The following is a 57,671-nucleotide window of genomic DNA, read 5'->3' as shown; positions in this document are numbered from 1 at the left end:
ATCTGCGAGGTCTACCGCAACAAGCCGGATTTCGTGCTGGGTCTTGCCACGGGTTCATCCCCGCTGCCCCTGTACGCTGAGTTGATCCGCCGCTACGAGGCTGGCGAAATTTCTTTCGCCCAGGTCAAGTCCTTCAACTTGGATGAGTACGTGGGCCTGCCCAAGGACCACTATGAGGGTTATGCAAACTTCATCCACCGCAATCTCATTGACCACGTTGATATGCCTGAGGGCAACGCTCACGGCCCCGATGGTTGGTGTGAGGACCTGGTTGCGGGGGCGGCCGCATACGATCAGGCCATCACGGATGCCGGTCACATTGATATTCAGGTCCTGGGCATTGGCTCGGACGGACATATTGGCTTTAACGAGCCGGGTGGTTCCTTGACGTCACGCACCCACGTGGGTGTTCTGACTGAGCAGACTCGTCGCGACAATGCCCGCTTCTTTGATGGCGACTTGGATGCTGTTCCCACGCACTGTGTGACGCAGGGCTTGGGAACGATCATGGATTCGCGCGCTCACGTGTTTATTGCAACGGGTGAAGGTAAAGCCGACGCTGTTAAGGCTATGGTCGAGGGCGGAATTAGCGCCCGCTGGCCTGCGTCGATCCTGCAGATGCACGACGACGTCCTGGTCATTGTGGACGAGGCCGCAGCCTCGAAGCTGGAACTCAAGGACTTCTACAAGGAAGTTTGGGAGAAGGAACAGCACTGAGATTTCAGTATCTGGTGAAGCCTCGGGGCTATCCTGGGCGGAGTTGGGCCGTCGGGTTGCTCTTCTGGGGCTTTGAATCACTTGGGTGCGTGGGGCGAGTGTTGTCCTCGCCCCACGCACTTTCGTTTCTGCCCTTGCGGGTTATTGGTTCGTTTCTACGCTCGCCGGTTATTAGGATGCCTGTAGTATCCGCTGGCTTGGCGCACAGTGTGCGCGCGAGCTTCATCGACAAAAGGATTTTCTTCGTGCATCCCAGTCCGACGACTTTGGCTCAGATGACGACATTTCGAGTCGGTGGGCCCGTCAAGCATGTGGTGACGGCATCGACGGCTGACGAGATGGCGATGGCAGTTCATGGGGCCGACGAGGCCGGCATCCCGCTTCTGGTCATCGGAGGAGGCTCGAATCTGCTGGTGTCAGATGAACCTTTCGAAGGCGTGGTGGTGCGCGATGGCCGGTCGAAGATTATTGCAACGCAGCCGGATCCTTCTGGGAAGGTTTTTGTGACGGCCTGCGCGGGCACAACCTGGGATGATTTCGTCCAGTGGTCTATTGCTCAGGGTTTGTCTGGGTTGGAGGCCCTTTCGGGTATTCCTGGAACGGTTGGTGCCGCACCCGTGCAAAACATTGGTGCCTATGGCCATGAGGTCGCCTCGACTCTTCATTCGGTGCGCGCATGGGACCGCCAGGATGAAGAAATGGTGGTGCTATCGGCAAAGGATTTGCAGCTGGGATACCGCACGTCGATTATTAAGCGTTCAACGGGCCACGGCGGCACCATTGAAAGTGAAGCTGGCCAGCGTATTTGGGGGCCTACGGGCCGCTGGGTGGTGGTTGAAGCGACCTTTGCTTTGGAAAAGAGTGAGCTGTCAGCTCCGGTTCTCTACGCCGAGTTGGCAACCAAGCTGGGTGTGAAGGCGGGCGAACGCGCGCCGTCGGTGATGGTGCGCGAGGCCGTCCTGGGGCTGCGCCGCGGCAAGGGCATGGTGTTGGACGAGGGCGACCATGATTCGTGGAGCGCGGGTTCTTTCTTCACTAATCCGATCCTCACGCGGTCTCAGGCTGATGTGTTGCCGCAGGATGCTCCGCGTTTTGGCGCTGGAGTGGACGCCGACGGCGTTGAACTGGTGAAAACGTCGGCTGCTTGGCTGATCGATCATGCGGGTTTTGGCAAGGGGTGGGCTTTGAACGGGGCGGACGCCTCGCAGGCTCCGGCGTCTTTGTCTACCAAGCATGTGTTGGCGTTGACGAATAGGGGCAGTGCCACGGCTGAGGATATTCGCGAGTTGGCGCTCGCGGTACGCGCGGGCGTGGAAGAGCGTTTCGGTATCCGTCTGGTGCCTGAACCTGTGGCCGTCGGTTTTACTTGGTGACGGGCCCAGCTAGCCAGGCTTCAATGTCCGCATACCAGCGGCGCTTAGATGATTCGGACGCTAAGGATGCGTCGATGGATTGGCGGGCGAGGTCGGCGAGCTGATGGTCGGATAGACCAAAGACGTCGCGCGCGGCCGTGTACTGTGCGAGCAACCGCGAGTGGAAGAGCAGTGGGTCGTCGGCCCCCAAAGCTACTGTTGCCCCGAATTCGATGAGCGTCGGTAGGGGCACTTCCCCAAAGTTTGAATAGACGCCCAGTTGCACGTTGGATGTGGGGCACACTTCAAAGGCGATGCCTTCGTCGATTAAGCGTTTGAGCAGCTCGGGGTCTTCGGTGGTTCGCACTCCGTGTCCGAGGCGTTGGGGTTTAAGAGCCGTGACCACTTCACGCACCGAATCGGGCCCTAAGAGTTCGCCCCCATGCGGTAAACGAGCCAACCCCGCACGCTCTGCAATATGGAAGGCCGCCGCGAAGGACGAGGTGGATCCCATGCGTTCGTCATTGGATAACCCGAAGCCGACGACTCGACTGGCGCCTTGGCCCTCTCCCGCATACTGGGCGGCCAAACGAGCCAGGGTCCGCGCGTCGAGGGGGTGTCGCATTCGCGACGCGGCAACGACGATCGCCACTTCAACGCCGGTGGCGGCGGAGGCGCGTTCGGCCTCGTCAAGGATGATTTCGAGGGCGGGGGTGATGCCGCCGACCCACGGCGCGTAGGAGGTGGGGTCCACTTGCATTTCGAGGCGCACGGAGCCTTCAGCGGCGTCGTCTTGGGCGGCTTCGCGCACAATACGGCGCATGGTGTCTTCGGATCGGACGAGGTGGCGAGCCGAGTCGTAGGAGCGTTGGAAGCGGAACCATCCGCGTGCGTCGGCGGGTACTTTGAGTGGGTCGAGGTCGAGCAGGTGCGCGGGTAGGCGTGTGCCTTGCTCTGCGGCCAAGTCAACGAGGGTTTGCGGCCTCATTGCGCCCGTGAAGTGAAGGTGTAGGTGTGCTTTGGGCAGGGCTGCGAGGTTGCGTCGGCCCGAGGGCGTGGCCGGCTGGGCCGTCAGATCAGGGGCGGTGGGTGCGTTCACTGCACGAGGCGCGAGGCTGGGGGACTGCATCAGTGTTGCTTGAACCAGCTAATGATGTCGCGGATGATTCCGGGGCCTTCGGGCTCGTTGAGCACCTCGTGGTAGGCGCCGTCGACGACTCGCAGGTGAATGTCGGCGTCGGGGTGGGCGGCGATGGCGTTGGAGACGAAGGTGCGTGAGCCTTTGAGGTCAGTGAGTTTGTCAGCCGAACCGTGGAAGATCAGCAGGGGAGTGGTGGTTTGGTCGGCTCGACGTAGTACTTCGTCGCCTTGGAGGATCATGGTGGCGCCTGTGAGTAGCGGTGTGCCGCCTTTCCAGGTGAGCGGGTCGGCGTCGAAGGCTTTTTGGACTTCGGGGTCGCGTGAGAGGACGGATTCGCCGTCGCGAATGGAGGTTGAGGTCGCGGGCAGGCTCGGCATGAGACGCGCAAGCGGCAAGAGCTTGCGGACCGTGGAGGCTGGGATATCGGGTAGGGGCCGAAAAGCTGGTCCGGTCAAGACGGTGCCGCGCAGGTGGGTTGGGTCAAGCAGCATGGAGGCTGCGGTGATGAGGCCGCCCATGGAGTGGCCGAAGAGGAAGATATCGGTGGTGCGGGCGTGGGCGCGCACGATGCGCCTGGCGTTGACGTGGTCGCGGATGAGCCTGCCGACGTCAACGGTGGCGCGGGGGCCTTCTGCGGTGCCGTGACCGTAGTGGTCGTAGTAGAAGACGTCGTATCCGGCTTCGACGAGGGCATCCGTGAGCGCTGTGAAGCGGCCGGAGTGTTCCCCGTATCCGTGGGAGACCAGCACGGTTCCTTTGGGGGTGGTGATATGCGCGAAGCGGGATTGGATGTGCATGGGTCTATTGTGGCAGCCCACCGCCAGTTCCGCCCGCCTCTGCCCGCGAAGGACGCCCATAACTTCGCCGAGGGACGCCCAAGCGCTGATGCATCTGGGTTACATCTCAGACGTCAGGCCACGGGAGAAGCCCCAAGGACGTCGATGACTCCACTGTGCTGAATAAGGTAAGTATCGACCTCGTCAGATCGCCACGCTTCCATCAACGACGCCAGAGCTTCACTATCAAGATTGACAATGGACTGGCCATCTTCAGACATTCCCGTCCCCGTGAAGGGCGCGGTGAAGAAATTGACGGAGTTCGAACGGATTGTCGTCATCTCAGAAGCCAACGACAGCATCGAATCAAAGGTGAGGTTTTGGTCAACAGCGGAGTGTGACAGCAGAGCGGTAAGCATTTCAGACATTTTTGACACATCCGTCAGAACGTCTTGGTCGAAAGTCTTTTGCATGATCGCACGCATCCATGCTTGCTGGCGTCGCACTCGGTCGAAGTCTCCGCGGGCCAGTCCCTTACGTTCACGAACGAAGGCCAGCGCCTCTGAACCCGAATAGGTCTTAACCCCTTCGGCCGACGCAATTGTGACCCCGCCAAGAATATCGGTGAGCTGTTCGAAGCTGGTGAAGTCAGTGACCATGAAGTGGTCGATGTGCACGCCTGTCAGATTCTGCACGGTTTCAATGGTCAGATCGGCGCCGCCATAGGAGTAAGCGGCATTGATCTTCGCATTGCCGTAGCCGGGAATTTCCACCCAGGAGTCGCGTGGGATCGACATAATGTTGATGCCCTTACGGTCCCCAGTGATCTGAACGAGCATCATCACGTCAGAACGTTGAGCCCCCGCTTCCCAGTCAGTCGGATCGCCCCCGGATTGACGAGAATCCGATCCCAACACCAGGAAATTGATGTCATTGCCAACCGGAATCGATTGGGCGCTACTCGAAGAAGACTGCCCGGACGGGGTGATCTGGACGTGCTGAATTTGGGAGTTGATCGAATGCCTAATGCTCAGGAAGATCCCGGCAACGGCTAACACCAGAACCAACAGCAGCGAACACAGAACGATGAGGGCTTTCTTAGTGCCGCTCATCCGCTTCGGGGGCTGATTACCGTCGCGACCTGCCCCACCACGACCACCGGCACGGCCGCCTCCGCCAGCGCCGGCCCTACCTCCATTTGCTTCACCACTCGCACGGTCGGCTTGAACTTCGGCTCTGGTTGGCAGGTCACTCATCGTTTCCTCCTGAGGATCACTCAGCCTCGGATAGCAGTGCTTGAAGGCGTGACACGCCCTCGGTAATGGCTTCGTCGCTGGTCGCGTAGGACAGGCGCAGGAACCCGGAGCGTCCAAAGGCCTCGCCGGGGACGACGGCAACCTCGACATGCTCCAAAGCCAAGTTTGCGAGCGTCATCGACGAATCGATGACGGTTCCACGCAGGGTTTTGCCGATCAGTCCTTCGATGCTGGGGTAGGCGTAGAACGCGCCCTGGGGCATGGGCACGACGAGGCCGTCAATTTCGCGCAGCATCGACACGATGAGTTTGCGTCGACGGTCGAAGGCTGTGCGCATCTGGGCGGCGGCGTCCAGCGATCCGGACACGGCTTCGAGGGCGGCCACCTGCGACACGTTGGCGACATTCGACGTCATGTGTGATTGCAGGTTTGTTGCGGCTTTAATGACGTCGGACGGGCCGATCATCCAGCCGACGCGCCACCCGGTCATGGCGTAGGTTTTGGCGACACCGTTCAAAACGATGGTTTGGTCAGCCAGTTCGGGCACGAGCTTAACGATGTATGCGGATTCGGCGCCGTCGTAAAGCAGGTGCTCGTAGATTTCGTCGGTGACTACCCAGATGCCGTGTTCGAGGGCCCACTGACCAATGGCGGTCAGTTTGTCGCGCGTGTAGACCGATCCTGTGGGGTTCGAGGGCGAGCACACGAGCAGCGCTTTGGTGCGGTCGGTGCGGGCGGCTTCAAGCTGGTCGACGGTTACTTTGTAGTCCTGGTCGGCTCCGGCGAAGACTTCGACGGGGACGCCGCCTGCCAGCTGGATGCACTCGGGGTAGGTGACCCAGTAGGGGGCGGGGAGGATGACTTCGTCGCCGGGGTCGATGATCGAGGCGAATGCGGAGTACACGGCTTGCTTGCCGCCGTTGGTGACCAGAATGTCTTCGGGGGATACCTCGTAGCCGGAGTCGCGCAGTGTTTTAGCGGCGATGGCTTGACGCAACGAGGGCAGACCTTTGGCGGGCGTGTACTTGTGATTCGCCGGGTCTTTAGCGGCTGCAATGGCTGCTTCAACGATGGCGTCGGGTGTGGCGAAGTCGGGTTCACCGGCTCCAAAACCGATGACTGGGCGGCCCTCAGCCTTCATGGCCTTGGCTTTGGCGTCCACAACCAGGGTGGCCGAGGGCGCGATGGCTGCGAGGCGGGCAGAAACACGGGAACGAGGAGTCGTAGTCACGTCTTGATTTTCCCATGATGGGCGGTCCCGCTTCGCGTTGCTCCGGCATCTGGGCGCGTGGAATGGGTCTCAGCGGCTCGTTTCGTGGTAGCGGAAATGTCGGCGGTTTCGACTAGAGAAGGGACGAGTAGAGCTGCGAATAGGCGGCTGCATTGGCTGACCAGGTTCGGCCTGTGGCAACTTTGCGGGCCTGCGAACTGAGCGACTCAGCAAGGTCAGTGTCCGCGATGATCTGACCGATGACATCAGCAAGCGCATTGGCATCGCCAGGAGAAACAGCAAGTCCTTGTCCGTCGCGTGCACCGACTTCAACCAGGGCAGGCAGGTCTGAGACAACTTGCGGGATGCCCAAAGCCATCGCCTGCAAGCCTTTAATGGGGGTCACTGCGCGGGTGACGGGGGTATCTCGGCGGGGAATTGCCATCACGTCAAGCGCCTGATACCAGCTGGGGGCATTAAGAGGGGCAACTTTTCCAGGAAACACGGCATCGGCATTGGTGGAGGATTCTCCGAGCGGACCGGTATGGACGTTCAGTCCTTCGTTGCGGCATAGCTGGATGAGGGATTCACGTGACACGCCATCGCCCACGATGGCCAGCCCAATATCGACTCCGCGCTTGCGTAGAGAAGCCACTGCGCGCACCAGTGTGTCCAAACCTTCATAGTCGACGAGGGCGCTCACCGTCCCTACCCATGCACGCTCCGTTAGGCCGAGGCTTCGTCGAGCGGACTGGGGGTTGCGTGGCACGTCGAGTAGGTCGGCGTCGACTGCGTTGGGTATGACGTGGATTTTGGCGGCGGGGATGCCGCGTTCAACCAGGGAGTCTGCTTGATGGTGCGAGAGTGCGACGACGGCGTCGGCAGCCAGTGCCATTTCGGTTTCTCGGGCACGCATCAGCTGGTAGCGCTGGGAGGCTAACGCTGTGGTTTCTTGGTGTCGAGGGCGGCGTGCGACCCAGGATTTTTCCAGTTCACCGCGCATCTCATACACCCACGGGATATCGAGTTTTTCTGCAACAGCTCGGGTCACCAAGCCGTTGTGGAAGTTTGTTGTCGTGTGCAAAACATCCGGGCTATAACTGTGCGCCACGTCGGCCAGCATTTTTGTGTGCAGGGCGAGGCGCGCGTCCTCGTACCTGGGCAAACTGGCGGGCAGCAAGCGGCGGTAGCGGATCGAGTCGACCTCGTCGACTGTTCCCGCCCACGGCCTACCGATTGTCAGCGGGTAGGCAAGCCGGGTGATCGCTTCAACTTCGAGGCCGACGGCCCGCTGAGCGAGTAACACCTGGTGGGAGCGCAGGGCGTAACCGGAGTTTGTCCACGGCAGGGAGTTTGTTAAACAGTGAAGGACGCGCACAGGCGAGGACGAATCGCCGGCTGGCCTGGCAGGCGCGGGGGTTTTGCGCGGGGTAGGTGGCTCGTCCTCGTCGTAACTGCTGGGTAGGACGAGGGTGCGTCCGGGGGTGAGCACTCGAAGACGAGATTCGAGGATCCCGCGAAGCGGCGGCTGCGCTAATGCAATGGCTTCGTCGAGGTTTCCGCTTTCCCATAGTTGATGCGCCCGATCGTTGGCGCTGGCCGAGGGCGGTAGTTCGGACTCAATTTGGACGCGAATTTTGTTAAGCAATCCAGACGACGATTGCTCACCGGCAGACGCGAGTTCGTCTTGGAGCTGCTGGCGTCGGTCAAGCATCATCAACCACGTCGAACGGATCGTTGACCCTTTGTGGCTGGGCTCAGGCAGGGCCGACAGGGCATCCCTGAGGTGGCTGGGTGTGCGCCGGAGCAACTGCACAGCAAAGAGTGCCGGGTCTTCGCTGATCATCTGGTGAACCACTTTGCCGAGCAACGGGGCGCGCGATAGCGTGTTCGATACGGCTTGAAGGATTTTCATTAGCAGGCGTTTTCGCGAATTTTCTCGAGGAAATCGACGAAGCGTGCGGCGTTATCTTCTGGCGTTCCCTGTTTCTCAAGCCACTCAAGGCCCCTGCCCACTGTGTTGAGCAGACTCCGTTCCGCGATAAGTCTCTCCCACAGATCCGCCAGTGCCGTTGGGTTCATTGGAGGAACGGCATCTCCGGCTCTTGCTGAGGTGACGATCTGGGCGGCTTCGCCTGCGACTGACAGAGAAATGTGGCGTCCGATTTCTAATGCTTCGTAGAGCTTGGAAGGCACCGTGTATTCCATCGGTTTCCAGTCTTGCAGGTGGATCAACACTGTGTCTGCCCACTCGTAATGGGGCAGGATTTGGTCGAAGGGGAGTCGGCCGGTGAACTCGATGGGCAGTTCTAGCGCTTGGGCGTTTCGGCGCAATGTTTTGAGGTGAGCGCCAGAACCTACGATTCTCATGCGGACGTCTAGGTTACGTTCGCGGGCTTCTGCAACGGCGTGAATAGCGTTGGACAGTTCTTGTACTCGTCCCGTGGTGCCGGCGTAAAGGACGTTTAATCCCGAGGTGTGGTTGGGTGCTTCCAGTGTGAAGTTTCGTCGAGTTCCAAGATTGCGTAGCGTCATGGTTTGTTCGACGCCGCGATTACGCAGGACTTCGGTGAAGGATTCGGTGGTGGTAACGATTCCGGCTGCCTTGCCTATGGCGTGGGTTAGTGCATGGCCGCCAACGGTGGCCACTCCTCGAAAAACCATGTTCTTGAAGTTTGAGGCGGTGCCTTGGCGTGCTGGTCGGGCGGTGGTGGGAGCCCAGTCGTTCATGTGCTTGAGTAGGTCGGGCCAGGCGTCGCGCAGGTCGAGGACGAAGGGGACTCGGGCGCGCGAGGCGATGACGTCGGCTGCGTTTGCGGTGGGCAGGGGAGGAGCAGTTGCAACAATGATGTCGGGGCGCCACTCGGCGGCAACTTTGTGACCGATTTCGATCTGTGACGTCATGATGCGCCCTTGATTGCGCATGCGTGAATACAGGGTGGAGTCGTGTCCGAGGTAGGCGGTCCTGTGGATGACTTCCCCGTTTTTTCCTTCGGCCACTGCGCCGATTTGGTATTCGTCTTCGCTGAAAAGCAGGTGGCCTGTCGGGTAATGGGGTGGGGGAACAACCGCATGAACTTCGTGGCCAGATTGTGTCAATTGACGGGTGAGCCACGCCCAGCGGCGTTGGGGGATCCCTTCTTCGGGCTCCCAGGTCTGCGCGATGACCAGGACTCGCATTTTTTTGGGGTGGCTCCTGCGAAAGATATTCTTTATTGAGGGAATTTTCTGGCGAAAATGAGTGCTGTGGAACGGTTTTAGGATAAGGGTAATAGGTAGCTAATTCTATTTGATCTCGGATGACGATCAAATAAAAGAGTTATTCAAGGCACAATTAATAGCTTCGTAGTATTCCCGCGTGTAATGAAATGGGGCCAGCCCCCACCGTTGGTTTGGATCAGCAATGGGTGTCACGCCTGGATCAACCATGTGCCAGCCACCTTCTGCCAGGAGGTGGTAGTAGCCGGCAAGCACTTCATTGGCGGTGTCTGCCGTAAAACCCATTGAGCCAGGCGTTTCGTTACCGTCAACGTCAGTTAATGCCCACTGGGCTTTGATGACTCGGGTTCGATCCCATATTCCAAGTTCGATGAGCGCAGATTTAAGAGATTTTGCTGCTTCGGCGTATAGGGTCCAGTGCGTCATTGATCCGAAGCCATGAAGTTCCCAGCCGTGGGGAAGATTGGAATAGACGTCTTTGGCTCCTCCGTCACTACTGCGTGTGAATACGGCTCCGGCGGCGTTGCGGTAGATCCCGCCTCGTTCGTCAATGAGATCCAGGACGAGGGCGGCGTCGCCTGGCCCGTGGCGCTGAACTGCTTTCTTGATTTCTTCGACCGCGTTACCAGTTAGATCCCCGTGGAAAAGTCTGTTTTGGAAGGGGGAGGCGAATTGGTAAGCGTCGAGGTGCGGAATCGAAGCCGAGTGCCCGATGGAGGTTAACGATTGGCGCGCAATATATAGACCGATTTGCCAGCGGGATTGATCCGCATATTCATAGGCGTCACGGGTCACACAACTGCCCAGAATCAACTGTTTCACGCGGTTCACCCCTTCTTTCGTGCTCCGACGGTAGCAGGTGAGTGAAGGCAATGGGCGATGCAAACAAGCATCCCATTGAGAACTTGGATGCATGAATGATTGTATATTGCACTCATTAGCTGACGTGGAGAGAAGAGGAACCGTGGATCTATTGCTCTGGCGCAAGCGCTTGTGGCATTTACGTCACGGAGGATTCAGTGCTCTCCAAGAATTCGAGGCACGCCAAGTCGAAAATACGGGAGTCGCGCGGGTGCTCCAGCCGAGGCGATTGACCTCAAAAGGACGAATAAAAATATCCTTCGATGAGTGGCCTCTGCCAGACGTTGATTCTTGGAGGGGGCGGCGCGATCTCGCTGCTGGGATCATTGCTGATGATTTCACGTTGAGCGCTTTGGGCTACGAATGGAAACAAGTAGAGCTTGATCCAAAGGCTTGGCGTACACAGCTCGACACCGAGAACTTGGATTTGCTCTTTGTTGAATCCGCTTGGCACGGCAATCAAGATCGATGGCAGTATCAGATAACGTCTTCGAAAGGGCCCTCGCAGACTCTTAAGGCTCTAGTAGCAGAATGTCAAAAACGTTGCATTCCCACTATTTTTTGGAATAAAGAAGATCCTGCGCACTTTGAGGACTTCATTGAGTCTGCGCGAATTTTCGACTGGGTTTTTACCACGGATGAGGATCGTGTTGATCGCTACCGTGAGCGATTAGGCCATGATCGGGTGGGGGTCATGTCATTTGCTGCACAGCCTGCGATTCATAACCCAATTGTCCCAATTGGTATGACGTCTCAGCATCGTCGATCTGTTGCCTTCGCTGGGACATATTTTCGGGATAAATACCCTGAGCGCGGGAAGCAGATGGAAATTCTCCTGGGTGGAGCGTTGGATGCTCAGCGTAAGCTCCGTTACCCTTTGGATATTTTTAGTCGCTTTCGTGACGTCTCCGAAGCGTACCAATTCCCTGAACCATACTATGGACATGTGCGTGGAGAATTGAACTATCAACAGATGTTGACAGCGAATCGATCCTACGCAGCGATTCTCAACGTCAATTCAGTTGTGGATAGCTCATCTATGTGTGCGCGCAGAATCTTCGAGGTGTCTGCGTGTGGTACACCAGTTATTAGCGCTATTTCAAGGGCTGTTGAGACTTTCTTTCGCCCCGACGAAGTCATTCAGGTCGCTACTCGAGAAGAAGCGTCTCGCTGGATCCGTGCTTTGGATCGCTCACCTGAGCTACGCGACCGTATGGTTCATTTGGCTCAACGCCGTATCTGGCAAAAACATACTTTTGAGCATCGGATTAACAGTGTTCTCCAGAAGATCGGGTTCACTGAGCGCGTGACGACGATGCCGTCAGCAACGGCAATGATCTCAACGAATCGCCCGCATCAACTAAGCCATGTTCTCGGCCAAATGGCACAACAAAAGGACGTTGACCTCCAAGTTGTTATTCTCACGCACGGGTTCGAGCCGGAGAAAGCAATCGTTGATGCTTCGAAAGACTCAGGGATGGAAATCAACTGGGTGGTCGGGGACTCCGGCTGGACACTTGGGCAGTGTTACAACCGAATCATTGAATGTTCTGACGGCGATGTCATCGCAAAGATTGACGACGATGACCTGTACGGGCAGAACTATCTCTTCGATCAGATTGCCGCGTTGAAATATTCGAACGCAGAGCTGGTAGGTAAGGGAGCTCATTACTTGCATTTGGCTGACCAGAACGCCCTGTGTTTACGTTTTCCTACGCTTGAGTTCTCATGGGCGTCTTTCGTTGCTGGCCCTACTTTTGTGGGCTGGAAAAGTACCTTCGAGGAGATTCCTTTCCGCAGTCGCACCACCGGTGAAGATTCCCAGTTTCTATTGGACGTGCGTCAAGTGGGCGGCAAAGTTTTCTCGTCAGATCGTTTTGGTTTTATTCAACGTCGATTGGCAACTCAAGAACACACGTGGCGTATTCCGAATGAGGAGATTCTTGCAGCCTCTCATCTGACCACTTTTGGGGAGGGGAACGAGCATGTCTTCTTCTGACCAGTGGACGGCCTCGGCGCTCACAGATGGTCGAATAACATCGTATTCTTTCGGGAAAGACAACACGGATGACCTGGCGATGATTGCGTGGGAAGTTGAATGATGAGCCAACGATCTGAATCCTTTGATGACCTAGGTCAGTGGGTGGCCGCTGCTTTGATCGAACACGGTCAAAGCAGAGTTAAAACAGTGCCCACTTGGCGTCTGCATCCGGTCTCAGCGCGGCCAGGAATTTTCGAGTACTGCCGCAAGATCTGGCAACGTAGATTCTTTATTCTTGCGGATTCACGCGCCAAGGCATTCTCTTCCTCCCGCGGAACCACCTTGGGAAAAACATGGCTGATTCTTCGGCCGTTTTTGGATGCAATGGTGTTCTTTGCGATCTTTGGTTTGCTTTTGCAAACGGGACGGGGCATCGATAATTTTTTGGCCTATCTGGTTGTCGGGATGAATACCTTTGGCCTGATGCAAGCCGGATTGAACTCAGGCGGCACGATCCTGCCAGGCGCAAAAAATATGCTGCGTGCCTTTTCTTTCCCGAGAGCATCATTGGTGTTCTCATGGAGTTTGCGAGGGCTTTTCGACTTTCTCCCTGTACTTTTGGCAACCATTTTATTCATCATGGTGGTTCCGCCCCACGTCAAACCGAGCACAACATGGATTCTTGTTGTGCCGGTGGTGGTCCTTGTATGGATATTTTCGATCGGCTTAGCTTTGATCACTGCCAGTCTGACCGCCCGTATTCCTGACTTGAAGTTTATTTGGCCGCTATTATCCCGTTTCTGGTTCTATGGTTCGGGTATTTTCTTTTCGATCGACAGATTCGCAGACCACCCCGCTGTCATGGCGTTAATGACGGCCAATCCGGGCTATCAGGTGCTCAATCTCATGCGCCAATGCCTGGTATATGACACTATCCCCGAAACATCTCAGTGGGCATATGTTCTGGCTTGGGTACTGGGAACCTTTGTCCTGGGATTCGTCATTTTCTGGTCGCATGAAGAGTCTTATGGACGAGAGGGTTGAGATGGAAGACGAGGCGTACAAGAAAGGAATTGAGGTCAGACTCGGTGAACCTTCCGTGGTGGTCGACCACGTCCATCAGGTGTACCGAACCGAGACGACTGATCGTGAAGCTATTAAGACCGCGAGTGTGGGGGCAAAACTCCTCCACCGCTTGTCTCGCCGTCCAATCAAAGTCAATGTGCGCGCCGTCAATGACGTCTCAATGGTGGTGCGGACAGGAGAGTCTGTTGGCATCCTGGGATTAAATGGATCTGGCAAATCGACTCTGCTCAGGATGATCGCCGGAGTTGAGCCGCCCATTAGTGGCAGAATCTTGGCTCGTTCGCAGCCAACGTTGTTGGGAGTCGGGGCTGCCCTCGTGCCTGACCTAACCGGGATACGTAATATCGAACTTGGATGCCTTGCAATGGGGTTGTCTTCCCAAGATATGAAGGAGGCAATTCCTGCGATTGCAGAGTTGGCTGGAATTGGCGACTCAATCTATCGACCGATGAGAACGTATTCTTCAGGCATGGGCGCTCGGCTGCGGTTCGCCATTAATGCGGCTTCGCAGCCTGATATCCTGCTCATTGATGAAGCACTGGGCACTGGCGATGCGGCGTTCAAGAAGCGGTCTGAAGGTGTTTTAACAGAGATTCGTCAAGCTGCAGGAACCGTCTTTTTGGTGTCTCATGCGGCTCAAACTATCGAGGAAATGTGTACCCGCGCCATCTGGATGCATCAGGGCCGTCTGGTTGCAGACGGGCCAGCTTGGGAGACGGCTCGGGCCTACCGTTTGTGGGCGTGGAAGATTGCTGAAGGCAAACACGAGGAGGCTGCTCGCCTTCTAGCTGATGCTCAAGATAAGTTCTCGCCAGAGGAGTTTGTTCTTTCCGATGCAGACTCCTCAGTTGTTGCTCGTTCTGCCCCTTTCCACCGGAAAAAGTGAGGCTCATCCCTCACCGGTTGGACATGTGCCTGCCACTTCCCTAAACTCGGTCGGGCAGGTTGTTGACCTGCAGTAGGGCAGTGGCGCAATTGGTAGCGCACCGGTCTCCAAAACCGGCGGTTGTGGGTTCGAGTCCCGCCTGCCCTGCCAGTTCGATTTAGAGCTAAAAGGGGAAGTCGATGAGTGACACCACCGTTACCGGCGGCGACTCCGTGCGCCGTGATCGTTCCAAGCAGGGCGCTACTCCCTCGCGTGATCGCAGAGTTGAAGAATCTGAAAAGAAGCCCAACATCTTCAAGCGAATCTGGATTTTCATTACCCAGGTCATCGCTGAAATGAAGAAGGTGACCTACCCGACAGGGCAGGAAACCTGGACGTATTTCACCGTTGTGATCGTTTTTGTGGTCGCAATCATGGCTTTTGCCGGTCTTTTGGACTTTGGATTCGGTAAGCTAGCCTCATTGATCTTCGGCTGAAGCTGAAAAACCCGCCCGCAGGAATCTGCAGGCGGGTTCCTTTTACAGTTGCCCAGCCGCGACTGCCGCACAAGCGGTGCCAGGAGGAAGCGCGTGAGCGAGGAAATGAACCCCACTGAGGTTGAGTTTGACGAGTCTGTCGTCGAAGAGGTTGAAGAAACTGAAACCGATGCGGCTGACGCTGAGATCGAAGCTGTCTCAGTAGACGAATCTGCGCAAAACGAGGCAGAAGAGACCTCTAGCGAATCAGAGGGCGAGGACCCGATCGAAAAGCTGCGTAAGCAGATCTACATGTCCCCCGGTGACTGGTACGTCCTGCACACCTACTCGGGCCACGAACGCAAAGTCAAGGCCAACCTGGAGCAGCGCATCACCTCCCAGAACATGGAAGAATCCATTTTTTCTGTCGAGGTTCCAGACGAATACGTCATGGAATTCCGTGGTTCTGCCAAGAAACGCGTGCGTCGCGTGCGTATCCCCGGCTACGTTATCGTCTGCATGGACTTCAATGAGGAGTCCTACCGTGTCGTCAAAGAAACGCCGGCCGTCACAGGTTTCGTCGGCGACCAACATAACCCCGTTCCTCTGTCGGTTGACGAGGTCGTCATGCTGCTCACGCCAAACGTCCTCGAGGAGGCCGCTGTTGCAGCCAAGCAGGGCCCTGCTCCTGTTCAGGAAGTTCAGCTTGCCTACGAGGTTGGCGAAGTTGTCACCGTCACGGATGGTCCGTTCGAGACGATGAGTGCAACGATTTCGGAAATCATGCCCGAGACCCAAAAGCTCAAGGTTCTGGTGACGATCTTCGAACGCGAAACTCCTTTGGAGCTCAACTTCGATCAGGTTCAAAAGCTCGAACAGTGACGTCGAGCACCCGGACTTGGGACAAGGTCTGGGTGCGCGATAGGATCATCACTCGTGCGTACTGGGTTCACTATGCCTACGGCAGTGTGAGCCGGGTACTCATCCCCGTACGGCATCCGCCGTTGCGGGAAATCCGTAGAAAGACCCGAATTAACAATGGCACCGAAGAAGAAGGTCACCGGCCTGATCAAGCTTCAGATCGCAGCCGGTTCCGCCACACCCGCTCCGCCCGTCGGCCCTGCTCTGGGCCAGCACGGCGTGAACATCGTTGAGTTCACCAAGGCATACAACGCCGCTACCGAGTCCCAGCGTGGCTCGATCGTTCCGGTCGAGATCACCGTGTACGAGGATCGTTCCTTCACGTTCGTCCTCAAGACTCCTCCGGCTTCCGAGATGATCAAGAAGGCTGCTGGCCTCCAGAAGGGTTCGGGCACCCCGAACACCGTCAAGGTTGGCTCCATCACCATGGATCAGGCTCGCGAAATCGGTCAGGCCAAGATGGTTGATCTCAACGCCAATGACGTCGAGGCTGCGGCCAAGATCATTGCCGGCACCGCCCGTTCCATGGGCATCACGGTCGAGGACTGATCCAGACTTAAACCCCAGTGGTAGGGCAGGCGCTGCCCGAATCCCACGACTGCAAGGAGAAGAAGCAGAATGACTAAGCGCTCCAAGAGCTACCGCGCAGCGGCCGAGAAGGTCCACGCGGACGTTCCCTACATCCCCCTCGAGGCCATGAAGCTGGCTAAGGAGACCGTCGTTACCAAGTTCGATTCGACCGTCGAGGTCGTCTTCCGACTGGGCGTCGATCCCCGCCAGGCTGATCAGATGGTCCGTGGCACCGTTTCCCTGCCGCACGGCACCGGCAAGACCGCCCGGGTCTTGGTCTTCGCCGTTGGCGAGCGCGCACAGGAAGCCATCGACGCCGGAGCCGACGAGGTCGGCGGCGACGAACTGATCGAAAAGGTTGCCAAGGGCTACACCGACTTTGATGTCGCCGTTGCTACCCCGGACCTCATGGGCAAGGTCGGCCGCCTCGGCCGCGTCCTCGGCCCCCGTGGCCTGATGCCGAACCCGAAGACCGGTACCGTCACCATGGACGTCGCCAAGGCGATCAAGGAGATCAAGGGCGGCCGTATTGAGTTCCGCGTTGACAAGCACGCGAACCTGGCGTTCATTGTTGGCAAGTCCTCCTTCACTGCTGAGCAGCTGGCTGAGAACTACGCCGCTGTCCTCGACGAGGTCCTGCGTCTCAAGCCGGCTTCCTCCAAGGGGCGTTACATCCAGAAGGCCACCGTGTCCACCACCATGGGCCCCGGCATCCCGCTGGATTCCACCAAGACCAAGAACGTCGCGTCGGCTGACGCGTCCTGAATTGGCGGCTCCTACATTCCTAAAGCTCGCCTGCCCTGAAAATAGGGCAGGCGAGCTTTTCTGTTTCCAACAGGTCAGAAACATTGGGCCCCTACTAATTTTCAGGTACGCTTCGAATTAATCCCATTGTGGCCAATCGAATGGGAACCTATTCAACACGAATCGAGTATTAAAAGATGTCGTTGTCTGTCTGTGTCATTGGTCTTGGATATATTGGTTTGCCCACCGCTGCAGTGCTTGCAAGAGCAGGTGCTCGGGTCTACGGCGTGGATGTTTCTGACCGTCATGTGGATGCTGTAAATCGCGGTGAATTGCCTTTCGTTGAAGAAGGACTAGGAGAGGTTGTTGCCGACGTTGTGAAGTCCGGTTTACTTTCCGCACAGAAAGACACCCCGCATTCGGATGTTTATATCGTTGCGGTCCCCACTCCTTTTAAAGGGCAGCATCACGAAGCCGATTTGTCGTATATCGAAACGGCAGCTCGTAACATTGCGCCTCAGTTGGTTGGCGATGAATTGGTGATTCTTGAGTCCACTTCGCCTCCTGGAACTACAGAGCACATGGCGGATGTGATTCTCGCTGAACGTCCGGATCTGTCGATTGACGGGGCGGATTGTAAGCCAGTCGTGCATTTCGCTCACTGCCCGGAGCGGGTTCTGCCCGGACGCATCATGATCGAAATGGTGTCGAATGCGCGAATCATCGGCGGCGTCACCCCCGAAGCAGCCAGGATGGCTCGCGACGTTTATGCGACGTTCTGTGAGGGCGAATTGGTTCTTACCGATGCCAAGACCGCTGAGATGGCTAAGCTCACCGAAAATTCATTCCGTGACGTCAATATTGCTTTCGCAAACGAACTCTCGATCTTGTGTGAAAAGCTTGGCATCGATGTATGGGAACTCATTGAGTTGGCTAATCGACATCCGCGCGTCAATATCCTCAACCCTGGCCCGGGTGTTGGAGGTCACTGCATTGCGGTGGATCCGTGGTTCATTGTTTCAGCTCTTCCCAACGACGCGAAGATCATTCGCGACGCACGCGAAGTTAATGACTCTAAGCCGCAATATGTGATTGACAAGGTGCAAGAGGCTGTTCAGGGCATTGAGTCTCCCGTTATCGCAGCGTTGGGCTTGGCATTCAAGGCCGACATTGACGATCTTCGCGAGTCTCCGGCTCTTGACATTACGAAGGAGATTTCGGAGCAGCTGCCGGAAGCAAAAGTTCTGGCAGTCGAGCCAAATATTGATATTTTGCCGAAGAAACTTGAAGGTATTGGAAACCTTGAACTGGCTGATCTCCATGAGGCAATTGAGGCGGCTGACATCATTGTCTTGTTGGTGGATCATAAAGAGATTCGAGCTCTTGATCGTGCGGTTTTTGCCGATAAAACTCTCATCGACACGCGCGGGGTTTTTCGCCACGCTGTTTGAACTGCGTGCTGACGGACAAGACGCACTGATGTAGGCCTTGGATTCTTAGGTGAAGTAATGACGACTTTTGAAGATGAAAAACGCAGCCTGGATGATTTGGTTCGTCTGCGAACTTTGGCGCAGGATCGTCAAAACGAGGATGAGCGGCGTGCAACTAACTTGAACCCTCGTGAGCAGCGATTCCGCGACGCTGCCATTGAGCTAGAAAAGCGAGTCGAGGCCCTTGAGAGGGAGAAGCTGCAGCTTCAAAAGGATGTTCGTTGGCACAAAGCCAAGCGTGTCGAAGGCGAAGATATTCGTCGTGACCTCAAGAAACGTCTTGCTGACAGTCAGCTAGAACTCAAGAAGAGCAAACAGGAAGAGATACGCCTGCGAGCCGATCTTAGGAGGGTGCGAGGGTCTCGTTCCTATCGGCTTGGCAATACCTTGCTTGAGCCTGGTCGCGTCGTTCGCCGTGCCTTCACAAATCAAGATGGAGCACGATCAACGCAGACCATGGCATCTGAGGAAACCGCGCAAAAGCCGATCGCGGCTGCGCAGAGTGCTACCACGACACAGGCTCCGGTTGCTGCTCAACCATTGGTAAAGCCAGCCCAGGCGCCCTCGACCTCAGCAAGCAAACAGACGATGTCTGATGTGCGGACAAGCCAACCAGCTCGACCCAACTATAAGGAATGGTCAGTTGATCAGCTCCGAGAGGATTTTGCGGAGAATCCTTCGCCTGGTACTTTTGTGCGTCTTTTGCACCGCGAGTGGTACCAACTGGGAAATCTGTCTGAGTGCGTCAAACTCGTCAATGAAAATCAAGAGTACGTCGACCAGCTTTCCCAACGTGATGCGCTGGTGATTCCTCTTATTTTTGGGATTGAACGCTTGAAGAATATTCAAGAGGCAATTCCTCCCAGGACTGCCAGCGCAGCTTTTAACCCTGAACGCAACCGTTTGATGTACTGCGTACATTCAACACCAGCGTTCAACTCGAATGGGTATTCGACCCGCACCAGGGGAGTGGCCGCTGGTATTCGTTCAGCAGGGATGGACCTGACCGTCGTGGCTCGTGCGGGCTATCCCTGGGATACGCCTGTGGATCGTGAACGCCCCCTCCAGGAGCGTTCAGTTATCGAGATTGATGGCATCGACTACATCCATATTCCAGGCTCGTCATGGGGCAGGCAGCCGTTGGATAGGTACGTCATTGAGGCCGCTGACGCTTTTGTGCGTGAGGGGCTCGTCCAAAGGCCCGCTGTTATCCAAGCAGCATCGAACCATGTGACAGGTTTGTCGGCGCTCATCGCTGCACGCCGCCTGGGGGTTCCTTTTGTCTACGAGGTGAGAGGGTTCTGGGAACTGTCGCAAGCGGCTGCTAAGCCTGATTGGGCAGGGTCGGAACATTTTCAGACTCTTGAGGACATGGAAACTTTGGTTGCCTCAGAAGCTGATCATGTTTTTGCCATTACACGCCAAGTGCGTGAGAGTTTGATTGAACGTGGAATTGATGCGGATAAGATCAGTGTCGTTCCCAATGGCGTGAACACAGATGTATTCTTGCCGCTACCTCGAGATGAAGAGTATGCGAAGGCTAAAGGCATCCGTACTGATGTGCCCGTTATTGGTTTTGCCGGCAGCATGGTTCCATACGAAGGCCTCGATCTACTTATCGAGGCGTCCGGCCTTCTTGCACAGCGCGGAGTCGCACACCAGGTGGTCTTTGCGGGTTCAGGTAATCAAGAAGATGCTTTACGTAAGGCCGGACAGTCGGCAGGAAACAGGATTAAGTTCCTTGGTCGGTTGCCAATCGATGAAATGCCTCGACTCTTGAGCACCTTTGACATCATGCCGATTCCGCGTCGAAGTTTGGCTGTGACAGAGATGGTTTCGCCGCTTAAGCCTCTTGAAGCCTTTAGTGCAATGAAGGCCGTTGTCATGTCGGACGTGGCCCCCCATCGTGATTTGGCGGGAGAGTTTCAGGAACGGGCGCTGCTTTTCACGGCAGATGATAGTGGCGAACTAGCATCGGCCTTGGAACAACTGATCGTCGACGATGATCTAAGGCACATCATTGGACGCCAGGCACGTCTGTGGACTCTTGACGAACGACGTTGGAACATTATCGGCACCACCATGGTGTCTCAACATGCCGCACTAGCTGCAGCTCAGAGTGCTGACCGACGCTCCAATCATCAGATACATCGCCGCGCGCGAATCGGCTTGATCGCTGATGAGTTCACAACTAAAACTCTTGCCCCTTCGACAGATCTTGTCATTCTTGATCGGCAGAACTGGGCGACTCAACTTGAAGCGGAGAACCTGGACTTTGTATTCATTGAGTCGGCTTGGCGAGGCAATTCAGGCCAGTGGCATCGAGGAGTGGGTCGCTACGAAGATGAAGAGTTCAAGGATATTTCTGCGCTGCTTTGTGAATGCAGAAGCCGTGGGATTCCTTCCGTGTTCTGGAATAAAGAAGATCCGGTGCATTTCGAGCGCTTTAAAGCCACGGCTGCTCTGTGTGATCACATCTTGACGACGGATGCAAACCTCATCCCCGACTATCTTGGGCTACCTGGTGCTGTTACCAAGACCGTCTCGTCCTTGCCCTTCTATGCGCAACCAAAGATTCACAATCCTCTACCAACAACCAGAGAATTTACCTCGACCGTTGCCTACGCAGGTACGTACTACGGTGATAGGTACAAGGACCGTTCTCAGGTGCTTCGCACACTTCTTGAGGCTAGTAAACCTTACGGATTAACAATTTTTGATCGCCAGGCCGATAATCCAGATTCGCCTTATCAGTTTCCTGAAGGTTTGCGTGAATATTCTCGTGGCGCCATTCCTTATGACGAGGTTCTTGCTTCGTACAAAAGCCATCTTGCACATATTAATGTGAACTCCGTTACAGAATCTCCCACAATGTTCTCCCGCAGGGTCGTAGAAATTGCCGCTTCTGGGGGTGTCGTACTATCGGGTCCTGGCCGCGGAATCAACGAAGTTTTCTCCGGCTTGATTCCGGTTGCTGAAAACAGCGAAGAAGTCGATCTCTATCTGAGGGCATGGACGGCGTCAGGCGAGGAACGTTTGCGTGAGGCATGGCGTCAGTTACGAGCGATCCACCGTTCTCACACCATTGATTCGGCTCTCAAAATCATCGGTCAAACCCTTGGATTAGATTTTGCACCAGCAACCGTCCAATTCAGGTATGGCCTCATCGTAGATAATCTCGATCAGCCGGCCGCACAAGAGATTTTGAAGCAGTCAGTAGTTCCTCTATCTGTTTTCGCTCACAGTATTGACGAGGACGGGAGAACTCTTCTTGAGAAGTACGGAATTGCTGTCGTAGAGCACTCCTCCTTTGATCCCGTCGGACTTGATTGGATGGGTAGATTCTCCCTTGGTTTGCCGCGTACGTGGTTCGAGGATCTTTTGTCGTCCTCGCGCTATGGGCACTGGCCAGCCATCGCAGCTACTACCGCCGATGATCAGGGTCCACTAACCCAACTTGTCCGCTTTGGTATCTCGGGCGGAATTCGACCTGAAATCGTCTCGGTAACCACGGGAGATGACCTTGATGCTATCGGGCACCGGTTGGATCAGCAGTCCGAAGCTGGAATCTCATTGCTAATGCCACCTTTATCTGGCCAGCGAGAATACACGGAGCCTGTTGAAACGTATGTGCAGTCTTCTTTTGCGCAAACTGTTCTGGTTGCAGGCCATGATCTGAAGTTCATGCAGCCCTTACTGGAAGCCTTGGAGAAGAACGGTAATCGTGTCCTTATCGATCAGTGGCATGGACACAGCGGACACGATGAGACCAAGTCGCTGCAGCTGCTTGAGGAAGCAGATGTCATTTGGTGTGAGTGGGGACTTGGGAATCTTGAATGGTATTCCAAGAATGTGCGTCCGCATCAGCGCCTTCTCTGCAGGATTCACCTCCAAGAGATTTTCAGGCCATATATGCGGCGGGCCAATCACGCCTGCGTAGATCAGTACATTTTCATTGGCGAATTGATCCGACAAGCCGCAGTCATCAGTCACGGTGTGCCTGAAGAGAAAACCGTGGTCATTCCGAATATGGTTGCAGTAGAAGACCTGGAACTGCCCAAGGTTGATGGTGCTGAGCATAATCTGGGTCTTGTTGGAATTGTTCCAGAACGCAAGCGTCTTGATTTGGCGGTCGACGTCCTCGAGCGACTTTTGAAAACTGATTCCACCTATCGGCTCTTCATTAAGGGCAAACGACCTGAAGAGTACGAGTGGATGGCAAATAGGCCCGAGGAAATGGAGTATTACGAAGAGGTATATAGTCGGATTGACAGGCTGAATGCACGTTTCCCTGATGCCGTGACCTTTGATCCCCACGGGTCGGACATGGCTCAGTGGTATCGCAAGATCGGCATTGCTCTGTCCGTGTCAGATTTTGAGTCCTTCCACTACACGATCGCTGATGGAGCGGCTTCGGGAGCGACGCCCGTTTCATTCGCGTGGGCGGGTTCCGATCTTCTCTATCCGCGTGAATGGTTGGTGTCTTCCGCTGAGCAAATGGCCAACCAGATTTTGGCAGGCAGGAAGCGGGACTCTGGTCAGGATGCGGCCGTTATCCGTGAGCTCTATGGGCAAGATGTGGTCATTCAGCGTTTGATGCGCGCTATCCAAGGCCTTGCTTAAGGTATGGTGCATTGACCCTCCGATAAAGAGTTCGCGTATTTGTTATTGCAATGGAGAAATTTTGGCTGGGATCTCACGGAAAAGCACAGCAACTGAACTGTTTTTGACGGTAGTTAAAGCCGATGTGGCGGTCCGTGATGTTCAGCGTTTCCTTAAGGAGGATCTGATTCGCCTTGAAGGAAACAGATGGGTTCCTTACGACGGGGGCGCTATCTGGCATGCATCGGCGCCGCGTAGTGATGGCCGTCAAACTCATGGATGGTTCTTTCTGAGATCGTGGATCGGCGCTTATGCGAGCCTTGATGCTACGCAAATCGACGATCTGTTGAAGCGACTCCACGGACTGTGCGATTCCTGGATGAACGCTAGCGCTGATTCAACATCTATGGCATTCCATGACGAGACTACGGCTCAGCGCGCAATGATCCTTACTCACTTCATGGAAGTATTCGCTGACGATCTGGAAGAACGTCCCGATATGTCCGCGAAGCTTCGTGAGATTCTTTCTAATGACATTGCGAAGCTCTGCCAGCCTGACTTTTATGCAGGGTTGAACAACCATGGCATGTTTCAAGATGTTGCTTTATTGGTTTACTCAGCGTTCAGTGATCCCACTGGTGGTGTTCCTGAGCTCGAGGAGCTTGCCTTTACGCGGTTGGAATCATATTTTTCTTTCGCATTTACGAGCGAAGGAATCCATGTTGAGAATAATCCGACGTATCATCTTCTCGTTTCCAACTATTTAGCGAAGATTGAAGCCTATGCAGAAGTGACAGGTAGGCAGGAATTCGTCGCAGCCTTTGAAGAGCTTTTGATCAAAGCTGACTCTTTCGCGGCCCACATCGTCACCCCTACGGGAGAATTCCCGCCAATTTCAGACACCCGCTCCGGACGCGTTCCAGCGGGTCGAGCTGTGACAATATTTGGTGAACGTCAATTTCTGGGAGCAGTAACTCATGGTGAGAGGGGCAAACTTCCTGCAGATAAAAAGTTTGTTGCTCCCAAATCCGGGTACGCAATTGCGAGGGAATCTTGGGCCTCGGCAGACTCCGCTTACCTTCTCTTCTCGGCAGCTTATAACGCGAACTACCATAAACATTCCGATGAACTCAGTGTCTATTTTCGAGACGGTCAAAAGGAACTGATTCGCGAGGCTGGACCAAATGGATACCAGTACACCGATCCGTTCACAAAATATGCGTATTCGAGTTTTGCGCACAATACCCTGATCGTCGATGGTCTGGGATTGCCCAGAACCGACGATAAGTTTGACCAGACCTGGATGGAGGATCTGGGCGGTGAAGGCGAGGAGTTTTCGGTCACCGGGCACACCACTCGCTACGAGGGAGTTCGTTGGGATAGAAGAGTGACGAGCACCCTCCACACGCAGGAGCGCGGATTCTGTGTGCACGATAAGGTCGTTTCTGACGAGGAACACCATTATCAGATGCTCTGGCATTTTGGTGAAGAAATAACATGCATAGTTCGCGGCTGGGGCATTGAGCTCTTTGATACGGACGGGATTACAAAACTCGCAGAACTCACATGGAGTGGAACCGCGCCAGATTCAGTCACCACAGTTAGAGGACGAGAAAAGGCGCCTGTCCAAGGGTGGCAGTTCCCGAAGATGGGGGAGCATATCCCATCGACCTGTTTGGTTCTCGAGTATTTCGCGGCTGAAATTTCAGTCGATTGGGAGCTGAGAACCCGTAAGTTCCAAATATTTGATAGGGGAGTGACGCCCGCTTCTCGTTGGGAAACTTTCTTCGCTGAGAAGCCTGTCAACTACCTCCTCGAATCTCCAGCCGATAACAAAATCGCCGGTTTACAAGTTGTTTTCTCGGCCCTCGTGCCACAAGGAGATTTTACATTCAACTATCGGCGCTCGTTGGCTAAAAATAATTGGGCAAAGCTCTTTATTCTGGATGATTTCGGGCCGCAAGGGGCATATTATCTTGCGACGGACAGAAAACTTGCTGAGTTTCGATCAGTCCAGGCCCTAATACGGCGCACCATCCACAGACTTGGTATTGACAATTCACGAGTGATGACAATCGGCTCCTCAAAAGGGGGAACGGCTGCGCTCTTACACGGTCTTTCCTTGGGCGTGAGTCGGGTACTCATCGGGGCGCCTCAATACCGTGTTGGTGATTTTCTGGCGAAAGAGCATCCAAATATTCTTGAGACGATTGCGGGGGATTCGTCTGGTTCATCTGTTAGATGGCTCAACCAATTCATCCATGCCCTTCTGCGATCTGGTACTCGTCACACTCAGATTACTCAGCTCATCGGTGAAAGAGATTGGCACTACCGAAGTCATGCGGTGCCCCTGCATGACGCGCTGGTCGAACTCGGATACGCGCCGAAACTTCTGCATCTTCCGGGGCTCATACATTCACAGCTCGGTAGGGCATTCGCTGCATTTCTGCAGGATGGGATTGGTAAACCAACCGATGCTGACCCAGCGATCTTGGCTTCATCAGTCTCCTTTGATGCGGAAGAAAAGAGATTGGGCATCGTTGTTGATATGCCGCCTAAGGCAAAAGGAAGCGTGCGCCTCATGAAGGGCAAGGACAATGTCAGTGATGTCATTCCTTTGCATGGCGGCTATGCGGAGCTTCAAATTGATGCGCCGGGTACTTATCGATTCCGCATCTATTGGTCAGATCCCAGCGCTGATGGGAAACGTCAGGCATTCGGATCGCGGCCTTTACGCATTCCTTAACGCCAGATGTCATTCCGAATATCTTTAGATGACTTGCGAGGAGGCTGAGGAACTCATGATTTCCAACGATGCGAATGCGGTTGTTCACCAAGATGACAAAGTGCGCATCTTCACAGGGGAAAGTGTGAATGAACTTCACTCACGCCTCGTTTTCTCCTGCCCCAAGTGGACTTGGATGGGCGTACACGGCGCGGGATCTTCAATGGGAAGTTTATCTCCAATCAACATGCGCTTGATTTAGCCCAAATTTCCGATGGTAATTTCGGCGAGCTAGGAAAAGAGATCAAAGGGTCGTTGACAGTTTGTGCCTGCAACGGACGAAACAAAGCCGTCGTACTGCCGGATCCGCTTGGCGCCGGCCTCGTGTTCCTCTATCAGCGCAACGGATTGTTGCTGCCAGCTCGGACCTCAAACTCCTCCTGAAAACTCTGAGCCGCTTCGGTGTCACGCTCCAAAAATCAATCAAATACGCGATACTTGTTGGAACATTAGGTTCAGGTTGGTTCGGTTTGAGCCCATATGAAGACATTACCGTTCTGCCCGCAGGACATTGGATCTCCTTCGATAGCCGCGGGATGAACCTCTGTGAATACTCTGAATCTTCACAACCTGAATTGACTCTTGATGATGCCCTTCATGCTCTGGCGCAAGAGTGGGCCAAGAACTGCCAGATCGTTGCTGACGCTACTGGCACAGTCTGCATTGCGCATCTGACAGGCGGCTTTGACTCTCGACTGGTTCTTGCAGCCATGCGTTCTGCTGGGGTTGATCGGGGTTTCTCCTACTATTGCTCGGGGCAAGCAGGAGAACCTGAATTTGATAGCTCACGACGTCTCTGTGCCAGCCTAAGCCTGACACCGACTGATGACAGTGGATACGCGGAAGAAAATCTTTCAGAGTCGTGGGAAGAGCACCTCTGGGGCGCATTCGCATGGACGGAGGGTGTCGTGTCATCGCCCGCAACCATCTGGGGAGTTCAAACACCAGGCATCGTTCTCAGCGGCGGGGGCCGCGAGATCCTGCGTTCGTTCTATAACAAAGGCGAGTCAGTTTTTAATTCGCCTGACAGAATCACTGAACACATGTTCGATTCTTTTGCGATGGGGAAATCTGGCTCTCAATCCATACTGTCGGAACCAATGAAAAGTCTTATCTATGAAGGCTTAGAAAATGAGCACCATCGGGCTAGTGAAAAGGGGATTCGTAGTGCTGCGCAGCTTGACTACTTGTATCTCACTGGGCGTAATCGCTACTACGTTGGGGAAATATCCCGCTCTTTCTCTAGATTTATCCCACGTTTTGATCCGCTATACAGTCCTTTCGCTGCAAAAATTGCTCTGAATCTAGACGGGGAGATTCGTAATTCTAACCTTCTTGGTTTAAGAGCACTTGGAAGATTGGATTCTCTGCTTGCAGCACTCCCATTTGACTCCGAGCGCTACGCGCAAACATATATTGATATATATGGAAATCCTGCGCGCGCTGCCTTTAGAACGACGTTAAGAGTGCCCACTCCTGTGCAGTACGCGGCTCAAAAGCCCGGCCAACAAAAATGGGCACTCCCTCAGCCAACAACTCAACAGCATGAGTTTGCGAAAAAACTCAAGATGCCGCCTCGCCTGGTTCCGCAGTTCGAATACATTCAAAAACGGATCAATCCGATGCTTGACCTTCTCGATCAGTCGGAGCTATCTCAGGTGCTGGATGTTGACTACTTACGCGGCCTGATTCGCAAGCCTCCGGCGAATCGCGTGGGATACTGAGGTATCTCAACCCTGTACGGATCTTTGGCATGGATATCACGGGACTAAAAGGCTTTTACTAGATATCGGTGTCAGCACGAACTTCACTGATTACTTGCACTTAGCGAGTTGAGCGCATTCCCCGCAAGCTACGTCCGTAAATCTGTGCAGAGCAGCTCTTTTCAGTCCGCTGTGAACTCGTCCAAACGTGTGCCGACCCCAAGAAGCTCGGCCACAGCGGCAGCAGAACGCGCGGCCGCTTTTCCATCACCATAAGGGTTGACTGCTTCTGACATTGCGGCATAAGCCTCCTGTGAGGACTTCAAGATTGAGACTTCGGAGACAATGACCTCGCGGTCAGTGCCGATGAGCTTGACGGTGCCTGCGGTGACTGCTTCGGGCCGCTCGGTGTTTTCCCGAAGAACAAGTACAGGCTTTCCCAAACTGGGAGCTTCCTCTTGAATGCCACCCGAATCTGTGAGAACAACGTGGGCAGCATTAATGAGGTTAGAGAACTGTAAGTAGTCAAGTGGATCAGTCACAATCACGTTTTCTAGGCCTTCTAAAGACGGCATGATTGCTGCGCGTACAGCTGGATTTCCGTGGGCGGGGTAGATGATGAGATCATCGGGATACTTTGAAGCAATTTCGCCCAAAGCCTTGCCGATTTGCACCATCGGATCGCCCCAGTTCTCGCGCCGATGCGCAGTCACCAGAAGAATGCGTCGGTCTGAAGAAACGGCCTCAGCAACCCGAGGATCGAGGTACGAAACCGGCTTTTCGGTCGTGTAATGCAATGCATCAATCACAGTATTCCCTGTGACAGTAATACGATCAGCAGGGATACCATCGTGCAACAAATTTTCGCGTGACTGCTTGGTTGGAGCCAGATGTAGGTCAGCGATCTGGCCGACGAGTTTCCTATTCGCCTCTTCAGGGAAGGGAGACTTTAAATTTCCTGAACGCAGTCCGGCTTCAAGGTGGACCACTGGGATTTCTCGGTAAAAGGCAGCTATGGCTGCAATTGCGACAGTTGTGGTATCGCCCTGCACAAGGACTGCATCAGGATGAAACTGGTCAAAAATCGGGTCGAGGCGATCAAGGATCTTCGCAGAAAGATGGTTGAGACTCTGGCCTTGCTCAAATACATCTAAATCTGCATCAGGGGTAATCTCAAAAAGGCTGTTAACCTGTGACAACATCTCTTTATGCTGTCCAGTGACAACCGAAATTGCTTCTAATTCTGGATGGGCATCGATTGCTTTGATCACCGGCGCACACTTGATAGCTTCCGGACGAGTACCGTAAATGACCATAATGCGTTTGGGCATGGACCTAAAACCTTCTCAAGAATGTCGTGGGAACAAAAAGCATCGTATCGCGATTAGAAACGAGTGTTGTAAATCCGTGTGAGATGTGTTGGTCTCTTTCTGTCTTCGGCAATCACCATATACCCTGGTAGTTAGGAAAACTATTTTCGGAGTCAGAGTGGTCAATAGCCAAGATTCAGAAATGCGAGCTGCGAGAAATGCCGGCGCGTCCTCGTCTATCCCCAACAGGAGGGACCGATGGAAGCGACGCCTCGGTCCCCTTGTCGTCGAAGTTCTCATCGTCGTAGGGCTAGCCGGTGCCGCGTTCGCGTTCGTGGCCTCACCGGACAAGGAACAGAGCATCGTCATCATTAAGGAAGCTCAATCGACGCCTCAAAGTACAACAACAAAGACCCCCAAGAAGACCACAAAGACTGAGGACAAAAAGAAAAAGGCTGCTAACACGCAGAAATCTCAGTCTGGAAGCTCTGCTCAGACACCGACGCCCGCCCTCGAGAGCCCGAGCGAAACGCCTGCAACTGTTGGTGATCTCCCTTCGTCGCCCCTGTCTCCGGGATACTCGCCGTTCTACCCCAGCTACACGCTCTCGCAGCCCCAGACGTCGACAAATACGGGCGGTAGCACCCCGACTCCGGTGACTCCCGCTGCTCCAAGCCCTCAACCAGCACCGACACCCGCACCGGCTCCTGAGCCTGCCCCCGAACCAACGCCGGGCCCTGAACCGTCGCCGACTCCTGAACCTGAGCCCGCGCCTGCACCTGAGCCAGTGCCGGAAGAGATCTCAGCAGAATAAGCGTTGCGTGCCCGAAGTGCTACGTCAGTGGGGGACCTCGCCGCAGTGAGGGCCTCTTGCGCACCACTTCGTGCGTCGACCTGGAACATCAGACGCTACTGCCCACAACCGTCCTGCTTTGCGTTTGGCTCGGTCGGCGTCCGCCCTCTCCGCACTTCTTGCTGTGTCGCCGTGCCCACACTCACACCCCACGGACTTGGCGCTCGCCCTCGTCCCTGTTAAGTTTGAATACGCCGAAGACCGTCGGACTTTTGGGTAACCAAAATGAAATGCGAAAGCAGCCGACGCAGGACAGTGAGTGACCGCTCAGCGGAAACACCGGACATTTCATGCCCGACACCATCCTGCGTGTCGGGCTTTTTCATTGCCCAGCGGTCACATATCTGGAAGGAGGACCATGGCGAGGTCTGACAAGGTGGCAGCAGTTGCCGAACTCGTGGAGCGTTTCCGCGCGTCCGACGCTGTCCTGCTGACTGAGTACCGCGGCCTGACCGTCGGCCAGCTCAAGGAGCTGCGTCGCGGACTGGGCGACAACGCGAACTACGCCGTGGTGAAGAACACGCTGGCGCGGCTGGCAGCACAGGAAGTCGGACTCGACTTCCTCGCTGAGGACCTCAAGGGTCCGACAGCCATCGCTTTCGTCACCGGTGAGCCCGTTGAGGCCGCCAAGACGCTGCGTGATTTTGCCAAGGAGAACCCGGCACTCGTGCTGAAGTCTGGCGCGATGGACGGCGCAGCGCTGTCCGTCGAGGGTGTCAAGAAGCTTGCTGAGCTTGAGTCTCGCGAGGTGCTGCTGGCCAAGGCCGCCGGCGCCATGAAGGCCAAGATGTCGCAGGCTGCGTACGCGTTCAACGCGCTCCCGTCCAAGACGGTGCGCACCATCGATGCTCTGCGCGAAAAGCAGGGCGAAGCGGCCTGACGAGACAGGCCCCGCGCACTCAAGGATCCGACATCCCGAAGTTCGCGCGGAACTCACCAAACATCTGCTCTCGTAGCAGGCCCAACAAGGAAGGATGCCAACCATGGCTAAGCTCTCCGCTGATGAGCTCATCGAAGCTTTCAAGGAAATGACCCTTATCGAGCTGTCTGACTTCGTCAAGCAGTTCGAAGAGGTCTTCGACGTCACCGCAGCCGCCCCGGCCGCCGTTGCCGTTGCTGCCCCCGCCGCTGGCGACGCCCCCGCCGCCGAAGAGAAGGACGAGTTCGAGGTCGTCCTCGAGTCCGCAGGCGACAAGAAGATCGCCGTCGTCAAGGTCGTCAAGAACCTGACCGGCCTGGGCCTCAAGGAAGCCAAGGACCTGGTTGACGGCGCACCGTCCACCATCTTCGAAGCTGCCAAGAAGGAAGACGCCGAGAAGGCCAAGGCTGAAATCGAAGAGGCCGGCGGCTCCGTCACCCTTAAGTGACCCCGTCGGTTCGCCCTTGCGCCTAGTCGCGTGAGTGCGAGCCACCTCTTTGGGCAGTTCATGCCCTGAAGCTTCAATGTCACCCCGCAGGGCGTGCGTGCTGAAAAGTTCGCCGCCTGCGGGGTGACGCGTATGTAGGGCAGTGCCCGTCCTTCCTCTTTCCTCTTCTCCCGCGAAGGACGCCCAAAACTCCCGCGAAGGACGCCCAAAAGTTTGCCGAGGGACGCCCATAACTTCCGCGAGGGACGCCCAAGTTGGGATCTGCGCCATGGACTGCAGAAATGAGGCGCTCCCCACGCCCAGCAAATTTGCCCAGCGCCAACACGGTCGCTAGTATTTCTACTTGTCGCAATCCTGCGTAGCTCAACGGCAGAGCATCCGACTGTTAATCGGACGGTTACTGGTTCGAATCCAGTCGCAGGAGCAGATGAGAAAACGGCCCCGACACTAAGGAAACTTGGTGTTGGGGTTGTTTGTCCTCGGCCTAAAAAGCGGCTACTACAGCGACTACTACAGCCATTGGGATCGAGACCCGCTTTAGCTCCCAAAGGTGGGCCAGCGCTCGCGGGTTAGGCGTTACCTAGTGTCTCTTGAATCGATAGGTATGGTCGCGTAAACCTGTAGCCACGATGGACCGTTAATCGGACGTCGTTAGTCAGCCGCCTCAGAAATGGGGCGGCTGTTTAACTATGGGAGTCAAATCGCATCAACCAACACATGTGGATCGATGATCTTCCAAAGCTTTTCTCGAGACTTCCGCGCTTTCGGATGCTCATCTTGTGGGTAATGTTGGCAGCGCTGCCAGATGTACAAAACAAGATCGATTATCTGCAATGCAGAAGAGTCTTCAGAGGGGTAAAAGTTCAGAGGTTCAGTGATATTCGACAGTTTGTGAGGAGAATGGCCGAATGTTCCTTTTTCTTTTGCGATCGAAAGTTCCCAGCTGACTTGTTTCGCGAAACTGGATTTGTCGCACACCACAATGACGTCACCCTGGTTCCTTTGCGCTGCGTTGTCGCTGATGGGCTCCTAGGTATAGGTCATAGCGATGGAATAGGGGCTAAGCGGATTCTTGTATCGGCGTCTGAGCCGAGCAACATCTAGTCCCTGAAATATGAACTGAATGTCGAGGTCGTCAATGACATGCAAAGCCACGGCATAAATAGCTGCCTGTTCTCGATGCTTTTCTGCGAGTGCTTTCCATTGTCCGCGTCCCTGCATGAGGGGATGGCCGTGAAACTCGATCCGGGGATCTAATCCCATGCTTCGGGCCATAGTGCTGTGCAGGTGGCCTAAGCGATCTTCTGCGATCCCCCAGGTGTCTTGCGATGCGAGTGCGGCTCAATTGCAAAGACCTCGTTGTCGTCTGTTTTGTCGAGATAGGCAAGAATCATGATTAACGATCTCATTGTGGGAGACGCAGCTCAATGAATTTATTGAGGTGTGCCCGTTTGTAAGCGTCATCTAGGCCGTCTCAAGTGAAGGTCTGCACTAAGATTGAAACAATACCGAACGATCGGTACTGTTTCGTTTTGTGAACACGTCCAGATTTGCTGAAGAGCAGCTTGAAAAAGCGCAATTCCTAGCTCCAGCACACAACTCGATATCCGAAACGTCGGCAACCCCCGCGATAAGCGCAGCAGCAACCTCGCCAGTCAACGCAACCACGCCGCCCGCCCTCGTCCTCGAACAATCCGACGCAACCGCACCCACCGGACGGTGGACCTTCTTCGCAGTCATTTCCCTGGGCCTACTCATGATCGGCCTGGACAACTCCATCCTCTACACAGCCCTGCCCCAACTGGTTGAACAACTCCACGCCAACCAAACCCAGCAGCTCTGGATCATCAACGCCTACGCGCTCGTGCTCGCGGGACTCCTCCTGGGCACCGGAACCCTGGGGGACCGCATCGGCCACCGACGCATGTTCCTCACAGGCCTCGTCATTTTCGGCCTCGGTTCGCTCATAGCCGCCTTCGCCCCCACCGCCTGGGCGCTCATCACCGCACGAGCCTTCCTCGGCCTGGGTGCCTCCATCATGATGCCCGCAACCCTAGCCCTCATCCGCCTAACCTTCTCCAACGAGGTCGAACGCAATACCGCCATCGGCATCTGGGGTTCCGTCGCTGTCGTCGGAGCCGCAGCAGGTCCCACCGTCGGCGGATTCCTTCTCGAACACTTCTGGTGGGGATCTGTGTTCCTCATCAATGTGCCGATTGTCGTCATCGCCATCATCTTGACTGTGGAGCTCGCCCCGAAAAACGTTCCTAACCCTGACAAAAATTGGGACTTCGTCTCTTCCCTCTACGCGCTGGTGACGCTGGCCAGTCTGGTAATGGTTATCAAGTCTGCAGCGAACTCACACTGGCAACAAGCAGGTATCGCGGCTGGAATCTTCCTCATCGGTGCACTGGCCTTCGTCATTCGTCAGCGTCGCCTCGATGACCCGCTGCTGACCTTCGATATCTTCCGATCGCGCATCTTTGCTGGCGGCGTCTTAGCAGCCGGAGGAGCAATGTTCGCCCTCGCCGGCATGGAAATGCTCACCACCCAGAAGCTGCAACTCGTCGATCAATTCACCCCGCTAGAAGCCGGACTCGCAATCTCGGCAATGGCTATCGCAGCTTTCCCTGCCTCCACTCTCGGCGGAGCAAACCTGCACCGTGTTGGTTTCCTGCCACTGATCTCCGGCGGGTTTGTCGTCATCGCGACAGGCTTGATTATGGCCTGGTGGGCAGGCCGCCACAACACCTTCCCACTCTTCCTGGCAGCGATGATTCTGAGTGGAACCGGCGCCGGCCTCGTCATGTCGGTTTCGTCGACGGCAATCATCGGATCCGCGCTACTTCACCGAACAGGCATGGCGGCAGGAGTTGAAGAAGTGTCCTACGAGTTTGGCACTCTGCTGTCGGTTGCCATTACGGGGTCGATGGTGCCACTGTTGATGGAACGGCGGCTTCCTGCAGACTTGCGTGAGCGTGGTATCGACGCGCTCTATGACCCAGCCACTCGCCAGGCAGCAGCAGTTGCCTACGAATCTGGGTATCTGACGGTTGTCGGTATCCTCGCAGTAGTGGTCGTGGCTCTCGCCGCAGCGACCGCGTGGTGCTTCCGTGGGAACCTGAAGTCAGGAGGCAATGGTGCCGCGCATTAGTAAGAAGGACCAGGCTGTTCGCGCTGCCCTCAAGATCATCGAGGACGAGGGCGTGCGTGCGTTGACCTACGACTCCTTGTCGACCACCACGGGGATTTCCAAGTCCGGGTTGATTTATCACTTCCCGTCTCGACATGAACTGTTGGTTGAGTGCCACCGGTATTGCGCGGCCCGGTGGAATGCAGAACTTGAGGCTTTGGCGGGTGGACGCAAAGCTAGCGAGCTCAGTGTTGCTGAACGCCAGCGGGTGATGGTTTTGTCGCTCGGTAAGAACGACCCGGTCATTGAGTTGCTGATGTCGATTCACTCTCAAGAACATCCGGATTTTTTGGTGCCTTGGAAGTCGGTGGACGACGAATGGATGCTCAGTGGAGACGATGGGTCGTCCGACGAGCGGGAACTGAGCGATCTCATGATCGTGCTTATGGGAATGGGACTGTGGGTGTTTGACCATGTTGCGTCCGAGAAATTGCCTGACGAAAAGCGGCAGATGATTGTTGAGAGGCTGCTGGCGAGGATTGATTCGGGAGAACCGCTCGAGCTGTGAGGCTGAGGCTTGTGTCTGGCTCGATGCGCAGGGCTTCTGGCATCAGGCGCCGATTCTCACTGTCATGCGCTGATGCACCCCTATTCTGCCGGCGCCCACGGTTATGCGCCGACGCCGTGCCGTCTACGAACCGGCATCACCGTATAACGGTGGATTTCGATGCAGTTTGATGGAGGTCGGGCAGTGAGTGAACCTCGTCGTGCTAAACCTCCACACGCATGGGCGTCCCTCGCGGGAGTTTTGGGCGTCCCTCGCGGGGTGGGGGAGAGGCACAATGGGGGAGTGAATGATGTGCTCGTTGAAGAAGTGCTTCGCTTGGTTGAAGCGATTCCGTCGGGGCGCGCCGCGACTTATGGGCTGATTGCGCAAGTCGTAGGAACTGGACCACGTGTGGTGGGGCGCATCATGAAGGAGTGGGGCAGCAACGTCCCATGGTGGCGCGTCGTGAACGCTCACGGAGAATTTCCGACAACCCTGCGGTCCGGAGCCCGTGAATATTGGGCACGTGAGCGGCATCCGGTGGTCGGAGAAAACGAGCGGCTCGATCTTAAGCGGTGTTTGATTGAAGAAGATTATCTCGATCAAAAACTTGCAGAAATCCGCGATGATCTGCGGAAAAGTCTGCGTGAGAAATAATCTGTCAAACGATGGTCGGTAACGTTTTTGTAACACGTTGAGATCATGATTCGACGATTCTCAATTCGTCCCCTATTGTTATTCACACGCCAATGAGGGCGGCACTTCATCGGACGTTTCGTTAGCGTTCACGAACGGTGGGGGAGACCAAACTCCAGGAACATCGAAGTTACTGGTACCCAAGGGGTGAAATAGTGACCAACTTGCTTGAGTTGAAGGGGATCTCCAAGACCTTCCCCGGTGTCAAGGCTTTGTCCGATGTGGACCTAGACCTGCGCGCCGGTGAAATTCTGGGCCTCTGCGGTGAGAACGGCGCCGGCAAATCGACGCTGATGAAAGTTCTCACCGGTATCCATAAGGCTGATCCCGGTGGCGAGATCTGGCTCCACGGAGAGAAGGTTGACCTTCACGGTCCAAACCACGCTCGCGACCTGGGCCTGTCCATCATCCACCAGGAACTTAACGTTATTCCCGACCTGACGGTCGCCCAGAACCTCTACATCGGTCGCCCCGGCTCCACCAAGGCCGGATTCATTAACGACCGTCAGATGGTCAAGGACGCCGACGCGCTCTTCGAGCGTCTCAACATGGACCTCGATCCGACGGCTGTGTGCCGTGACCTGCCGGTTGCGCGCCTGCAGATGCTTGAGATTGCCAGGGCCCTGTCCTACAACTCGAAGATCCTGGTCATGGATGAGCCCACCGCTCCTTTGACCACCACCGAGACCCGCTCGCTGTTCAAGCTCATGCGTGAGTTCATCACCCCCGAAACGGGCCTGATCTTCATCACTCACCGCATGCCCGAACTCACCGAGATGACCGACCGCATCTCCGTTCTGCGTGACGGCCAATTCATTGGCACCGTTAACACAGCCGAAACCCCGATGCCCGAGGTCATCAAGATGATGGTTGGTCGCGAGGTCCCCGCGGATGCTCGCCCCACCACCAAGCCGCTGTCCGAAGAGCCCAAGCTCAAGGTTGAACATCTTTCAACCAAGAGGGCCGTCCACGACGTGTCCTTCGAAGTCAAGAAGGGTGAAATCTTTGGTTTCGCCGGCCTCGTCGGTGCAGGTCGTACCGAGGTCGCCCGCGCTTTGGCCGGCGTTGACCCCAAGACCGAAGGCAAGATCTTCATTGACGGCAAGGAAGTCAATATCCGTAACGCCGCTGATGGCGTGAAGCGTGGAATTGGCTACCTGTCTGAGGACCGTAAACGTGAAGGCCTGCTGCTCGACACCTCGCTCACCATGAACACAGGCATGGCGTCCATGAAGCAATTCACCACCGCCTCGGTCATCAACTTCAAGAAGATGCGAAAAGTCGCTGACGAATACATCGCCAAGCTGCGCACGCGTACTCCTTCTGCCGAGGTCGAGGCCCGTCAGCTCTCCGGCGGTAACCAGCAGAAAGTCGTTATTGCCAAGTGGCTGGCTGCCGACTCTGACGTTCTGATCTTCGACGAGCCCACCCGCGGTATCGACGTCGGCGCCAAGGACGAGATCTACATCCTGCTTGAGCAACTGGCAGCTCAAGGCAAGGCGATCATCGTTATCTCGTCCGAATTGCCAGAGGTCCTGCGCCTCGCTAACCGTATTGCCGTCATGGCGCACGGCCGCATTATCGGCGTCCTCGACAACGAGGAAGCCACCCAGGAAAACATCATGGAACTGGCCACCGTCGGTCAGGAAGAAGCGAATGGAGAAGTCGCGTGAGCACCACCGTCGACGCGAAGGCGACGAAGACCACCTCCCCGGTGGGAGCCTTCATCAAGAACAACATGCAGCAGCTGCTGGTCACTGTTGCACTGGTCATCATCTACATCTACTTCATGATTGCTGCGCCGAACTTTGCCGACGTCAGCATCTTCCTGGACATCCTGCTCCAGACGGCATTCACCGGCGTTATGGCGCTGGGCGCAACTTTTGTTATCGCCACTTCGGGCATTGACCTTTCCGTCGGTACCGGCATGACCATGGTCGCCGTTATGGGTGGCATCTTCTTGTCGGGCGACCACATGAACCTGCCGCTCATCGTTGGCCTGCTCGGCATGATCGCGGTTGGCGCTCTCATCGGCGCGATCAACGGCTCGAATATTGCCCTGCTGGGCTTGCCTCCCTTCATTGCGACCCTCGCAATGATGATGGTGTGCCGCGGTCTGGCTCTGGTTGTGTCCGACAAAGCCACAATCTCTATCGCCAACAAGGACTACATCGCCCTGTCAACCGGCTCGATCTTCCCGTCGATTCCGCTGGCCGACGGAAAGAGTGCATCTCTTTCCAACGCGGCTCTGATCCTCGTCATCCTCGTGATCGTTGCGGCCTTCCTCATGTCCAAGACCGTCCTGGGTCGCTACGCCCTGGCCTTTGGCTCCAACGAAGAAGCAGCTCGCCTGTCCGGCGTCAACGTTCGCATGTGGAAGATCATCATCTACACCGTCGCCGGTATCTTCATGGCCATCTCCGCCATTCTCTACTCAGCTCGCTTTGGCTTCGTCCAGCCCGCTGAAGGTGCAGGCATGGAAATGGACGCGATCGCCGCAGCCGTTATCGGTGGCACCTCGCTGGCCGGTGGCCGAGCCTCCGTCCCAGGCGCCCTCGTCGGTGCTCTCATCATGATGACCCTGAAGAAGGGCCTGACCATGATGGGCGTTGCCTCCGAATGGCAGATGGTCGTCACCGGTATCGTCGTCATGCTGGCGGTCTTCATCGACAACATCCGTCGCGCTCGCGAGAACGCGGCCTGATCTCAAAACTTCATTCATCAATCGGACATCGTCGTCCACCCCATATCTGATTAGGGCATAAGCCCGATCAGCCCCACGAAAGGAAACACCATGCGCCCCATCGGACGTATTGTTGCCGCTGCTGCGGTTGGCACCATGGCTATCGGCCTGACTGCTTGCTCGACCTCCACCCCCGCTGACGGCGGCGACGCCAAGGCTTCGGGTGACGCCCAGTCCTCGGCGGCTCCGGCCGAAAAGGTTGCTGGCGAGCTCTCCACCGACGTCCCCAAGGGCGACGGCACCCAGACCATCTACCTGGTCTCCAAGGGCTTCCAGCACCGCTTCTGGCAGGCCGTAAAGGAAGGCGCTGAGGAAGCTGGCAACGAGTACGGCTACAAGGTCGAATTCGTTGGTCCCAAGGACGAGACCCAGGTGACCGAGCAGATTGGTCAGCTCCAGGCTGCCCTCGACACCAAGCCCGCCGCCATCGGCTTCGCAGCTCTTGACTCCAAAGCAGCCGCTGACCTACTCGACAAGATCAAGGCCGACAACATTCCGGTTATCGCCTTCGACTCTGGCGTTGACTCCGATATCCCGCTGACCACCGTTCAGACCAACAACTACGCTGCCGCTGAAGAAGCCGCCAAGCACATGATTGAGCTGCTTGACGGCAAGACTGGCTCCGTCGGCGTTGTCTGCCACGACGCCACCTCGCAGACCGGTAAGGAACGCTGCAAAGGCTTCATCGACTACTTCAAGGCGAACGCCCCCGAAGGCCTCAACCTCCTCGAAGAGCAGATCGCAGGCGAGGTCGGCAAGGCTGCTGACACCTCCAAGGCCATCATCCAGGCCAACTCTGACATCGTTGGCATCTACGGCTCCAACGAGGCAGCTGCCTCCGGTGTGATCCAGGGCGCCAACGAGTCCGGCACCAAGGTCACCGTCGTCGGCTTCGACTCCGGCAAGACCCAGATCACCGCTATCCGCGACGGCTCGCAGGCCGGCGCCGTGACCCAGGCTCCCAAGCTCATGGGCTACAAGACCGTTATCGCCGCCATCCAGGCCATCAACGGTATCGAGGTCCCCGGCCTCGTTGACTCCGGCTTCGCCTGGTACGACGCCACCAACATTGACTCCGAAGAGATTGCACCCAACCTCTACGAGTGATGACTGACTAGTGTGGCGGACCCGGCCCTCACCGAGTCGGGTCCGCCACACTGCGCCACAATGGATCCGAGGGGGTGCAGTAGCCCCCGCAGACATTTCAATGATGAAGTTAGGAAATCAGGGAACAACATGACTACCCATCCCCGTATCGGAATCCGCCCCACGATCGATGGCCGTCGCCGCGGCGTCCGTGAGAGCCTCGAAGACCAGACCATGGGCATGGCGAATCGCGTCGCCAAGCTCTTCACCGAAAACCTGCGCTACCCCGACGGCGAGCCTGTCGAGGTCGTCATCGCAGACACCACCATCGGTCGAGTCCACGAAGCCAAGGCTTGCGCCGAAAAGTTCAAGGCCAACAACGTCGGCCTGACACTGACCGTTACCCCCTGCTGGTGCTACGGCACAGAAACCACCGACATGGATCCGACCATGCCGCACGCAATCTGGGGCTTCAACGGCACCGAACGTCCCGGCGCGGTCTACCTTGCAGCAGCCCTGGCCGGCCACGCACAGATCGGCATTCCGGCCTTCGGCATTTACGGCAAGGAAGTTCAGGACAACGACGACGAGTCGATCCCCTCGGACGTTCGCCAGCGCCTCCTCGACTACGCCACCGCAGGCCTGGCCGTCGCCCAGATGCGCGGCGAGTCCTACCTGTCCATGGGCTCAGTTTCCATGGGTATTGCTGGCTCGATGGTCGACCCCGACTTCTTCGGCCCCTACCTGGGCATGCGTAACGAATTCATCGACATGTCCGAGTTCACTCGCCGTATCGACGAAGGCATCTACGACCCCGAAGAGTACGAGAAGGCTTACTCCTGGATCCGCGAGAACTTCAAGCAGGGTGAAGACTTCAACGACGAGGACGGCAAGAAGCCTGAGCAGCATGAGGATTGGTGGAAGTTCGTCACCAAGATGACCCTCATCGGCTCCGACCTCATGCACGGCAACCCGAAGCTCGCAGAGCTCGGTTTCGAAGAGGAAGCCGGTGGCCACGGCGCCATCGCAGCAGGCTTCCAGGGACAGCGCCAGTGGACCGATCACTTCCCCAACGGCGATGTCATGGAGACCATCCTCAACACTAACTTCGACTGGAACGGCAAGCGTCAACCGTCCGTCATGGCCACAGAGAATGACGCCCTCAACGGCGCGTCCATGCTCTTCAACCACCTGCTGACCAACACGCCGCAGATCTTCTCCGACGTGCGTACCTACTGGAGCCCCGAGTCCATCGAGCGCGTGACCGGTTGGAAGCCGGAAGGCCGCGCAGCTGAAGGCATCTTGGACCTGCGTAACTCCGGTTCGACCAGCCTTGACGGTGCCGGCAAGTCTGTGCGCGACGGTGAGCATGTCATCAAGCCCTGGTGGGAGATGACCGACGAGGACCAGAAGGCAGCCCTGGAAGCCACCACCTTCCACCCGGCATCCACCGGCTACTTCCGTGGCGGCGGTTTTTCCACCCACTTCCGTACCGAGGGTGAAATGCCCGTGACTATGTGCCGCATCAACCTGGTGCGCGGCCTGGGACCGGTCATGCAGATCGCCGAAGGTTACACGGTGGAGCTGCCCGACGAGGTTGCCACCATCATCGAAAACCGCACCGACCGTGCATGGCCAACCACATGGTTCGTCCCCAACCTCACCGGTGAGGGCGCTTTCAAGAGCGTCTACGACGTGATGAACAACTGGGGCGCTAACCACGGAGCCATCTCCTACGGTCACATCGGCGGCCAGCTCATCACCCTGGCTTCGATGCTGCGCATCCCCGTCAACATGCACAACGTCCCCGAGGAGCGGGTCTTCCGCCCCAAGTCGTGGTCGCTGTTCGGCACAGAGTCTTCCGAGGCCGCGGACTACCGCGCCTGCCAGACTTACGGCCCGATGTACCGCTGATTTCAGTGGGCCCGGGAGGAGCGCTGATCGTTTGGCGTCCTCCCGGGCCACCGGCCCATCCTCGCCAATGAGGACCCGGCTGTTCTCCCTTAACACCACTACGTGAGTCCGCAGAGGCACATATGATGGCCCTGTTCCACTGATGTGGAGATGGCGAAACAGAATCGAAAAGGGTGGGCGTCCCCACCAGCGTCACAACGCACCTTGGACTCCTGGCACAGCCCAGTTGAGTCGGCAACAAACTTGCGGCCCTTGGGCCGAGAAGGCGGACGAAGCAGTCCGCCCGAACACTGACGTTCACTTTGGACTCGGAAGGAACACACATGACCACCGCACTTGCAGTTGATCTGGGATCCGCCTCCGGACGCGTTATCGCAGGCACTCTTGTCGACGGACGCCTCGAGGTCACCGACGTCCACCGCTTTAAGCACCAGGCAATCCGTGATGAGGACGGCACTCTCATTTGGGATGTCGCCACCATGTTCGATCAGCTCGTGGAAGGTCTGAAGAAGGCCGTCGCCCAGTTCCCAGACGCAGTGTCGGTGTCTGTAGACACCTGGGGCGTGGACTTTGCTCCCCTGGACGCCAACGACCAGCTTGTTGACCGAGTCGTCGCCTACCGCGACGAACGTACTTCGCGCACCCTGGAAGAGTTCCGCTCCCGCATTGAGGATCGTGAATTCTTCGATCTGACAGGCAACCAGCCTGCCACGATTAACACTGCAAACCAGCTTTTTGCTCTAATCCAGGAACAACCCGACCTTGCCGCCAAGGTCGATAAGGTTCTCTTCCTGCCCGACTACTTTGCGTGGAAGCTGTCGGGTGTCAAGGGATGGTCGCGTTCCATCGCATCGACATCCGGCTTGTGCACCCCCGGTGCCCGCGAGTTCTCCGACACGGTTTTCGAACGTCTGGGAATCGACAAATCCTGGGTGGGTGAACTCAACGCTGACCTGACTGAAGTTGGTCTCTGCACAGTGCCCGGCCTCGAACAGCTGACGGTTGTGCGCGGCGGAGCACACGATTCTGCTTGCGCTGTCCACGGCCTTCCCATTGACGAGGGCGTGCGCGCCTACTTCCTGTCCTGCGGATCCTGGTCGGTGCTGGGCGCCATCGAGGACGAACCCCTGATTTCTGACGCTGCCTTTGAGATCGGTCTGACCAATGAAGGCCGTACCGATGGGGGAGTGCGTCCCCTGTTCAACATCACCGGCATGTGGATTTTGCAGGAGATTCAGCGCCAGTGGGAACGCGAAGGCACTCCGACTGATACCGACGAACTGGTGCGTCAGTCGCGTGACTGTGTGCCCTGCGAGGTTGTTTTTGACCCGGACGATCCCAGGTTTGCTGAGCCAGGCGAGATGCAGCAAAAGATTGATGCAGCCTTGGATGAATTGGGTGCCCCGCATCCAACGTCTATGCCTGAATATGTGCGCCTCATTATTGAGTCCTTTGCACGTCGTTACGGCCGTGCAATCGATGAACTTACTGCCGTCACGGGCTTGGCTCCCGACCAGCTCAACTTGGTTGGCGGGGGAGCTCGCAACCAGTTGCTGTGCGACCTGACAGCTGACATTTCGGGTGTGCGCGTGGTGCGTGGCCCGATTGAGGCTTCGACGTTTGGGTCGTTGCTTGCTCAACTTGAAACCCTGGGGCATCTTGATCCTGTCCAGCGTCCCACTGTTATTGCGAACTCTACGAAGACCTATGTCCACGAGCCGAAAGAACGCTAAGAAAGTCTCCCTCGCTGACGTTGCGGCGTTGGCGGGGGTGTCAACGAACACCGTGTCGCGAGTGGTGCGCGGCGACCCTGAGGTTGCCGACAAGACTCGTAAGCGGATTTCCCAGCTGCTTGACGAGGTCGGATACCGGCCTAACTATGCGGCTCGCGCTTTGGCGTCGAATCGTACGGGCGTCTTACACGTATTGTTGGCTGCTCCGATGTTCCACGGTCACGGCAGGGTTCTACTCTCGGTTCTCAATGCCGGTTCTCAGGCTGGCTACCATGTGACCTTGTCAAACGCGTATGGCGCGGACGGCACGCTTGGGTCAGACCTGGCTCCTTTCGATGTCGATGGCGTCGTGATCTTGGGCGGACAGGATCCGACCATTGAGATGGCCATTGAGATTGGACAGCGCCTGCCGACCGTTTTGTGTTTGACCAGTGAGAGTCGTTTGGATGGCATCTCTACGGTGTCGATCGACAATGTGCGAGGCGCGAAGCTGGCCACAGAGCATCTTTTGCACCAGGGCATCACCGACATTATTCATATTGCCGGTCCGCTGGGCTGGTCCGATGCGGTCATGCGTCGACAAGGGTTCGAATTGGCTTGCGCCGAGGCCGGAGTTGACGGCCGGGTGGTTGTGTCAGATTCGTGGAACTCTGGAGATGGCTACGATGCGATGAGTTCTTTGCCGACACTGCCCGAGGCCATCCAGACGAGCAACGATCAGCTGGCTTTGGGAGCGATGCGTTTGATCCATGAGCGCGGCAAGAGTGTGCCTCAGGATGTGCGCGTCGTAGGCTTTGATGACATCGACGGGGCTGACTCTTACGCTCCTCCGCTAACGACGATCCGCCAACCTTTTGACCGCCTCGGTAAGACGGCTGTTCGCCTCGTGCGTTCGCTTATGGACGGCGGGCAAGCTCAAGACATCACGATTGATCCAGAACTGGTCATCCGGGCCAGCTCATCCCTTTGAAAGGAACAAAGCCATGCTGTATGGACCGATGACCCACCCGCAGTTCCTGCGGGCTCTGGCCGCCGCTGGACACGGATCGAAGATCCTTCTGGCTGACGCAAATTACCCCCATACCACGGGTGTTAATGAGCGTTGCGAGTTGATTTCGCTGAACTTGGCGCCGGGCATGCTTGACGTTCTGCAGATCCTTGAGGTGCTCAAGCGGACCATCCCGATCGAGAAGGCTGAAATTATGACGCCTGCTCCGGATGCTCCCGCGGTGGAAATCCCGATCCATGACGAGTTCAAGGCGATGCTGCCTGATACCGAGTTTGGTGAGCTGTCGCGTTTCGACTTCTACGATGCTGCGCGCACAGAGGATGTGGGCATCATTGTTGCCACCGGCGAACAGCGTCTGTACGGCAACCTCCTGCTGACGGTGGGAGTGCGTCAACCGGGCGAGTGAAGTGCGATCCGCGTACTCGAAAAAGTGTGCTGGTCTGAGCCCTGAGCCCTGAGCCCTGAGCCCTGAGCCCTGAGCCCTGCACTGTGCCGCTGTGGCTTCGTCCGCGTGGCGGAGGCATTCGACGCAATGAAACGCTTCATCTGACTTTCCACACTTTCATAGCGAAAGAGCGATGAACTGACGGGGAAATCCCATTAGTTCGTCGCTCTTTGCTATTTGAAATTTGTTGCAATGTCAAGGATAAGTTGCTTCCTGTTTACGGGAGTGTTGTCTGGCCTTCCGACATAAAAACCCTAATGGAAGACGTTGCACACTTTCGTTTGATTGACTAAAGTAAAGGCAATCGAAAGTCTTTCGATAAAATTATCGATGGTTTCAACGAAGAGGTGATCCCAATGGGGCGTGCCGAGCGCACAAGCTTCATCCTTGACCGCCTCGCCGCAGAAGGCGAGGTCAGCGTCTCCAGCCTTGCTGAATCCCTCGACGTCTCGCCGGTGACTATCCGCACCACTTTGAAAAACCTTGAAGATGACGGCTATCTGGTGCGCACCCACGGCGGGGCTCGGCCCACTGCGTACCGCAACATTCGACTGCGTCAATCTGATCGCCTCGAAGAAAAAGAACGGATCGCGCGGGCAGCTGCCGAAATGGTCCGTGACGACGACCGAATCATGATCGAAGCGGGAACCACCTGCGCCCTCGTCGTGAAATATCTGACCGGCAAACGAGGCGTTCAGGTCGTCACCAACTCGGTGCTCGTCTTTTCTAACGCCCGCTCCAACCCCAACCTCAACATCACGTTGACCGGGGGACAATTCCGCGCCGAATCCGAGTCCCTGGTTGGACCCGTGACTGAACGCGCAATCAATGACTTCAACGCGCGCATCGTATTCCTCGGAACCGATGGGTTCACCGTTGAACGTGGTCTGACCACCCAACTCGTAGAGGGCGGCAAGGTCGGAACCATCATGCGCGAACGCGCAGAAGAAACATGGCTTCTCGCCGACTCGTCAAAGTGCGGGCGAGCGGGATTTGTCAGCTTCATGGGAATCGACGAAGTCACCGGCATTATTACCGACAACAACATTCCCGAAGCATCCATCAAGGAACTGACCGAGCGTACCCAACTACGCATCGTCTAGGAGGAAACTAATGGCCACCATCGTGGTGATGCCCCAGCTGGGCAACTCTGTCGAGTCATGCCTGATCGTCGAATGGGCGGTCGCCGTTGGCGACACCGTCGCCGTCGACCAGACCCTCTGCTCGATCGAAACTGACAAATCCACCATGGAGGTGCCGTCCACCGACGCCGGCACCGTCCTCAAGCTCCTATGGGAAGAAGGCGACGAAGTCCCCGTTAAGGATCCGCTCGTGGTCCTGGGCGAGCCCGGCGAAGACATCTCCGGCCTCGTCCCCGGCGATAAAGTCCCCACGGCCGAACCCAAGGATGCTCCCGGCGAGGTCGACGCTCACGACGTTCAAGAAGCCCAAGAAACTGCGGCTCCCTCCTTCGCAACCGAGAAGGCTTCCGGCGCTGTCTCACCGCGCGCCCGTGCGCTCGCGGCCTCCAAGGGCGTTGACACCTCCGCCATCACCGAAGGCTCCGGTCCCCGCGGCCGCGTCATTGAGCGCGACGTCAAGGCCGCCATCGAGGCCGGCCCCGTCCTGACTTCCGCAGCCAAGGCCACCGGTGGCATTGCCGAGCAAGGCACCGGTATTGGCGGCCGCGTTACCACCGCCGACCTAGCCAACCCGCGGACCGCCGAGGCCGCTCCCGCAGCCGCCGCGGTTGCTGTCCCCGCTGCCGACTTCCCCGGCGCTTCTGAATCTGCTCCGCTCAAGGGCGTTCGCAAGGTTGTCGCGTCGCGCATGATGGAGTCGCTGAGCACCACCGCCCAGCTGACCCTCAACACCACCGCGGATGCCACCGGCCTGCTGGCCCTACGCAAGAAGCTCAAGAACGCCGACGAGTCCCTGGGCCTGAACCGCGTGTCCATCAACGACCTCGTCTGCTTCGCAGTGTCGCGCACCCTGCCCAAGTACCCGGTGTTCAACGCCCACCTCGAAGACGGTGTCCTCACCAAGTTCGAGCAGGTCCACCTCGGTTTCGCAGCGGACACCCCGCGCGGCCTGCTGGTCCCCGTGATCCGCTCCGCACAGGCCCTGTCCCTCAAGCAGTTCTCGGCTGAAGCCAAGCGCCTGGCCTCCGAAGCCATCGAAGGCAAGATCAACCCCGAGTACCTGTCGGGCGGCACCTTCACCGTGTCCAACATCGGTGCTTTCGGTATCGAAACCTTCACCCCCGTCATCAACCTGCCCCAGACAGCCATCCTCGGCGTCGGTGCCACCACCGGCCACGCCGTCGTCAAGGAAGACGGAACCGTCGGTGTCCAACAGCGCCTCACTCTGTCGCTGACCATCGACCACCAGGTCATCGACGGAGCTGACGGCGCACGCTTCCTGCGCGACCTCGTCGCCGCCATCGAAAACATCGGCATGACGGTCCTGGCCTGACACAAGTTTTTCCGAAGGAGAACACTATGACTGAGACTCACTACGACGTCATCGTCCTGGGTGCAGGCCCCGGCGGCTACCTGGCCGCCGAACGCCTCGGACACGCAGGCAAGAAAGTCCTACTGATCGAAGAACAGTACCTGGGCGGCACCTGCCTGAACGTGGGCTGCATCCCCACCAAGACACTGCTCGCTGGCGCAAAGAACTACCTGCACGCCAAGGAAGCATGCCAATTCGGTGTCGACGCCACCGGCGTCACTCTGGACTGGGGTCGCCTCCAGGACTGGAAGAACCAGGTCGTCAAGGGCCTCGTTGCCGGTGTTGCCGCCACCGAAAAGAAGGCCGGTGTCACCGTTGTTGACGGCCGCGGCCATTTCGACGGCCCCGGCAAGGTCACCGCAAACGGCGTCCAGTACACCTCCGACCACGTGATCATTGCGACCGGCTCAGTGCCCGCAATGCCCCCGATTCCCGGCTCCGTAGACAACCCCGCGGTTGTTGACTCCACCGGCATCCTGTCCCTGGACGAGGTGCCCAAGCGCCTGGTTGTTATCGGCGGCGGCGTCATCGGCGTTGAGTTCGCCTCCCTGTACGCCACCTTGGGTTCGGAAGTCACCGTCATTGAGATGACCCCCGAAATCCTGCCCTTCATGGATGATGACATGGCGGCCAAGCTGCGCAAGGCCACCACCGGCATCACCTTCGAACTGGGCTGCAAGGTGGAGTCCCTTGACGGAGCCACCGTCCACTACTCCAAGGGAGAAGAGAAACTGTCCGTCGAGGGGGACGTCGTCCTTATGGCGGTCGGTCGGCGCTCGGCCACCCAGGGTTGGGGCGCAGAAGAAGCAGGCTTGGAAATCAACCGCGGCATCGTCGTCGACGATTGCATGCGCACCAACCTGCCTAACGTGTGGGCTATCGGTGACGTCACCGGTCGCTCCCTGCTGGCACACGCCGCATACCGCATGGCAGAGATCGCCTCGGCAAACATCCTCGACCCCGACGCCGCCAAGAAGGGCGAGGTCATGCGCTGGAACACCGTTCCGTGGGCCGTCTACTCGCTGCCCGAGGCCGCAGGTGTTGGCCTGACCGAGTCTGCTGCCAAGGCGCAGGGCCGTGACGTCCTCGTTGCCAAGGTTCCGGCGCAGATGTCCGGTCGCTTCATTGCGGAAAACGGATTTAAAGCTCCCGGCGAAGCAAAGATCCTCGTGGATCCCAAGACTCACCAGGTCCTGGGTATTCACGTGCTCGGTGCCTACGCCGCGGAAATGATTTGGGGCGCACAGGCCGTCCTCGAAATGGAACTGACAGTTGAGGACCTGCGTCAGGTCGTCTTCCCGCACCCAACGGTTTCCGAAGTGATTCGCGAAGCCGCCTGGGCCGTCAAGCTCTGAACCCTGTAAAACACTCGATCTTCAGAAAGAAGAACTCAGAAAAATGACTCAGTCACTGATCGTCGACCCCAGCAAGGTTCGCGCGCCGGGATACGTCCAGTTCCCCGAGGTGCCGATCAACCAGTACAAGTTCAACCTCGACACCGAACTTGGCCGCTACGGCAAGGACGGCATGGTCAACATGCTTCACGACATGATCGTCGTGCGCACCTTCGAATCCATGCTCGACTCCATTAAGAAGACCGGCGAATGGCAGGGCATTGCCTACAACCATGCCGGTCCCGCCCACCTCGGTGTTGGCCAGGAATCGGCTTACGTTGGCCAGGCTGCCGTCCTGACCCCGGACGACCAGGTTTTCGGTTCGCACCGCTCCCACGGTGAAATCCTCGCCAAGTGCTACTCGGCAATGCGTCAGATGTCCGAGGGCGACCTCGAAACCATCATGAAGGACTTCCTCGAGGGCGAAACCCTGTCCTACGCCGAAAAGATCGACTTCAACGGCACCAAGGACCTGACCGAGAACTTCATCCTCTTCGGCGCCCTGGCCGAGATCTTCGCCCGCAAGTCCGGCTTCAACCGCGGCCTGGGCGGCTCGATGCACACCTTCTTCCTGCCCTTCGGCTCCTACCCGAACAACGCAATCGTGGGCGGCTCCGCCCCGGTTGCTAACGGCGCCGCCCTCTTCAAGAGGATCAACCGCAAGCCCGGCATCGTCGTGTCCAACGTCGGCGACGCCGCCCTGGCCTGTGGCCCCGTGTGGGAAGCCATGAACTTCGCGTCCATGGATCAGTTCCGCACCCTGTGGCGTGACGAGGACGGCGGCAACCCGCCGATCCTGTTCAACTTCTTCAACAACTTCTACGGCATGGGCGGCCAGACCTACGGCGAAACCATGGGCTACGACGTCCTGGCTCGCGTGGGCGCAGCCCTCAACCCCGAAGCCATGCACGCCGAGCGCGTTGACGGTCTCAACCCGCTGGCCGTGGCCGACGCTGTTGCTCGCAAGAAGCAGATCCTGGAAGAGGGCCGTGGCCCCGTCCTCATGGATACCATCACCTACCGCTTCTCCGGCCACTCGCCGTCGGACGCGTCCTCGTACCGCACCAAGGACGAGGTCGAGTTGTGGGAGGCGCAGGATTGCATCAAGGAATACTCCGAGCTGTTGATCTCCAACGGCCTGACCTCTCAGTCTGACATTGACGACTACACTGCGTCGCTGACCGAGAAGCTCACCAAGGTCCTGGCGCTGGCCATCGACGAAGAGCAGACCCCCCGTGTTGCCAACGGCTACATTGACACCGTCATGTTCTCCAACACCCCCACGGACAAGATGGAAGAGGGCGAAGCCGAGATCAACCTCGACGACAACCCCCGCGTCAAGGCCCTGGAGAAGAAGGTCCGCACCGCTGTCGACGAGAACGGCAAGCCCGTCTCTAAGATGCGCATGTACCAGTTCCGTGATGGCCTCTTTGAAGCCATGCTGCACCGCTTCAAGGAAGACCCGACCATGGCTGCCTGGGGCGAAGAAAACCGCGACTGGGGCGGTGCCTTCGCCGTCTACCGTGGCCTGACCGAAGCCCTGCCCTACCGTCGCCTCTTCAACTCGCCCATCGCTGAGGCCTCCATCGTGGGCGCAGGCGTTGGCTACGCGATGGCCGGTGGCCGCGCGGTTGTCGAGCTCATGTACTGCGACTTCCTCGGCCGCGCCGGTGACGAGGTCTTCAACCAGATGGCCAAGTGGCAGTCCATGTCCGCTGGCCTGCTCAAGATGCCGCTGGTTCTGCGCGTGTCCGTTGGTAACAAGTACGGCGCTCAGCACTCCCAGGACTGGTCGGCTCTGACCGCCCACATCCCGGGACTGAAGGTCTACTTCCCGACCACGCCAACCGACGCGAAGGGCATGCTCAACCTTGCTCTGCGCGGCACCGACCCGGTGGTCTTCTTCGAATCCCAGCTCCTGTACGACAAGGGCGAAGAGTTCGAAGAGGGCGGCGTTCCCGAGGGCTACTACGAGACCCCTGAAGGTGAGCCCGCCATCCGTCGCGAAGGCACCGACATCACGATCGCCGGCTACGGCGCCACGATGTACCGTGCGATGGAAGCCGCAAAGGTCCTCGAAGAGGAGTACGGCATGAGCGCTGAGGTCATCGACCTGCGCTTCGTGGCTCCGCTGAACTACGACAAGCTCATTGCCTCCGTGAAGAAGACGGGCCGCCTGCTGCTGACCTCTGACGCGGTCGAGCGCGGCAACTTCCTCAACACGGTTGCTGCTAACGTGCAGACCCTCGCCTTCGACGCTCTCGACGCGCCGATCGCGATTGTTGGCTCGCGCAACGGCATCACCCCCGGCCCCGAGCTGGAGTCGTACTTCTTCCCGCAGGTCGACTGGATCATCGACGCGATCCACGAGCGCATCGTTCCGCTGCCCGGCCGCGTTCCCACGACCAAGCACGCCACCGAGGGCGAGATCGCTCGCCTCAACCGTCTCGGTCTGTGATGACTGACTGATCGGGCGGGCTGACCTTTATCGGCCGGCCTGCCCGATCGGGCATCACCTGCGAACTGCGTGAACTATTCGCCCCCCAATAACGATTTAATCCACTGACTTTTTGAGTATCACCTGATTGAGAAAGCGACACGAGGAACCCATGGAAGCCACCAACGACGTGAACCTGAGCCAAGACGAGCGTCTCGACGCTCTGCGCGCGGCAATCCCTTCCGAGACCTTCCCCGACTGGGTCCCCGAATCGAACAATCACATTCACACCTGCTACTCGTTCAGCCCCTACACGCCGACCTCGGCCGCTCTCAATGCGCGCCGCAATGGCCTGCGCGTTGTTGGCTCCGTTGACCACGACTCAATCTCTGCTGCTTATGAGATGAGCGAAGCCACCAAGGCCTTGGGCATGGGCTCGGTCACCGGCTTTGAAATCCGCGCTTTCTTTGATCCCGAAGGCCCCCTCAACGACCGCAAGCTCAACAACCCTGATTCCAAGGGCATCGCTTACATGACGGTCCAGGGCGTGCCTCATCACAGCCGCGACAAGGTCGCTCAGTGGCTGGCCCCTAAGCGTCAAGCACGCTTGGAACGCACCCTGAAGATGGCTGACGCTGCCAACGAAATCCTCAAGAACCTGGGACTGGAGCCTTTCGATCCCCAAGTCGATATGGTTGCCATCTCCCAGTTCGAAGCTGGCGGCGGCATCACTGAACGCCACCTCCTGGCCGCTATGGCAACCGCCCTCATTAAGGGATTTGGACGTGGAGCCTCCTTGGTTGAGGGGCTCAAGCAGATGGGCGTCAATATCCCTGCCAAGCTCGAAGCTGTTTTGGGCGACGCCGACAACCCGCACCTCATGTACGACCTTCTGGGCGTGCTCAAGTCTGAATACTTGGACCAGATTTACATCCAGCCCACCGACGAGTGCCCCACCACCGAAGAGGTTGTCGCCTTCGCCGACTCCATTGGTGCCATCGCCACCTACGCCTACCTGGGCGACGTGTCGGCTTCTCCCACTGGTGACAAGAAGGCCGAGAAGTTCGAGGACGATTTCCTGGACGAACTCTTCGAAGCCATGGAAGCTAAGGGCTTGCGCGCTGTGACCTACATGCCTCCGCGTAATACCCCTGAACAGCTGGCACGCATCCACGAGCTGGCCACTAAGCACGGCATGCTGGAAATCTCTGGTGTGGACATCAACCAGCCTCGCCAGTCCTTCAACTGCCCCGAATTGCGTCGCCCCGAGTTTGCTGACCTCAACGAAGCAACGTGGGCAATGGTTGCTCACGAGGCACTGTCCACCGTCGATCCGTCGCTGCACATCCTGGGCGAAGGCCGCCTCACGCCGGAGCGTCTGGCCGAACGCATCGCCGAATACGCTCCGCTGGGCCGAGCCATCGCCGATGGTGAAGACCCGGCAGCCGTTGCCGAGCGGGCAACCTGCGCCTGACCAGGCCACCGCGCCTGACCGCGCCAAAGCCACATCCCAGACTTCCGGACGGTCTTCGTCCCGGATCAAACATCGAAGGAAAAGAAATGACTCAAGCACCGTTGCTACGAGGACTCTTCCTCAACGCACTCAACCGGCCTGTCATTGTGCGTCCCACCGACGAGGACGCCACCGTGACGCTGCCTGCAGACCTGGCTGGTGTGGATGCGGCCGAGGTGGCCGCCCTTGACCTGCCTGCTGTTGTGTCCGTGGGGGAGGAAACCTACAAGGTCACCGCACCTGTGCGCGGAGAACGCGAGATTTCTGGCCGAGTTGCCGTCGTTACCGGAGGTGCCCAGGGCTTTGGCGCAGAAATCGCCAAGGGACTGGTGGAACAGGGCTGCTTCGTCTACATTGCCGATCTCAACGCCGAGGGCGCGGCCGCCAAAGCCAAGGAACTTGGTGAAGAGGTCGCCCACCCGGTGACCGTCAACGTTGCCGATGAAGAGTCGGTTGCCGCAATGGCAGCCGAAATCGAAAAGACCACCGGTGGTTTTGATCTGCTGGTGTCGAACGCGGGCATCGTGCGCGCAGGCTCGGTCCTCGAACAGGACGTTGCAGCATTCAAACTGTCCACCGACATCAACTACGTGGCTTTCTTCCTGGTCACCAAGCACCTGGGTGGCCTGCTCGCCGCGCAGAACAAGACCGCTGGGGCCTGGATGACTGACATCATCCAGATCAACTCCAAGTCCGGCCTGGTTGGTTCCAACAAGAACGCCGCCTACGCGGGCTCAAAGTTCGGCGGCATCGGGCTGGTCCAGTCCTTCGCCCTCGAAATGGTTGAGCACAACGTTAAGGTCAACGCGATCTGCCCCGGCAACTTCTACGACGGACCCCTGTGGTCAGACCCGGAGAAAGGCCTGTTCGTCCAGTACCTGAACTCCGGCAAGGTCCCCGGCGCCAAGACCGTTGAAGACGTCAAGAGCTTCTACGAAGCAAAGGTGCCGATGCGCCGCGGCGCCCAAGGCATTGACGTGCTGCGCGCGATCTTCTACATCGTTGAGCAGGCTTACGAAACTGGCCAGGCGGTGCCCGTCACCGGCGGCCAGGTCATGATGAACTGACCCTCCTGACGGTCATCTAGGCGGACCCGCCCGCCCGCTCACCGATTCGGCGCGAATCGGCTCGAAGCCCGACCAGGCCCCGCGGGCCCGTCTAGATGACCTCAACGACACGTCACCTCGACAAAGCCGATCCGGCGCCGCCGGTCCCGGTCACCTACTCAGCACCACACTCACCCCCTGTGAAGGAATCCAAATGACCCAGATCCCCGCCACCCAGTACGCGATCCAGATCGTCGGCAAGGAAGAGTTCGTGGTCAACACGGCCAAGCCGGTTGACCCCGTTGGCCCCACGCAGATGATGCTTGAGGTTGAGGCCTGCGGTATTTGCTTCTCTGACACCAAGCTCCTGCACCAGTTCGACGGGCACCCCCGTAAGTCCGACGTCGTTGCCGGAATCGACCTCGATGCCCTCAAAGAAATCCCCTCCTACCATCCGAATCAGGATGCCGTAACCCCCGGCCACGAGCCCGTTGCCCGCGTTGTCAAGGTCGGCGAGAAGGTTACCCACTTCAAGGTTGGTGACCGTGTCCTCGTCCAGGCTGACTGGAAGCACCTGCGCACCGCCAAGTCCAACGGAGCTTTCGGCTACAACTTCGATGGTGCCCTCGAAGAGTTTGTCGTTGTTGACGAGCGTTGCGTCGTTTCCCCCGACGGCGAAGAGTTCCTCATCCACGTGTCTGAGGGCCCGTCGGCCGCAGCGGTTGGCCTAATTGAACCGTGGGCCACCGTTGAAGGTTCCTACGCTTGGGCAGAGCGCAACCACATTGCTGACGGCGGACGCCTGCTCGTTGTCGGCGAAGGTTCAATCGATGGTCTGACCGCTGACCACAAGCCCGCCGAGGTTGTCACCTCCACCGTCGAAGGCGTTGGCGATGTCAAGGGCGAATTCGATGACATTGTCTTCTTCGGTGCCGACGCGGATGCCATTGAGAAGGCTTCGCTACTGCTGGGCACTCGCGGCACCATGTGTGTCGTGCTGGGTGGCGAGAAGCTCGCGCGCAAGGTGTCCTTGGACATTGGCCGCGTCCACTACGACTTCACTCGTTTCTGCGGCACCACAGGTTCGGATCCCGTTGAGGGCTACGCCTGGATTCCTGCTAACGGCGACCTGCGTGAAAACGACAAGTGCGTCTTTGTTGGTGCAGCCGGCCCCATGGGTGTCATGCACACGATGCGCGCTGTCACAGCGGGTGTGAAGGGCCTGTCGGTGGTTGGCACGGACCTGTCCGATGAGCGTCTGGATAACCTCAAGAAGGTTGTTGGCCCGACCGCTGAAAAGAACGGTGTGCCGCTGGACATCATCAACACCTCGAACACTGCGCTGGAGTTCGGCTACACCTACGCCACCTGCTTGGTGCCCGTTCCTGCCCTGGTTTCCCAGGCCGTCGACATGCTTGACGAGGGCGGCATTCTCAACGCCTTCGCAGGTATCCCCGCGGGCACCTTCGGTGAGTTCGATCTGCAGGGCATTATCGAGCGCAAGATCTTCATGCTTGGAACTTCGGGTTCGGACGTGTCGGATATGCGCACGGTCCTCAAGAAGATTGAGAACGGCATTATCGACACGACGATCTCTCTGTGGGCGATCACCGGCATGGCAGGCTTTGGCGATGCCATTAACTCGGTGATGGACCGTACTTCGGGTGGCAAGATCATGGTGTTCCCGATGCTGCACGACCTGGGTCTGACTCCGGTGTCGCAGCTTGCTGACAAGCTGCCTGAGGTTGCTGCCAAGCTGGACGACCAGGGTCTGTGGACTAAGGCCGCTGAGGAAGCTCTGCTGGCCACCGCCAAGTAAGTGCACTCGCTGTCGGGCCCAGGCCTCGTCCTCGGCCCGACCCCGCGAAGGACGCCCAAAAGTCTCCCGAGGGACGCCCAAGTCTTCAGGGAAACGCATAAACGAAAGCCCGCCGAACGATTCGAGTCTGAACGTTCGGCGGGCTCGCGTTTGCTGTTAGTGCTGAATAGCGATCACTGCCAGTAATCCAGCTTGTCGGTGATGTCAATATTCGCAGCCTTGAAAACGGGATCCTCCCCGCGCCTGCGCTGCTCCTCGTAATCCTTGGCGCATCTGATAGCGATATTGCCCAAAATGACGATGACTGGAAGGTTGATGAGCGCCATCAGCCCCATGAGGATGTCTCCCAGGTTCCACGCGATCTCGAAACGCATGAGCGCACCAGCCAGCACGAGAACAGAGGCCACGATTCGTAGAATCACGAGCGTCCAACGCGGCGTCTGCCACTTGCGCAGCAAGAATCGGAAGTTAACCTCCGCATAGTAGAAGTTGCCGACCAGTGTCGTGAATCCAAAGAGCAGCAGTGCAAAGGGAACGAAGTACGCGGCAAAACTTCCCAGACTTGTGGACATGGCTGCCTGCACTAGCGGAGCACCCTTGAGCTCGTCGCCCAGCGGCACACCGGTGGACAGAATGACGAAGGCAGTCAGGGTACAGATGATGATGGTGTCAATGAAGACCGACAGCATCTGCACCAGACCCTGCTTGACAGGATGGGAGACCGAGGCCGAGGCCGCGGCGTTGGGCGCAGAACCGACGCCAGCCTCGTTGGAGTACAGGCCCCTCTTGATGCCGTACATCATTGCCGAACCCGAGAAACCACCAAAGATTGCTTGGAAATCGAAGGCTTCAGAAAAGATCGCGTTGAACATCGACGGGATAGCCTGATAGTTGATGATGACAACGAGGACGGACACGGCCAAGTAGATCAGAGCCATAATGGGCACGAGGACGCCGGTGATGGCTGTGAGCCTGCGGGTGCCGCCGAAGATCGAACCTGCCATGGCAACGGCGAGGACTCCGCCGATTACCCATTTGGTGTACGGGAAGCTTTGGGTCCAGTCGAAGGCCATGAATGCATCGGTGACGTTAAAGGACGCGAGCAGGTTGAACCCACCCATGTAGGTGACGATGAGGACGATGGCGAAGAGGGTCGCTAGCCAGTTCTGCTTGAGCGCGACCAGGATGTAGTAGGCGGGTCCGCCGTATGAGTGATCGTGGCCTGAGCGCTTCTTGTAGATCTGAGCCAGAGTCGATTCGATGAAGGCCGAGGCGCCTCCAAGTGTTGCAATGACCCACATCCAGAACACCGAACCGGCGCCACCGAGTGCCATAGCTGTACCTACGCCGGCAATGTTGCCTACACCAACACGCGAGGCAGTGGACACCATCAGGGCGCGGAACGATGAAAGTTCCCCACGGATGAGTGGAGGTTCCATGACGACGCGGATCGCTTCGCGGAATTGACGCAGCGGGAGCGCGCGGGTGCGGATGAAGAAGTACATGCCCGTCAGAATCAAAAGAGCTATGAGGATGTAGCTGTAGAGGGCGTCGCTTATGACGGTTAATACGTCTGCGATCACTTTGCTCACGAGGAGTCCTTACCTGTGTCAATGAAGAGGAATGTTGTCCACAAGACCGCCCGACGAAATGCCATAAGCAAGTCATGAAACAGGCAAAAGTGTAAAGGGTTCTTATGTTGAAGGAAAAGGAGGCCGCTGGTGATCCGCCTTGTATGGGTGCGTGACGAGGGTGGGCGGTTGCGTGATCTGCCTAACGAAAATGCTGCTAAGCAGGTGTTTTGCATCGATTCGGGCGTTGGAATCCGTGAGATTTCAACGATTTTGCGTGCTAGGTGGCTAAGTGGCTGTGATTTGACGGTTTGTTGGTGGGTCGTTAATGTATTCCTCGTTGCGCCGAACGGCAGCGATGATTCTGAGTGGAGATTCGTGGGAACTTGGCGTGGGCGTCTTCCTTCGTGGTGAACCTTTTGGGGTTTGTTGTGTTGTGTTGGTGTTGTTTGTGAACTCGATAGTGTGTTTGTTTGTTTTTATGCCTGTTTTTTGTTTTTGAGTTGTTTTTTGGTTGGGATTTTCCTGGGCTGGCTTTTTTGGTTGGTTTGGGGTTTTCTGAATTTTTTTTGTTTGGAGAGTTTGATCCTGGCTCAGGACGAACGCTGGCGGCGTGCTTAACACATGCAAGTCGAACGATGATGCGGTGCTTGCACCGTGGATTAGTGGCGAACGGGTGAGTAACACGTGAGTAACCTGCCCTCTTCTTTGGGATAACGGTCGGAAACGGCTGCTAATACTGGATATTCACTTGCCTTCGCATGGGGGTGGGTGGAAAGGTTTTTT

General features: G+C 57.2%; 44 protein-coding genes, 2 tRNA genes and 1 rRNA gene (1 of these 47 running past the window's edge). 36 read left to right on the top strand and 11 right to left on the bottom strand.

The genetic code is table 11. The features are described from left to right. Positions 1–717, top strand: partial view of a glucosamine-6-phosphate deaminase gene (gene nagB / locus G439_RS0107165; protein WP_022868505.1) — the 3' portion only. It extends 57 nt beyond the left edge of the window; 717 of the gene's 774 nt are visible here — the last part of the coding sequence; its start codon lies off the left edge, out of view; the stop codon is at positions 715–717. A gap of 275 nt (positions 718–992) precedes the next feature. After that, a complete protein-coding gene (locus G439_RS0107160; protein WP_040434838.1) occupies positions 993–2,090 on the top strand; it encodes a UDP-N-acetylmuramate dehydrogenase in 1,098 nt (365 codons plus the stop codon). Here G439_RS0107160 and G439_RS0107155 read toward each other — a convergent pair. The 7 genes from G439_RS0107155 to G439_RS0107125 form a co-directional block, all read right to left on the bottom strand. After that, positions 2,080–3,168 carry an adenosine deaminase gene (locus tag G439_RS0107155; RefSeq protein ID WP_026459493.1) on the bottom strand — a complete coding sequence of 363 codons (1,089 nt, stop codon included), beginning with the start codon at positions 3,166–3,168 and terminating at the stop codon, positions 2,080–2,082. The genes G439_RS0107160 and G439_RS0107155 overlap by 11 nt on opposite strands. A 29-nt stretch (positions 3,169–3,197) precedes the next feature. Further along, a complete protein-coding gene (locus tag G439_RS0107150; RefSeq protein WP_022868502.1) occupies positions 3,198–4,007 on the bottom strand; it encodes an alpha/beta hydrolase in 810 nt (269 codons plus the stop codon). Positions 4,008–4,120: 113 nt separating this feature from the next. Then, positions 4,121–5,242 carry an LCP family protein gene (locus G439_RS11495; RefSeq protein WP_022868501.1) on the bottom strand — a complete coding sequence of 374 codons (1,122 nt, stop codon included), beginning with the start codon at positions 5,240–5,242 and terminating at the stop codon, positions 4,121–4,123. 16 nt (positions 5,243–5,258) lie between these two features. Next, entirely contained in the window at positions 5,259–6,473 is a 1,215-nt protein-coding gene (locus tag G439_RS0107140; protein ID WP_022868500.1) for a pyridoxal phosphate-dependent aminotransferase, read from the bottom strand. A gap of 112 nt (positions 6,474–6,585) precedes the next feature. Further along, positions 6,586–8,367, bottom strand: coding sequence for a glycosyltransferase family 4 protein (locus tag G439_RS11490; protein ID WP_022868499.1), 1,782 nt, complete (start codon positions 8,365–8,367; stop codon positions 6,586–6,588). Further along, complete coding sequence (locus tag G439_RS11485) at positions 8,367–9,632, bottom strand: glycosyltransferase family 4 protein (RefSeq protein ID WP_022868498.1); 1,266 nt, start codon at positions 9,630–9,632, stop codon at positions 8,367–8,369. Before G439_RS11485 ends, G439_RS11490 begins: the two co-directional genes overlap by 1 nt. A gap of 126 nt (positions 9,633–9,758) precedes the next feature. Further along, positions 9,759–10,493, bottom strand: coding sequence for a DUF6270 domain-containing protein (locus tag G439_RS0107125; protein ID WP_131333575.1), 735 nt, complete (start codon positions 10,491–10,493; stop codon positions 9,759–9,761). 142 nt (positions 10,494–10,635) lie between these two features. Between G439_RS0107125 and G439_RS11480 the strand changes: the two genes are divergently transcribed. From G439_RS11480 to G439_RS0107055, 12 genes are all read left to right on the top strand, one after another. Then, complete coding sequence (locus G439_RS11480; protein ID WP_022868496.1) at positions 10,636–12,531, top strand: glycosyltransferase family protein; 1,896 nt, start codon at positions 10,636–10,638, stop codon at positions 12,529–12,531. 99 nt (positions 12,532–12,630) lie between these two features. Beyond that, positions 12,631–13,557, top strand: a complete 927-nt coding sequence (locus G439_RS0107110) for an ABC transporter permease (RefSeq protein WP_083940821.1) — start codon at positions 12,631–12,633, stop codon at positions 13,555–13,557. Continuing rightward, entirely contained in the window at positions 13,529–14,485 is a 957-nt protein-coding gene (locus G439_RS11475; RefSeq protein ID WP_243442564.1) for an ABC transporter ATP-binding protein, read from the top strand. The genes G439_RS0107110 and G439_RS11475 overlap by 29 nt, the downstream gene beginning before the upstream one ends. A 74-nt stretch (positions 14,486–14,559) precedes the next feature. Beyond that, positions 14,560–14,635: transfer RNA gene (locus G439_RS0107100), tRNA-Trp, on the top strand. A 29-nt stretch (positions 14,636–14,664) separates the two neighbouring features. Further along, positions 14,665–14,961: a preprotein translocase subunit SecE gene (gene secE / locus G439_RS0107095; RefSeq protein ID WP_022868492.1), complete on the top strand. Its 297-nt coding sequence runs from the start codon at positions 14,665–14,667 to the stop codon at positions 14,959–14,961. A 105-nt stretch (positions 14,962–15,066) separates the two neighbouring features. Further along, on the top strand, positions 15,067–15,822 hold the full coding sequence (nusG, locus tag G439_RS0107090; RefSeq protein ID WP_051125745.1) for a transcription termination/antitermination protein NusG: 756 nt from the start codon (positions 15,067–15,069) through the stop codon (positions 15,820–15,822). Between the two features lie 156 nt (positions 15,823–15,978). Beyond that, a complete protein-coding gene (rplK, locus tag G439_RS0107085; protein WP_022868490.1) occupies positions 15,979–16,410 on the top strand; it encodes a 50S ribosomal protein L11 in 432 nt (143 codons plus the stop codon). A gap of 69 nt (positions 16,411–16,479) precedes the next feature. Beyond that, positions 16,480–17,196, top strand: a complete 717-nt coding sequence (rplA, locus tag G439_RS0107080) for a 50S ribosomal protein L1 (protein ID WP_022868489.1) — start codon at positions 16,480–16,482, stop codon at positions 17,194–17,196. 176 nt (positions 17,197–17,372) lie between these two features. Then, positions 17,373–18,626 carry a UDP-N-acetyl-D-mannosamine dehydrogenase gene (wecC, locus tag G439_RS0107075; RefSeq protein ID WP_022868488.1) on the top strand — a complete coding sequence of 418 codons (1,254 nt, stop codon included), beginning with the start codon at positions 17,373–17,375 and terminating at the stop codon, positions 18,624–18,626. Between the two features lie 57 nt (positions 18,627–18,683). Then, entirely contained in the window at positions 18,684–23,288 is a 4,605-nt protein-coding gene (locus G439_RS0107070; protein WP_022868487.1) for a glycosyltransferase, read from the top strand. Positions 23,289–23,349: 61 nt separating this feature from the next. Next, a complete protein-coding gene (locus G439_RS0107065; RefSeq protein ID WP_022868486.1) occupies positions 23,350–26,013 on the top strand; it encodes a heparinase II/III domain-containing protein in 2,664 nt (887 codons plus the stop codon). Between the two features lie 302 nt (positions 26,014–26,315). Continuing rightward, entirely contained in the window at positions 26,316–27,776 is a 1,461-nt protein-coding gene (locus G439_RS0107055; RefSeq protein WP_207382269.1) for a hypothetical protein, read from the top strand. A 161-nt stretch (positions 27,777–27,937) separates the two neighbouring features. Here G439_RS0107055 and wecB read toward each other — a convergent pair whose 3' ends face one another. After that, positions 27,938–29,086 carry a non-hydrolyzing UDP-N-acetylglucosamine 2-epimerase gene (gene wecB / locus G439_RS0107050; RefSeq protein ID WP_022868483.1) on the bottom strand — a complete coding sequence of 383 codons (1,149 nt, stop codon included), beginning with the start codon at positions 29,084–29,086 and terminating at the stop codon, positions 27,938–27,940. A 181-nt stretch (positions 29,087–29,267) separates the two neighbouring features. Between wecB and G439_RS12625 the strand changes: the two genes are divergently transcribed. The 4 genes from G439_RS12625 to G439_RS0107030 all read left to right on the top strand — a co-directional run bounded on the left by G439_RS12625 (position 29,268) and on the right by G439_RS0107030 (position 31,709). After that, positions 29,268–29,879 (top strand): hypothetical protein, encoded by a 612-nt coding sequence (locus G439_RS12625; protein WP_165544530.1) that lies wholly within the window; start codon positions 29,268–29,270, stop codon positions 29,877–29,879. A gap of 397 nt (positions 29,880–30,276) precedes the next feature. After that, positions 30,277–30,798 carry a 50S ribosomal protein L10 gene (gene rplJ / locus G439_RS0107040; protein ID WP_022868481.1) on the top strand — a complete coding sequence of 174 codons (522 nt, stop codon included), beginning with the start codon at positions 30,277–30,279 and terminating at the stop codon, positions 30,796–30,798. A 103-nt stretch (positions 30,799–30,901) separates the two neighbouring features. Continuing rightward, positions 30,902–31,285 (top strand): 50S ribosomal protein L7/L12, encoded by a 384-nt coding sequence (gene rplL / locus G439_RS0107035; protein WP_026459491.1) that lies wholly within the window; start codon positions 30,902–30,904, stop codon positions 31,283–31,285. A 352-nt stretch (positions 31,286–31,637) separates the two neighbouring features. Next, a tRNA-Asn gene (locus tag G439_RS0107030) sits at positions 31,638–31,709 on the top strand. Positions 31,710–31,981: 272 nt separating this feature from the next. Here G439_RS0107030 and G439_RS0107025 read toward each other — a convergent pair. Both G439_RS0107025 and G439_RS11470 read right to left on the bottom strand, forming a co-directional pair. Further along, positions 31,982–32,266 carry a hypothetical protein gene (locus G439_RS0107025; protein WP_022868479.1) on the bottom strand — a complete coding sequence of 95 codons (285 nt, stop codon included), beginning with the start codon at positions 32,264–32,266 and terminating at the stop codon, positions 31,982–31,984. Positions 32,267–32,314: 48 nt separating this feature from the next. Then, positions 32,315–32,548, bottom strand: a complete 234-nt coding sequence (locus G439_RS11470) for a hypothetical protein (protein WP_131333568.1) — start codon at positions 32,546–32,548, stop codon at positions 32,315–32,317. A 271-nt stretch (positions 32,549–32,819) separates the two neighbouring features. On the opposite strand from G439_RS11470, the gene G439_RS11465 reads away from it, so the two are divergent. The 17 genes from G439_RS11465 (at position 32,820) to G439_RS0106930 (ending at position 55,314) form a co-directional block, all read left to right on the top strand. Further along, a complete protein-coding gene (locus G439_RS11465; RefSeq protein WP_022868476.1) occupies positions 32,820–34,439 on the top strand; it encodes an MFS transporter in 1,620 nt (539 codons plus the stop codon). Beyond that, a complete protein-coding gene (locus G439_RS0107005; RefSeq protein WP_026459490.1) occupies positions 34,426–34,986 on the top strand; it encodes a TetR/AcrR family transcriptional regulator in 561 nt (186 codons plus the stop codon). Before G439_RS11465 ends, G439_RS0107005 begins: the two co-directional genes overlap by 14 nt. Positions 34,987–35,268: 282 nt before the next feature. Continuing rightward, positions 35,269–35,622, top strand: a complete 354-nt coding sequence (locus tag G439_RS0107000) for an MGMT family protein (protein WP_022868474.1) — start codon at positions 35,269–35,271, stop codon at positions 35,620–35,622. Between the two features lie 194 nt (positions 35,623–35,816). Next, positions 35,817–37,334 (top strand): sugar ABC transporter ATP-binding protein, encoded by a 1,518-nt coding sequence (locus G439_RS0106995; RefSeq protein WP_022868473.1) that lies wholly within the window; start codon positions 35,817–35,819, stop codon positions 37,332–37,334. Then, a complete protein-coding gene (locus G439_RS0106990; protein WP_022868472.1) occupies positions 37,331–38,365 on the top strand; it encodes an ABC transporter permease in 1,035 nt (344 codons plus the stop codon). The genes G439_RS0106995 and G439_RS0106990 overlap by 4 nt, the downstream gene beginning before the upstream one ends. Positions 38,366–38,455: 90 nt before the next feature. After that, on the top strand, positions 38,456–39,511 hold the full coding sequence (locus G439_RS0106985; RefSeq protein WP_022868471.1) for an ABC transporter substrate-binding protein: 1,056 nt from the start codon (positions 38,456–38,458) through the stop codon (positions 39,509–39,511). A 129-nt stretch (positions 39,512–39,640) separates the two neighbouring features. Beyond that, entirely contained in the window at positions 39,641–41,404 is a 1,764-nt protein-coding gene (locus G439_RS0106980; protein WP_022868470.1) for an L-fucose isomerase, read from the top strand. Between the two features lie 323 nt (positions 41,405–41,727). After that, a complete protein-coding gene (locus G439_RS0106975; protein ID WP_022868469.1) occupies positions 41,728–43,137 on the top strand; it encodes a rhamnulokinase in 1,410 nt (469 codons plus the stop codon). Next, positions 43,112–44,107, top strand: a complete 996-nt coding sequence (locus G439_RS0106970) for a LacI family DNA-binding transcriptional regulator (protein ID WP_022868468.1) — start codon at positions 43,112–43,114, stop codon at positions 44,105–44,107. Before G439_RS0106975 ends, G439_RS0106970 begins: the two co-directional genes overlap by 26 nt. A 13-nt stretch (positions 44,108–44,120) precedes the next feature. Further along, complete coding sequence (locus G439_RS0106965; protein ID WP_022868467.1) at positions 44,121–44,552, top strand: RbsD/FucU family protein; 432 nt, start codon at positions 44,121–44,123, stop codon at positions 44,550–44,552. Positions 44,553–44,947: 395 nt separating this feature from the next. Beyond that, positions 44,948–45,694: a DeoR/GlpR family DNA-binding transcription regulator gene (locus G439_RS0106960; protein ID WP_022868466.1), complete on the top strand. Its 747-nt coding sequence runs from the start codon at positions 44,948–44,950 to the stop codon at positions 45,692–45,694. 10 nt (positions 45,695–45,704) lie between these two features. After that, positions 45,705–47,066, top strand: coding sequence for a dihydrolipoamide acetyltransferase family protein (locus tag G439_RS0106955; protein ID WP_022868465.1), 1,362 nt, complete (start codon positions 45,705–45,707; stop codon positions 47,064–47,066). Positions 47,067–47,092: 26 nt separating this feature from the next. Continuing rightward, positions 47,093–48,460 carry a dihydrolipoyl dehydrogenase gene (gene lpdA, locus G439_RS0106950; protein WP_022868464.1) on the top strand — a complete coding sequence of 456 codons (1,368 nt, stop codon included), beginning with the start codon at positions 47,093–47,095 and terminating at the stop codon, positions 48,458–48,460. Positions 48,461–48,503: 43 nt separating this feature from the next. Further along, entirely contained in the window at positions 48,504–50,957 is a 2,454-nt protein-coding gene (locus tag G439_RS0106945) for an alpha-ketoacid dehydrogenase subunit alpha/beta (RefSeq protein ID WP_022868463.1), read from the top strand. 151 nt (positions 50,958–51,108) lie between these two features. Next, complete coding sequence (locus tag G439_RS0106940; RefSeq protein ID WP_022868462.1) at positions 51,109–52,410, top strand: PHP domain-containing protein; 1,302 nt, start codon at positions 51,109–51,111, stop codon at positions 52,408–52,410. A gap of 86 nt (positions 52,411–52,496) precedes the next feature. Beyond that, positions 52,497–53,516: an SDR family NAD(P)-dependent oxidoreductase gene (locus G439_RS0106935; protein ID WP_022868461.1), complete on the top strand. Its 1,020-nt coding sequence runs from the start codon at positions 52,497–52,499 to the stop codon at positions 53,514–53,516. 193 nt (positions 53,517–53,709) lie between these two features. Further along, positions 53,710–55,314: an alcohol dehydrogenase catalytic domain-containing protein gene (locus tag G439_RS0106930; RefSeq protein WP_022868460.1), complete on the top strand. Its 1,605-nt coding sequence runs from the start codon at positions 53,710–53,712 to the stop codon at positions 55,312–55,314. Between the two features lie 173 nt (positions 55,315–55,487). On the opposite strand, the gene G439_RS0106925 is transcribed toward G439_RS0106930, so the two are convergent. Continuing rightward, a complete protein-coding gene (locus G439_RS0106925) occupies positions 55,488–56,897 on the bottom strand; it encodes an alanine/glycine:cation symporter family protein (protein ID WP_424133831.1) in 1,410 nt (469 codons plus the stop codon). 558 nt (positions 56,898–57,455) lie between these two features. Here G439_RS0106925 and G439_RS0106915 point away from each other — a divergent pair. Beyond that, positions 57,456–57,671: ribosomal RNA gene (locus G439_RS0106915) — 16S ribosomal RNA — on the top strand; the annotation flags it as partial.

Origin of the sequence: Schaalia vaccimaxillae DSM 15804, from assembly GCF_000420425.1 — a bacterium.
Lineage (GTDB): Bacteria > Actinomycetota > Actinomycetes > Actinomycetales > Actinomycetaceae > Pauljensenia > Pauljensenia vaccimaxillae.
This window is presented reverse-complemented; position numbering and strand designations above follow the sequence as displayed.

Bases quoted from the DNA above. Each gene is read 5' to 3' on its own strand.
- G439_RS0107070 (WP_022868487.1), top strand. From the start codon at position 18,684: ATGACGACTTTTGAAGATGAAAAACGCAGCCTGGATGATTTGGTTCGT.
- secE (WP_022868492.1), top strand. From the start codon at position 14,665: ATGAGTGACACCACCGTTACCGGCGGCGACTCCGTGCGCCGTGATCGT.
- G439_RS0106940 (WP_022868462.1), top strand. From the start codon at position 51,109: ATGGAAGCCACCAACGACGTGAACCTGAGCCAAGACGAGCGTCTCGAC.
- G439_RS0106930 (WP_022868460.1), top strand. From the start codon at position 53,710: ATGACCCAGATCCCCGCCACCCAGTACGCGATCCAGATCGTCGGCAAG.
- G439_RS11475 (WP_243442564.1), top strand. From the start codon at position 13,529: ATGAAGAGTCTTATGGACGAGAGGGTTGAGATGGAAGACGAGGCGTAC.
- G439_RS0106960 (WP_022868466.1), top strand. From the start codon at position 44,948: ATGGGGCGTGCCGAGCGCACAAGCTTCATCCTTGACCGCCTCGCCGCA.
- G439_RS0106945 (WP_022868463.1), top strand. From the start codon at position 48,504: ATGACTCAGTCACTGATCGTCGACCCCAGCAAGGTTCGCGCGCCGGGA.
- G439_RS0106970 (WP_022868468.1), top strand. From the start codon at position 43,112: ATGTCCACGAGCCGAAAGAACGCTAAGAAAGTCTCCCTCGCTGACGTT.
- wecC (WP_022868488.1), top strand. From the start codon at position 17,373: ATGTCGTTGTCTGTCTGTGTCATTGGTCTTGGATATATTGGTTTGCCC.
- G439_RS0107110 (WP_083940821.1), top strand. From the start codon at position 12,631: ATGATGAGCCAACGATCTGAATCCTTTGATGACCTAGGTCAGTGGGTG.
- G439_RS0107150 (WP_022868502.1), bottom strand. From the start codon at position 4,007: ATGCACATCCAATCCCGCTTCGCGCATATCACCACCCCCAAAGGAACC.
- G439_RS0106985 (WP_022868471.1), top strand. From the start codon at position 38,456: ATGCGCCCCATCGGACGTATTGTTGCCGCTGCTGCGGTTGGCACCATG.
- G439_RS0106980 (WP_022868470.1), top strand. From the start codon at position 39,641: ATGACTACCCATCCCCGTATCGGAATCCGCCCCACGATCGATGGCCGT.
- G439_RS11495 (WP_022868501.1), bottom strand. From the start codon at position 5,242: ATGAGTGACCTGCCAACCAGAGCCGAAGTTCAAGCCGACCGTGCGAGT.
- G439_RS11485 (WP_022868498.1), bottom strand. From the start codon at position 9,632: ATGCGAGTCCTGGTCATCGCGCAGACCTGGGAGCCCGAAGAAGGGATC.
- lpdA (WP_022868464.1), top strand. From the start codon at position 47,093: ATGACTGAGACTCACTACGACGTCATCGTCCTGGGTGCAGGCCCCGGC.
- rplL (WP_026459491.1), top strand. From the start codon at position 30,902: ATGGCTAAGCTCTCCGCTGATGAGCTCATCGAAGCTTTCAAGGAAATG.
- G439_RS11490 (WP_022868499.1), bottom strand. From the start codon at position 8,367: ATGAAAATCCTTCAAGCCGTATCGAACACGCTATCGCGCGCCCCGTTG.
- G439_RS0107160 (WP_040434838.1), top strand. From the start codon at position 993: ATGACGACATTTCGAGTCGGTGGGCCCGTCAAGCATGTGGTGACGGCA.
- G439_RS12625 (WP_165544530.1), top strand. From the start codon at position 29,268: ATGCGAGCTGCGAGAAATGCCGGCGCGTCCTCGTCTATCCCCAACAGG.
- wecB (WP_022868483.1), bottom strand. From the start codon at position 29,086: ATGCCCAAACGCATTATGGTCATTTACGGTACTCGTCCGGAAGCTATC.
- G439_RS11470 (WP_131333568.1), bottom strand. From the start codon at position 32,548: ATGGGATTAGATCCCCGGATCGAGTTTCACGGCCATCCCCTCATGCAG.
- rplK (WP_022868490.1), top strand. From the start codon at position 15,979: ATGGCACCGAAGAAGAAGGTCACCGGCCTGATCAAGCTTCAGATCGCA.
- rplJ (WP_022868481.1), top strand. From the start codon at position 30,277: ATGGCGAGGTCTGACAAGGTGGCAGCAGTTGCCGAACTCGTGGAGCGT.
- nusG (WP_051125745.1), top strand. From the start codon at position 15,067: ATGAACCCCACTGAGGTTGAGTTTGACGAGTCTGTCGTCGAAGAGGTT.
- G439_RS0106965 (WP_022868467.1), top strand. From the start codon at position 44,121: ATGCTGTATGGACCGATGACCCACCCGCAGTTCCTGCGGGCTCTGGCC.
- rplA (WP_022868489.1), top strand. From the start codon at position 16,480: ATGACTAAGCGCTCCAAGAGCTACCGCGCAGCGGCCGAGAAGGTCCAC.
- G439_RS0106955 (WP_022868465.1), top strand. From the start codon at position 45,705: ATGGCCACCATCGTGGTGATGCCCCAGCTGGGCAACTCTGTCGAGTCA.
- G439_RS0106975 (WP_022868469.1), top strand. From the start codon at position 41,728: ATGACCACCGCACTTGCAGTTGATCTGGGATCCGCCTCCGGACGCGTT.
- G439_RS0106935 (WP_022868461.1), top strand. From the start codon at position 52,497: ATGACTCAAGCACCGTTGCTACGAGGACTCTTCCTCAACGCACTCAAC.